Origin of the sequence: Pseudomonas caspiana, from assembly GCF_002158995.1 — a bacterium.
GTDB classification, from domain to species: domain Bacteria; phylum Pseudomonadota; class Gammaproteobacteria; order Pseudomonadales; family Pseudomonadaceae; genus Aquipseudomonas; species Aquipseudomonas caspiana.
On sequence record NZ_LOHF01000019.1, the window covers coordinates 29,546 to 86,070 of the forward strand.

Below are 56,525 nucleotides of genomic sequence, written 5' to 3' on the forward strand. Positions count from 1 at the left end.
GAGGCCGCGATCGCGGTGTATCAGACAGACCGCCATCGCGGCCTCGCGGTGCTCGTGCGCTCCTACAGGGCTGGCTTTGGTGAAGGTTAAACCTACAACGGCAACGCCATATAAAACTGGGTGCCCTGCCCCGGCCTGGAATAGACGCCCATTCGCCCGCCGTGCAGTTGCACGATCTCTTTGCACAGCGCCAGACCTAGCCCGGCGCCGCCTTTCTTACGGCCGACCTGGACGAAGGGTTCGAATATTCGCCCCTGCTGGCCGTAGGCGATGCCTTCACCGTTGTCTTCTATGCTGATGATCACCCGCTCGCCATGACGCCTTGCCTGCAGGCGAATCAGGCCGTTTTCAGGGGTGTGGCGCAGGGCGTTGTCCATCAGGTTATCCAGTACCCGTTCGAGCTGAGCCCGGTCAGCATGCAGACGGGGCAGTGGGTCTTGGGTCTCGATGGACAAGACAACGTTCTGTTCGTGAGCCTTATCATCGAAGCGCTGTCGCGCCTGCTCCAGCATTTCTTCGATGGACACGGGCGCCAGGGTCAGCTTCTGTAGCCCATTCTGGTAACGAGAAAAATTCAGCAGGTCGTTGATCAGTTGCATCAAACGCTGCATTTCTTCGTTGACCGTATCCAGCAGGTCCGCCTCGCGCGAGTCCGCAGGGTATTTGGCTCGCTCGCGGAACAGCCCAAACGCCATGTGCATGCCCGTGACTGGCGTGCGCAGCTCATGAGACGCGCGCAAGACAAACTCGCTGCGCACGCGCTCGAACGCTCGCTGTTCGGTCACATCGTGCAGAACCATCACCGCACCGAGAATGTGCCCCTTGGTATGGCTGACAGGAGTCAGGCTGTAGGTGAGCAAGCGTGACTCACCATCGACCTCTATTTCGAGGTCTTCCGGCGCGCGCTCAAGCGATCCGCCGCGCAGCGTCAAGTAAAGCTGTTCATCCAGCTCAGGGCGCTGCAGGGCGCTGCCAAGCCCTTGGCCAAGCTTGGGCTCTTCCCATCCCAACTGACGCTGGGCAACCGGATTGAGGTGTTCCAGACGACCTTGGCGGTCGATCATCAGTAGGCCGTCGTCGATACTGTCCAGCACAGCCTGCAAACGCTGCTGACCGGCCAGCAGTTCGTCGACATTGGTCACCTGATGCTGCCGCAACGCTTCCGCCATGATCCCGAAGCGTCGGGTCAGCAAGTTCATTTCGGCGCCCGAGGCAATTGGCAAGGTCACTTCAAAGTTGCCTTTGCCGATGTTGTCTGCGGCTTTGGCCAAGGCTTCGATAGGCGCACCGAAACGGCGAGCGATACCGTGGGCGGTAATGAAGCCGATACAAAGCACGGCGATGCCCACCAGCCCAAGCAAGCCGGCAACCCATAACGCCCTTTCGCGTGAGTGCACTTCCACCTGACTGATGTTTTCCAGTGATTGGCGGTGTGCAATCAGCAGGTTGTTGCGCAGGTTGTTGAATGCTTCAGTCAATTCAGAGTTATCGCGCATCGAGCGTGCCGACTGGCGGGACTCTTCGTAAGCATCGATAAATTTCTGGTAGTCCTCCCGGGCCTCGTGGAACCCGTTGTCGACGTTGTTAAGTTCGTCGTGCTCAACGCCTTGCTCCAGCAGGACCCGAAATTGGTCCTGAAGCTTGCCGAATCGCTCCGGGTCGGGCGTTTCATTGAGCATCATGACCAATTGGTCGCCGAGGTTTTGCCGAAGCTTCAACCCGGTATCCAGGGTCACGAAATTCTGGTGGATCAACGACTCCTGCGAGTTCGCCATCTGCATGACGCTGACCAGCCCAAGCACCAGCCCCAATAACGCCACGGTTATCAGGGCCGAAATGCTGAAGAACAACCTTGTGCGCAACTTCATGGCCAGTTTCATGCCGGGTTAGTCATAGGTTGTACTGCTTGCGTTTTCGATACAGTGTCGAAGCATCGATTCCGAGTGTTTTGGCGGCCTGGTCAAGGGTGTCGCTGGTCGCCAGGACTGCACCGATGTGAGCTTTTTCCAGCTCATCCAGGCTCAACGCGGCACCGACTCGCGGAGCATTGCTGGTGGGTTGTTCGGCCATGCCCAGGTGGGAGATTTCCACTCGCTCCTGTGGGCAGATGATACTGGCGCGTTCAATCACGTTACGCAGCTCGCGAATGTTGCCGGGCCAGCGGTAGTTCAGCAGCGCGGCTTTGGCCTCATCGCTGAAACCCCGTGCAGGGCGGGCGTAATCCTTGACGAAGCGCGCCAGGAAGCGATCCGCCAAGGTCAGAATGTCTTCAGTGCGCTCGCGCAGGGCAGGCAAATGCAGGGTTATGACGTTCAGGCGGTACAACAGGTCCTCACGGAAACGACCGTTGCGCACCATGTCTTCCAGATTCAGGTTTGTGGCCGCGAGAATGCGCACATCGGCGCGGCGAGTGACGGGGTCGCCGACCCGCTCGTATTCTTTGTCCTGAATAAAGCGAAGCAGTTTTGGCTGCAATGTGAGTGGAAAATCGCCGATCTCGTCAAGAAACAACGTGCCACCGTCAGCTTGGTTGACGCGACCCAAGGTGCTCTCGCTCGCGCCGGTAAACGCGCCACGGCTGTGGCCAAACAGCTCACTTTCCATCAGCTCAGCCGTCAGCGACGGGCAGTTGATGGTTACGCAGGACTTCTTGTTGCGTTTGCTCCAGCCATGGATGGCGCGGGCGAGTTCACCCTTACCGGTACCTGACTCGCCAAGGATAAGGATGTTGGCATCCGTGGTTGCTACCTGGCGGGCGGTTTCGAGGATAGCCATCATCGAAGGGCTATGGGAGTCCAGGCCATCCTTGGGTTTACGTATTTCGCCTTCCAGCGCTTCCAGTCGGGCTGACAACTGGCGTACTTCCAGTTGTTTGGCGGTGGCCAGACGCAATTGATCGGGGCTGCATGGCTTGACCAGATAGTCCGCCGCACCGGCCTGAATAGCATCAACTGCTGTGTCTACCGCTGAGTGAGCAGTAACAATCACCACCCGCATCCAGGGTGCTTGAACGCGCATCTGGGCCAATACATCGAGCCCGTTGTCTTCGCCTAGCCGCAGGTCCAGAAAGCACAGGTCGAAGACCTGGCGCTGCAGCAACGTTTCCGCTTGGGATGCGCTGTTGGCGGTGGCGACACTGTAGCCCTCATCTTCCAGGCAATAACGGAACGTGCGAAGGATCGCGGATTCGTCATCCACAAGCAGAATACGGCCCTGATTCTCAGTGGCTGCTTCCATTTTTCCTACGCTCCTTAATGAATAGTCTTGCGTTAGTGTCGGAATAATCGGGCAAGTTGCATGGTTGATTCTGATTGATTATGCGGGCTGGATGGTAGCTATCTGACTGAATTAGACGCAACTTATTGATATTAATAGGAAATTATTTCAATAAGCGCTTCGTTCATGGTCCGTGTATTGCGTGTAGGGAGTGAAGCTAGTTCCCACAGTTTTTCTTATGCCTACGGCGTGCTGAAGGCAGCCCCGAGAGGCATAGCGCAATCGTTGGAAACTTTTCCTCAGGAACAATGCCCTCCCGGACGAAGTCAGTTCCTGCAGAGTTGCTCGAAAATTTTCCACAGCTATAAAGACGGAGAAGTGCCATGCACCCGCTGAAAAAGCTCGCTCTGGCCACAGCCACAATCACTGTGCTGGGCCTGAACCCTTTGATGGCCAGTGCTGCTCAGGGCGATTTGCCTAGCCAGCTTGCCGAAGCGCGTCAGGAAGGTTCGATCTGGACCGCGTTTGCTCTGAACAAGCATTTGAGCCCGTTCAAGATCGACGTCAGCGTCGAGCAGGGAACGGCTGTCTTGAAAGGCAAGGTTGAAAACCAGGTTGATCGTGAACTGGCCGAACGCATCGCGTTGGATACCAAGGGCATCGACAAAGTCGACAATCAACTGCAGATCGACCCCAATGTCGCCGCCGAGCCAGGCACCAAGGCCAATATGGCGCAGCATTTTGAAGACGCCACGCTGACCGCGACCGTGAAGTCCAAGCTGCTGTGGAGCAGCGTCACTGAAGCTCTCAACATTGATGTAGATGCCAAAGAGGGTGTCGTCACGCTCAAAGGCCGAGCGCAGAGCCCGGAAGCCAAGGAGGTGGCGGGTAGCCTGGCGACCAATACTGATGGGGTGATTACCGTTAATAACCTGATCAGCATCAGTGCCGCAGACTCCATTGCTTCGCGGGTTGAGCCGCAGGCCACCAGCCCGGCTGAAGACATCAGTGATGTATGGATTACCAGCAAGGTCAAATCCAGTCTGATCTACAGCCGCAATCTGGATGGCCTGAACATCAAGGTCGACACCAAGAGCGGTCTGGTCAGCCTTAACGGCATTGTCGCGAACTATGCGGAAAAAGAACTCGCTGTCGAGATCGCGCGAAATATTCGCGGCGTGAAAGGCGTCAACGCAGATGCGTTGAAGGTGATGGCGCGGACAACAGGCTAATAACGTACATCGGTACGCTCGTGCATCCTGCACGACCCACCAGGGCTGATCGTGCAGGATGCTCGCAGAAGAATTTATGGAGTGTTTATAAGTTATTGATTTGTATAGTTATTTGTCTCGGCTGAAAGCTGGCACGCAGGCTGCAATATCTTGTTTATAGAAGCCGTGAAACATCGGCAACAAGATCAAGTTTGACAGCCCAACGTGGCGTCAGGAGCACTCAGATGAACCGCCAGCGTCTTACTCAATTGCGTATTTCGCCTTTGCACATTCAGCAAGGCTTGTTCGCCAGCCTGGCGCTGATGGTCACTCTGATTGCAATTCAGCAGTTTCAGCATTGGGATAATTCCCGCGAAGCCGCGCAGATCAAGCAGCCGTTCACTTACAGCCAGTCCTACACCAACGCCAGTGCGTCGATGGCTCGGGATACTGCGCTTAGCCTCACACCCGTTGATCGCAAAGCGCCTGTAAGTGAAGTGCAGCGCCAGCAAACCTGGGTTTTTTGACCCGCGTAGTAAACGCAGCATCCATTAAAAGCAGCTAAGGAGAGTCATCATGTTGAGTTGGGCAATCACGTTTCTGATTATTGCCATTGTCGCCGCAGTACTTGGCTTCGGTGGTATCGCAGGCACCGCAACCGGTATCGCGAAGATCCTCTTCGTCGTATTCCTGGTTATGTTCGTGGTCTCTTTCTTCTTTGGCCGTCGCGGCCGAGGCTGAATATGCGCACGTCTCTGCACTCAATCGCTGCCGCCCTGTTGATGGGCGGTTGTGCGACGGCGATGGCTGCCAATGACGGACAGTCTCGGGTCAATCAGCTACTGGGATCTGACCCCGAGTACCGATCCACTTGGACCTCAGTGATCAAGAAGGAAGAGCGTTTGCCCGATTGGGTAATCAATCTGTCCGGCGCCAGCGAGCAGCAGATGACCGCTGTGCCTGAAGATGGCGATAACTACCTTGTAGGTCCTCTGTGCGAAACGGCTGCGACCTGCAAGAGCCAGCGCCTTCTCGTGGCCTTTAGCCTCGACAAGGACAAAGCTTATGCGTTGCTGGTAGATGTGCCGGCTGGCCTGCCTTCGGACAAGTCGCCGACACGTCACGCAACTTATCGGTACCTGGGTGAACCCGACGAGGGTATGCAGGGCATGCTCCAGGAGCAGCTGCGCAAGGATCCCAACTGGTACTGATCACGGTATTCAAGAACAGAGAGCGTCCATGTTCGGGATGCTCTTTAGATGCGCGGTTTGAAAAGAACTGCGCATGACCAGGGGGCCGGGATGCTTTGATCGTTCGGATCGAAGTGACCTAGGAGTACAGGGAGTACTCCCGATGAGGGCCGGGTCAGGAAGAACCGCGACGCAAGTCCATGATTGTGATCTCGAATCTCGGGAAACGATCGGCTGTCTTGCGTTGCGTTTTATCGTTCCACCTCGCCTCATGCCGCCGCACATCCGACATTTCATGTAAGAGCTTTGCCCTTCTTTCTCTCGCCATATTCCTTCTGATACACCTACCTAATTTTCCTGAATGGCCTCTAGAGGGCGAATTAGCCACCTTTGAGCCGATTCGCGGTACTGGAAGGTCGTTTTCAGATATGTTTTTCGTCGCAAACATTATGCCGATTCGGTATGGGGTAGTCGTTTACGGCATTAGACGTTGCGCTAAAGCGTGGGAATAGTTGCGCCTTTTTTCGTCAGCTACAGAGCCGGATGCTCGCTTGCTGCATCTACTCGGGACTGCTCTAACCGGTAACCGATGCCTCGCCGCTGCTCTGGATCAGCAACGTCGTGCATGTGTGCTTAGAGAAGTGCGAGCCACTTGAAAAAAGGTAACGACATGAAGAAGGCAAAGCTGAGCCTCGCGTGGCAGATCCTTATCGGTCTGACACTCGGGATTGCGCTGGGCGCACTACTTAACCACTTCAGCGCAGAGAAGGCGTGGTGGATCAGTAATATCCTTCAGCCCGCGGGCGATATCTTTATCCGCCTGATCAAAATGATCGTCGTACCGATTGTGGTTGCCTCGCTGGTCGTGGGGATCGCAGGTGTTGGTGATGCCAAGAAACTGGGGCGTATTGGCCTCAAGACCATCCTCTACTTCGAAGTCGTCACGACCATCGCGATTGTGGTCGGGCTGTTGCTGGCCAATGTTTTCCATCCCGGCACCGGTATCGATATGAGCACGCTGGGTACTGACGACATCTCGAAATACATGGCGACTACTGCCGAAGTACAGCATGACCATGCTTTCATCGCCACGCTCCTTAACCTGATCCCTTCCAATATTTTCGCGGCCCTTGCCCGCGGCGATATGTTGCCGATCATCTTCTTTTCGGTGATCTTCGGCCTCGGTCTGGCGAGTCTCGATGCAGAAGTGCGCGAGCCGGTGCTGAAGGTATTCCAGGGCGTCTCGGAAACCATGTTCAAGGTCACTCACATGATCATGAACTACGCGCCTATCGGTGTATTTGCGCTGATCGCCGTGACCGTCGCTAAATTCGGTTTTGCCTCGCTGCTGCCATTGGCGAAGCTGGTGATTCTGGTTTACGTGGCCATCGCATTCTTTGCATTCGTGGTACTTGGTCTGATTGCTCGTTTGTTCGGCTTCTCGGTGATCAAGCTGATGCGCATCTTCAAGGATGAGCTGATCCTGGCCTACTCCACTGCCAGCTCCGAAACCGCCCTGCCGAACGTGATCAGAAAGATGGAAGCCTATGGCGCACCGAAGTCTATCTGCAGCTTCGTGGTACCGACCGGTTACTCCTTTAACCTCGACGGCTCGACCCTGTACCAAAGCATCGCCGCCATGTTCATTGCCCAGCTGTACGGCATTGATCTGTCCATCGGCCAACAGTTGATGCTGGTTCTGACACTGATGGTGACCTCCAAAGGTATCGCAGGCGTACCGGGTGTTTCCTTCGTCGTGTTGCTGGCGACGCTGGGTAGCGTGGGGATTCCACTCGAAGGTTTGGCGTTCATTGCAGGCGTCGACCGGATCATGGACATGGCGCGAACCGCGCTGAACGTGATTGGCAACGCCCTGGCCGTGTTGGTCATCTCACGTTGGGAAGGCATGTACGACGATGCCAAAGGCGAGCGCTACTGGAACTCCCTGCCGCACTGGCGCAGCAAGGAAGCTGTTCCGGGGGCTGAGCCGGTTTCGTCGAACAACGCATAAAGGCTCTGTGGGAGCCGGGCGTGCCCGCGATAAGAACAACGCGGTTAAACAGGCATACTGCGGGGCCTGAATCGCGGGCAAGCCCTGCTCCCACAGTTGGGCAGCAACCTCAAGCTCATGCACAGGTTTCGTATCGCCCTAACAAACCCCGGCATGCCGGGGTTTGTTGTTTCTGGCTCAAGCCTGTTCCATGGCGTCGTTGAGCGCCTTCTCCAGCTGTGCCTTGTAGCGCAGGTAAAGGATCGTCTGCCCGCGAGCATCGTCCAGCAGCCCTGAAAGGTCCAGGTCGGTGATGTAGCAGCGGTAGCGTTCGGGTTCGGTGCGTCGCTCAAGGATCTGTCTGGCTACGACGCTGAACAACTGGTCACCATGTTCCAGTTCGGAGAATTCGCTGTTATTGCAGTACAGCGTCACGCTGACCTGTCCAGGGGATGCTTCTTCGACAATCGCCTGGACGTCGTAAAACGTCTTGCTCGCAGCCGTTGGCGTACTGCGTGGCTCGATGCGTCGGGCTCGTCCTGCTCCAGATGGCAGGATCTGGTAATACAACGTTTCAAGGGAATCGGACGCGGTAGCGTTGTTCATAGGCAGCACCGCGTTGCGTCGATAAGCCAGCGCATTGAAGAAGCGCTGCAAGGGCTGCAACAGACTCAACTCGTCGTGATAAGGCAGACGCTGATGCCAGAGCGCGTTGTGCTCATCAAGGGCATAGAGTTCGGCCTCGTTTTCGTTGATCCTGTAAAACACTTGAATGCATTCGGGCTGTCCATGGGGCAGGATCAGCGCTAGATCGTGATCGCTCAGCGCGTGCGGGTCCAAATGCAGCGGGCTATACCGCGGTAGCTCTTCACCCAGATATTCGAATAAGCCTGAAAGGCTGTTGATCACGACATGGGTCACCGGCTGGGCCGGGACCATTTCCAGTACGTGATACTGCTGTTGAACCTGGATCAGATAGCGATGATTCAAACCTGCGGCATGCAGCAATTGCGCGGTCGAAACCAGTTCTTCAACCCGCTGAGCGATGGCGTGGGCGCGGTTGTGGCAGAAGCAGCGCACGCGAACCTTAGGCTGCGCTGCGCCTTCAGGCAGATTACTGAGTAACTCGCTCAGACAGTCGAGCAGTGCGTGGGCACCGTCATAACGACTGACAAGAATCTCGTTCCAGCTATTGAGCGTGATCTGATCCAGAGTCAGTACGAGATTCTCTCTGACACCGGCGTAGCTCAGCGAGTCAGTTCGCTCGGTGGTCATCAGGATGTTCAGATCTCGATGGTGCCCGAGCGGATCGACCCCCACGTTGACCAGTAACAGAATCTCGCTTGGCACTGCGGGGCTCAGCAGGCGTTCTTCGCTGACCATTTCCAGCGGCAACGGGATCTGCTGTTGCAGCGCGCCGACCAGATTGAACAACTCGAACTCGCTCAGATCGCTGCTGCCGGGGTGCAGTGCAAGCCGTGTGGAGCTGTCGATAACGTTGTTGCGGTGACACCAGGTCAGCAGTTCAAGCAACTCGCGGCTGCGTTTGATCGGCGAAAAATTTATCCAGTCATGCGCGCCCAGATTGCCGTTATACAGAGCCCACTGGACTTTACCCGGCTCGCGCTTGTTGGGCGACTGCACCAGGGTCAAGGTGTCTTCGGCCAGATCGGGCGCGATGCCAGGGTTGATGAACTCGACCTTGCCCGCCTTTCGTTCAAACGCTGCGTACAGCCTGCGGCCCAACACATTAAGGTCGCGTGCATCGGCCGAGCTTGCCACGTTTTGTTGGCGAGCGAGTTGAGTCAGAAAGCGATAGCTGTAGTTGAGTTCGTTGACCAGTACCCGGCGCTCATGAGCCACCTGGCGTACCTTCCACTGGCTGCGGCTGTCGAGCAGCAGCAATTGACGTTCGTCCCAACCCCACTCCCGCGTCAGGCGCTCCAGCAACTGGCGCTGCCAACTGGTATTTCGCAGCCGCGATGTGCCGGTCAGCTTCTTGTTAACTTTCAGGTACAGGCTGCGCCGTACCAGTTCCAGGCGCTCCAGCTCGCCACGCGCGATCAGATACTCTTCGATGCGCCGGTACACGACCATGTACGGATCCAGCTCATCCAGATCTACCCGATTGGCAAAAACCGCCTTCTTGAAGCGCAGGCTCAGGCAGCGAACTTTCGGATGCTCACTGGCATACACCTCGGTCAACAGCAACTTGAGTACTGACTTGTAGGGTGACTCGATGCCCTTGAACAGCTGCCACAAGCCCGCGCCCAGAAACTCTCCGGGCGGAATAAGCGCCATATGCCCCAGATCAAGCACTTCGTCCTGGCGAATAAAGCGTTTCGAAAGCAGGGTGTGGGTGTAGTCGGCGTAACGTTGTTCTTCATAGCTCGGTACAAGCCACCACATGGGCGTGCGGCCAGCAAGCCAGATGGCGGTGCGATAGAACTCATCCAGCAGCAGGTAGTGTTGAGTCGTGCCGCAATTGTCTGAGCTGAGCTGTGTATCGCGCTCGCCTGCCACGAAACGTTTCGGGTCGATCAGGAAAAAGTGCGCTTCAGCGCCCTGGCTGTCTGCCCAGGCTTCCAGTGCCAGGCATTTCTTGTGCAGCTCGGCGATTTCATCGGCGCTGAGTTCAGAGTCGTGGCAGACCCAGACGTCCATATCGCTTTCTTCGGCCTGCGCGAGAGTGCCCAGGCTGCCCATCAAAAACAGGCCGTGAACGGGATTGCGGGCATTGCCAAGCCGCGCCTTGTACGAAAACGATCGGGTCAAGCGTTGAGCCTCGGCCAAGGCCAGGCTGCTGGGTTCGTATTGAGATACACCCGCCGGCGTACTTCCGGAAACATAGCCGGGTAACAGCGGGTGGTTGACGTGAAAAAACAGCGGCAGCAGATTCAACACGGTTTGCTGGCGAGTCGACAGACCCTCCATGGCACGCGCAAGCCGCCCGCTGTTGAGGGTCAGGAAACGGTTACGAAGCTGGGAAAGCACCTTACGGTCGATGCCTTCATCCAGGTCAGGACGGATTTCGGAGTTACGCGTCATTACAACTCAAACCGGCGGCCGGGCTCGAAAGAGGCAGCGTTGAAATGCTGAGCTAGACGGCGGTCAGGAGGACGTGAGAGCGGGAGGCTTTCAGGCCATTTATTGTCTGGCGCCAATTTTTTATCGGCGCAGTTTTCCACAAATGAAGGGTCCGCTAAACCTTTTTTGGAATGCGGACCCTCACGGCGATCAAGCGGCTTGTTTGGCAACGTTCAGAATAGTCAGCAGCGACTGGGCATGTTCGGCGGCTTCCAGCCCCAGGCTGGTCAGGTATCCGCCATCGACCTGAGTTGTCAGGCCTTTTTCGAAGAGTCTTTGTGCGGCAGCAACAGCTGTCGGGGCGGCTACATGATGGACTTTGAGTCCTTCAAGGGTATTGCCCAGGTTGAAGAGTGCAAGGATTTCCAGTTCGGCAACCAGCTCAGGGGTATACGACATAGGTGCTCCAGACTTTTTCTAGTAATACGCCTTACTGGCTGGCGGAAGTTCTGGAACCAACGGGTGTGCTGCGCTTGTCGGTTCTGGATGACCGTTAAAGCCGGCTTGGCGTGGTAGCCCCGTCGTTCGAGTGGCAGCGAGGCAGTTGCAGTGTAGACCTGGTCTGGAGATTTTGCCGAGCATGATTTGCCGAGGTTTCGCCACCGGCCGTCAGTTGGCCGGTGAGCACGTCAGCTCATGCCTCTGGCGGCAACTCAGGCAAGGCACGCAAGGCTGTTTCGTACCATTCGGTGTTGAATGGACGATCTTCTTCCAGCAGTGCGTCAATCTCGATAGCCAGAACATGGGCCATCAACTGCAGGATTTCTTCACGCTCATAGCCAACCAGCGTCAGCTTGTTGAACGTCGCTTTGGCGGCAGGTGGGTTGTCGCTTTCAATCTGGTTTTCGATTGCCTGAACCAGGGTCGATTCAGCGAATTCTTCTTCATCGTTGTCGAGGGTGTCGGTCATGGGGTGTTTCCTTGAGAATTTTTAGTCGGAGCGCATAAGTGTGATGGTTAGCCGCGGGCCCTGTGGGAGCGAGGCTTGCCCGCGATGAACGATGACACGGTATTACTTCAAACCGCGGCGTTCCAATCGCGAGCAAGCTCAGCTCCCACAAAGGAGAGGTGATTAACGCGCAGCGATTAACGCTTGTCCGCGAGCTACTGCTGCCTTGACCTGTGCCGGTGCGGTTCCGCCGATGTGATCGCGGGCATTCACCGAGCCTTCAAGCGTCAGCACGGCAAAAACGTCCTGTTCGATCTGGTCGCTGAACTTGCGCAGTTCTTCCAGGCTCATCTCGGCCAGATCTTTACCGCTTTCAACGCCGTACTTCACGGCGTGGCCGACGATTTCGTGGCAGTCACGGAATGGCAGACCACGACGCACCAGGTAGTCTGCAAGGTCAGTCGCGGTGGAGAAACCACGCAGCGCGGCTTCACGCATGATGGCGTGCTTTGGCTTGATTGCCGGGATCATGTCGGCAAAGGCACGCAACGAATCGCGCAGAGTGTCGGCGGCGTCGAACAGCGGTTCCTTGTCTTCCTGATTGTCCTTGTTGTAGGCCAGTGGTTGGCCCTTCATCAAGGTCAGCAGGCCCATCAAGGCACCGAACACGCGGCCACTTTTGCCACGGACCAGTTCAGGAACGTCAGGGTTTTTCTTCTGCGGCATGATCGAGCTGCCGGTGCAGAAACGGTCTGGCAAATCGATGAACTGGAACTGGGCGCTGGTCCACAGCACCAGCTCTTCCGAGAAGCGCGACAAATGCATCATCGCGATGCTGGCGGCCGAGCAGAACTCGATGGCGAAGTCACGATCCGAAACGCTGTCCAGCGAGTTGCCGCCTACGACGTCGAAGCCCAGCAGTTTGCAGGTCAGTTCGCGGTCGATCGGGTAAGTCGTACCGGCCAGTGCCGCGCTGCCCAAGGGCATGCGATTCAGGCGCTTGCGGCAGTCGACCAGGCGCTCGTAGTCACGGCTGAGCATTTCGAACCACGCCAGCATGTGATGACCGAATGTTACCGGTTGCGCGGTCTGCAGGTGGGTGAAGCCCGGCATGATGGTTTCAGCTTCACGCTCTGCCTGACCCAGCAGGCCCTGTTGCAGGCGAGTGATTTCCGACAGGATCAGGTCGATCTCGTCACGCAGCCACAGGCGGATATCCGTTGCCACCTGGTCATTACGGCTACGACCCGTGTGCAGTTTTTTACCGGTGATGCCGATGCGGTCGGTCAGACGCGCTTCGATGTTCATGTGCACGTCTTCCAGGTCGACGCGCCACTCGAAGCTGCCTGCTTCGATCTCGGTCTGGATGGTCTTCAGGCCATCGATGATGGTATCGCGCTCGACGTCGGTGAGAACGCCGACCTTCGCCAGCATCGTTGCGTGGGCAATGGAGCCCATGATGTCGTGGCGATAAAGGCGTTGGTCGAAGGTGACGGAGGCCGTGAAGCGCGCGACGAAGGCGTCGACGGGTTCACTGAAGCGGCCGCCCCAGGACTGGTTGGTCTTGTCGGTGCTCATGGATTCGCTCGTGATCTGCTGAAGAATGACATGCCCGCGTCTGCTCGCCGGACAGTCGCGATAATAACAGGTTGGGATTTTTTTATTCGTGGGCAGCTTGCCGCCTGAGCCAGCACAGTCGAGACTGGACCCATGCGAAATAGCTTACCGAAACAACCCTCGCCCAAAGGGCCTGGCAAAGAATTCTTTCTCCCCGAACTGTGCCTGCCACAAGCGCTGCTGGTATTGGTGTTGCTCGCGGAGTTACTGGTGCTGGTTTTGGTGCTGGTCGAGCCTATGCGCCCGAGTTTTGATTGGGTTCGGTTGGCCCTGATGTCGCTGTTCGTGCAATGGATTGTGCTGCTGTCGGCCGCGTTGTTGTGCGGGCTTCGGCCGTGGTTGGCGCGTCTGCCAGCGGGTCGTGCGGGAGTGTTTGGTTGTTTGCTGGTCGTAGCAATCACGCTGCTCTGCACCGCAGTCACTGACGTGTGCCAGCTTACGGGCAAGGTGACTTTTGGTGTGATGGTGGAGCGTTACGTGCGCTATGGCGTGATCGCCCTGATCATGTCGGCACTGATGCTGCGGTACTTTTATTTGCAGAGTCAGTGGCGAAAGCAGCAGCAAGGCGAGTTGCGCGCTCGTATTGAATCGCTGCAAGCGCGTATCCGGCCGCACTTTCTGTTCAATACGCTCAACAGCATTGCGAGCCTTGTAGCCACCAATCCGGCCAAGGCCGAGCAGGCGGTGCTGGATCTGTCCGACCTTTTTCGGGCCAGTCTGGCCAAGCCTGGAAGTCTTGTTACGTGGCGCGATGAACTGGAATTGGCAAAACGATATTTATCGATTGAGCAATATCGTCTTGGCGAGCGTCTACAGTTGGACTGGGTGATCAGTGGAATTCCGGACGATCTTCCAATTCCCCAGCTAACCTTGCAGCCATTACTGGAAAACGCTTTGCTTTACGGGATTGCACCTCGCGTCGAAGGAGGTGTCGTAAAGGTTGAAGCAGATTATGAAAGGGGAGAGTTCATATTGTGTGTAAGCAATCCCTATGACGAAGTTGCCAGTCGGCAGACTTCCAACGGCACTCAACAGGCCCTGGTAAATATCGGTGCTCGTCTTACGGCACTTTTTGGCCCGCAGGCCAGTCTGAGCGTGGAGCGCCGTGACGGTCGTCACTTCACCTGTCTACGCTATCCTTGTGCGAGACTCACGCAGGAAGCCAGAGCTATATGAATGTCCTGATCGTTGATGACGAACCGCTGGCCCGCGAACGGCTAAGCCGGATGGTCAGTGAAATTGAGGGTTACCGGGTTTTGGAGCCCGGAGCGTCCAATGGCGAAGAAGCCTTGGCGCTTATTGAAAGCCATAAGCCGGATATCGTTTTGCTGGATATCCGCATGCCGGGCCTTGATGGTCTGCAGGTCGCTGCCAGATTGTGCGAGCGGGATACCCCGCCTGCTGTTGTCTTTTGTACTGCGCACGACGAGTTTGCCCTTGAAGCTTTCCAGGTCAGCGCGGTTGGCTATCTGGTCAAGCCCGTGCGGCCGGAGCATCTGGTTGATGCTTTGAGAAAAGCAGAGCGTCCCAACCGCGTGCAGTTGGCGGCCATGACGCGCCCCGCGGCGGAAAGCGGCAATGGACCACGCAGCCACATCAGTGCACGGACCCGCAAAGGTATCGAGCTGATCCCGCTGGATCATGTGATCTATTTCATTGCAGATCACAAGTACGTCACGTTGCGCCATGAGGGCGGTGAAGTCCTGCTGGACGAACCGTTGAAGGCGCTGGAAGACGAATTCGGCGATCGTTTTGTGCGCATCCACCGCAACGCGCTGGTTTCACGCGAGCGCATCGAGCGCTTGCAACGTACGCCTCTGGGGCATTTTCAGTTGTTCCTCAAAGGTCTGAATGGCGATGCACTGATCGTCAGCCGCCGCCACGTGGCCGGTGTGCGCAAGATGATGCAGCAGCTTTGATTTCGCGGTATGAATGAATCCTGACTGTAGGAGCGCACGAGCACCGCGAGGCCGCGATCGCAGCCTGCCTGATGCACCGCGATTGCGGCCTCGCGGTGCTCGTGCGCTCCTACAGGCTCGAGATCACTGATCTGAATCATGACTGCGACCACACAGCGCTGAGCCGTTTTGTCTGAACTGTTATTATCCGTCGCAACTATCATGTACGGATTGATCCATGTCATCTCGCGAAATCCGCATCGCCACCCGCAAAAGTGCGTTGGCCCTCTGGCAAGCCGAATACGTAAAAGCACGTCTGGAACAGGCTCATCCGGGGCTAATCGTGACATTGGTGCCCATGGTTAGCCGTGGCGACAAATTGCTCGACTCCCCGCTTTCGAAAATCGGTGGCAAAGGACTTTTCGTCAAAGAGCTGGAAACCGCTCTGCTGGAAGAGCGTGCGGACATTGCGGTCCATTCCATGAAAGACGTGCCGATGGACTTCCCGCAAGGTCTTGGCCTGTTCTGCATTTGCGAACGAGAAGACCCGCGCGACGCCTTCGTCTCAAATCACTTTGCCAGTCTTGAAGCGTTGCCCGCTGGCAGCGTAGTCGGCACCTCCAGCCTGCGCCGCCAAGCCCAATTGTTGGCACGTCGCCCTGACCTGAAAATTCAATTCCTGCGCGGCAACGTCAACACACGTCTGGCCAAGCTCGATGCGGGTGAATACGACGCGATCATTCTTGCCGCTGCAGGCCTGATTCGTCTGGGCTTCGAAGACCGGATCACCGCCAGCATCAGTGTTGACGACAGCCTGCCTGCCGGTGGCCAGGGTGCAGTCGGTATCGAGTGCCGCAGCGTTGATGCTGAAATCCATGCCCTGCTCGCGCCTTTGCATCACGATGCAACAGCCATCCGGGTGGTTGCCGAGCGTTCGCTGAACAAGCACCTCAACGGCGGCTGTCAGGTGCCTATCGCGTGTTATGCCGTGCTTGAAGGTGAGCAGATCTGGTTGCGCGGTCTGGTGGGCGATCCATCCGGTACGCTGTTATTGCGCGCTGAAGCGCGTGCGCCGCAAGCCGATGCTCAGGCGCTGGGTGTTCAGGTTGCCGACGCGCTGCTGGAGCAAGGCGCAGAAGCCATTCTCAAGGCTGTCTACGGCGAGGCAGAACGAGAATGAGCGATTGGCGACTGCTGCTGACCCGTCCTGCAGAAGAGTCCGCCGCGTTGGCGCAGACTCTGGCTGACGCCGGGATATTCAGCAGCAGCTTGCCGCTGCTCGACATCGAACCGCTGCCGACCAGTCCCGAACAGCACTCAATGGTTCAGGATCTTGACCTCTACAGTGCCGTCATTGTGGTCAGCAAACCCGCCGCGCGCCTGGGCTTGAAGCTGGTTGCGCAGCTGTGGCCGCAGACTCCAATTCTGCCCTGGTTCAGCGTTGGCGCAGGCACCGCGCAGATTCTTCAGGACTATGGCCTCGACGTCAGTTGGCCAGAGAATGGCGATGACAGCGAGGCCTTGCTTGATTTATCTCGACTGCAACAATCCATCGCCATACCCGGTTCGCGCGTGTTAATCATGCGTGGTGAAGACGGTCGGGAGTTGCTCGCCGAGCGCTTGCGCAGCCTGGGCGCCAGTGTTGATTATCTGCCGCTGTACAAGCGCAACTTGCCCTATTATCCATCTTCGACGCTGGCCCAGCGTATCCAGGCGGAACGCTTGAACGCGGTGGTGGTCAGCAGTGGGCAGGGTTTTGAACACCTGCGTCAGTTGGCAGGCGATGCCTGGCCTGAACTGGCGCGCTTAACTTTATTCGTGCCGAGCCCACGGGTTGCCGAAATGGCGCGTGAGGCCGGAGCCCGAACAGTGGTGAATTGCCGTGGCGCGAGCGCTGCGGCTTTGCTGGCAGCGTTGCGGGAACAACCCGGGCCTGCTCTTCAGGCGTATTGATCGACGTGATGTTTTTTACCGATTACGCCCAAATGCAAAGGATGGATACGTGAGCGAAACAGCCTTGCCTAAAGATGATTCTGAATCTGTGCTGACACCACCGACCCCCGATCCATTGCGGCCTGAGCGTCCAGCCGGGCGCAGTAACGGTCTGGTTGTGCTGGCCTTGTTGTTTGGCGTTGGAGGTATTGCTGTCGCCGGTTGGGGGGTATGGCAACTGCGCGCTGTTCAGGCCAGTCACCAACTGCAACGTACGCAAATGCAGGACATCGCCGCGCAAACCCTGACGTTGCAAACCAGCGAGAAACAGCTCTCTGAGCGGCTGGCGCAACTTCCCCCTGCCGATGAGCTGGAAGAACGCCGTCGTCTGGTTGCGCAGTTGCAAGGCGATCAGCAGCGCTTGAGTCAACGACTGGAAACCGTACTCGGTGCCAGCCGCAAGGACTGGCGCCTTGCCGAGGCCGAGCATTTGCTGCGTCTGGCGAGCTTGCGTCTGTCTGCATTGCAGGACATCAACAGCGCTCAGGCGCTGGTGCAGGGCGCTGATGAAATTCTTCGTGAGCAGGATGATCCCGGATCATTTGCTGCCCGGGACCAACTGGCGAAAAGCCTGGCATCACTGCGCAGCATCGACCAGCCGGACCGCACCGGGCTGTTTCTACAGCTCGCAGCGCTGCGTGATCAAGTTGCACAGCTCAATGAACTGGCCCCGGAATACAAAGACAAGGGTGAGTCGCTGCTGGGCCTGACCAACGCCAAAAGCGAAGACAGTCATTTGGTGCAGTGGTGGAACGAGATATCTCACTACATTCGCATCGACTTCAATGCCGACAAGAACATCCGCCCATTATTGGCCGGGCAAAGCCTCACCCAGGTTCGTCTGGCATTGAGCCTTGCGCTCGAGCAGGCACAGTGGGCCGCCCTGAATGGCCAGCCAGAAGTGTTTGAACAGGCTTTGGCCGAAGCGAAAGAGGTGCTGCGCACCAACTTCAATCAGGATGACTCCCAGAGCAAGATGCTCTCCGCGCGGCTGGACGAACTTTCCAAACAGCCGGTTTCGGTGATGACGCCTGACCTTGCGCAGAGCCTCAGCGCCGTTCAGGCCTACCTTGAGCGGCGTCATGCCTCGGCCGATGCGCCGGGTGCCGTGAACAGCCAACCCGCTGAAGCCCGTCAGGGGACGAGCCCATGAAACGTGCCTATGTGCTGTTGTTCATCGCCATTGCCGTAGCTGCGGCGATTGGTGTGGCGATTGCCGAGCATTCCGGCTACGTCCTGATCGCTTATAAAAACTTCCGCTATGAATCCAGCCTCTGGGCCACGCTAGGCCTGCTGTTTGCCATCTGGCTGGTGCTGGTCGTGGTGCGTCTGCTGGTCCGTCTGCTCACAGCGTCCGGCTCAGTTGCCAATCCATGGTCGCGGCGCAACCGCAGCCGCCGTGTGCAGGTTGCAATCGAGCAAGGACAGATGGATCTGGTCGAGGGTCGTTGGGCCAGCGCACAACGTCATCTGCATCGTGCCGCCGAGGCAGAACCGCAACCGTTGCTTTACTACCTTGGCGCCGCTCGCGCTGCCAACGAGCAAGGTCGTTACGATGAAAGCGACAGCTTGTTGGAGCGCGCACTCGAGCGTCAGCCCCAAGCAGAGCTGGCGATTGCACTAAGTCACGCCCAGTTGCAGCAAGACCGAGGCGACACCGATGGTGCGCTGGTTACCTTGCAGGCCATGAACGAGCGTCATCCACATAACGCGCAAATCCTGCGTCAGCTACAGCGCTTGTATCGTCAGCGCGGCGAATGGTCTGCGTTGATCAAGCTGATGCCTGAATTGCGCAAGGACAAGGTTCTGCCACCTCAAGAACTGGCAGAGCTGGAGCGCCGTGCCTGGGGTGAAAACCTCACGCTGGCGGCTTACCGCGAGCAGGAAGACGACGGCAGCTCGGCTGGCCTGCCCGGTCTGGATAACGCCTGGAAAGGTCTGACCTCGGCGCAACGTCAGGAGCCACAGCTGGTGTTGGCCTACGCTGAACAACTGCGTCGATTGGGTGCGGACGCGCAAGCTGAAGAAGCACTGCGTAGTGCGCTCAAGCGTGAATACAACAGCCATCTTGCTCGTCTGTATGGCCTGGTGCGCGGCAGTGATCCGGGGCGCCAGCTCCAGACGGCAGAGGGTTGGCTGAAAAATCATCCTGACGATCCGAGCTTGTTGCTGACGCTGGGACGGTTGTGTCTGCAAAGCAGTTTGTGGGGCAAGGCACGTGATTATCTGGAGGCCAGTCTGCGTTTGCAGCGCAATCCGGAAACCTGTGCCGAGCTGGCTCGTCTGCTGGGTCAACTGGGTGAGACCGAGCGTAGCAATCAGCTTTTTCAGGAAGGCTTGAGCTTGCTCGACGAGCGCCTTCTGGCACGACCGCTTCCTGCGCTGGCAGGCTGACAGGGTCAGCCAGAAGGGCTGTCTCTGCTATGGGGGCGCAGGCGGCAATGTAGGAAGAATCTTGGGTGTTCGCTCGTTGTAGGTAATTTCCTTCACGGGGCGGTGATGAAGCCGTCATCCATTGTCTACTAATGCCCACCTAAACAGGGACGTATCCTTACGGCAGCGCCTTGAAAGGGGGTGACGCTTTCTCTACCGTAACTGCCTTCGTCTCTTGTTACGGATTTGCCATGCAACTGGCTCACACGCGCTCCCTGTTTTTTCTGGTGTTCATTGCCTGCGCAATGATCATCGGCTCTGTTTTCTACTTGCAGTGTGTGGTCGGCCTCTCACCTTGCGTACTGTGCCTGTGGCAACGCGCAGCGCTTGCCGCCAGCGGCCTGGTGGCGTTGATCGCTACGCTTCATGCGCCAGACCGTAAAGGGTGTCGCGCTTACAGTGTGATCATTCTGCTGCTGACGTTAGCCGGTGCTGCAATTGCTGGTGGCCAGGTGTGGCTGCAGACAGCATCCGCCGATGAAACCATCGCGGTGATTGCCTGGGCTGAATGGCTGCTCGATACCGTTTCTCTGCACCATCTGGTCGACGGATTGCGGGGCGATGCCTCGATCTGCGCAGAAATTTCCTGGTCGTTGTTTGGCATCAGCTTGCCGGAGTGGAGTTTGCTGGCTTTCGTCGGGTTGGCGTTGCTCATGCTCAATGCGCTTTTCAGGGCTTCGGCCCGGGTTGTAACTGCCGAAAGTCGGGTCGAGGATTAAACACTTGTATGAACTTTCTCTCCTGCGTACCTTGATGGGCTAGTCATGCGGGCATAATCTGGCCCGCAAGCGTTATTGGAAATATGCATCATCTGTTGCCTATAAAGCCTGTGTCGTCCACCGACGAGCTCGAAACCAGGCCTGCACAGACTGCGTGCCCCTGAAGGGAAGAGATCATCATGTTGGAAAGCTGTCAGAACGCGCAGGAACGCTGGGGTGGGGTCAATAAGCTGATTGATCGCTGGCTGCAGGAACGCCTTGAACTGGTCCGCGTCTACGATGCTCTCGGTGATACGCCCGAAGCGCTGGCTGCCGATCGTGAAGGCTTGCAGAAATTCTGTGAAGTGTTGGTCGATTACGTTTCGGCCGGTCACTTTGAAATCTATGAACAGCTCAACAGCGAAGCCAAGGCATTCAATGATGAGCGTGGCCTTGAGCTGGCAGATACCATCTACCCGCGTCTGAAAGTCATTACCGAATCCGCGCTGGCCTTCAATGACCGTTGTGACAAAGGTGACTGCTCTGATTGCACCGTCGTTGCTGCGGAATTCAACAAGCTGGGTGGCTTGCTGCATGAGCGTTTCGAGTTGGAGGACTGCCTGATTGAGGTGCTTCACAACTCTCACAAGGAAGAAGCGGCTGCTCAAGCCTGATGACTTCTGCGTGAATAAAAAGGGGTGCCATTGGGCACCCCTTTTTCGTTTCTTCGGAACTGTCGCGCAGCAACCACAGGATCTTTGGGGGCTGCCGAAGGCTGCGATCGCGATGTGCCAGGAGAAATGCTTCGCAGCCTTCGGCAGCGCCTACAGAAAATCCATTTCAATCCAGTATTTTGGTGGCGTCTGGTGTTGGTTCCTACTGCGACACCCCAACCAGTTCGATTTCAAACACCAGCGGCGTGAACGGGTCGATCAAGTCACCCGCGCCTTCTGCGCCGTAGGCTTCTGCAGAGGGAATGACCAGACGCCATTTGGCACCGACGGGCATGTTTTGCAGCGCCGTAGTCCAGCCGCTAATCACGCTGTCGAGACGAAACCACTGCGGCTGGGCGCTCTGATCGAAGACCGTACCATCTGGCAGGCGCCCGACGTAGCGAACCTGAACCCGGCCATCAGCACTTGGCTTGGGGCCTTTGCCAGCGACCAGTTCGGTCATCAATATCCCGTCGGCCAACTCGGTGACACCGGGTTTGGCTTTTTCGCTGGCCATGAACTTCTGCTCACCTTCCATGGCGGCTTCGCTGAGCGGCTCGACGTTGCCTGACGCTTCGGCCTCGGCCACAGCGGCGTCATGTTCGCGAAGGATTTGCTCGATGCGCTCCTTTTTCAAAGCCAAAGGTTTGCCTTGATAGGACTGCTGCAAACCTTCGATCAAGGCAGGCAAATCAAGGTCCGGCACTTCCTGATGCAAGCGTTCGCCCAGGCTTGCGCCAAGGCTGTAAGCGAGATCGTGCGCCTCGCTGGAGGGGGCGGCCTGTACAGCCTGAACCACCGGCAACAAGACGAACAACGACGTTAACAGGTAGCGCGACATGAATGCTCTCCGGCCTGGGAAGGCAGCGATTATGCCAGTGCAATGGCCTTGTGGGACGGGTGTTTGAAGATGAATTTCGCGTGGGTTCGCAGTTGACTGCCACAAGCATTTATCCCCCTATGCAACAGCGGACGTTTCGTACTGTCAAGATGCCCTAGCGGCGCTGCGGGCAGAGGTCTAGTATGAGCCGCAAATCAGTCAGCCTGGAGGTAAGTCATGTCGGCCAAGAACAAGCCAGTAAATACTCCGTTGCATTTGCTACAACAGCTGTCGAGCAGCTTGCTCGAACACCTTGAAGACGCCTGCTCCCAAGCGCTGGCTGATGCGGAAAAACTGCTCGCCAAACTTGAAAAACAGCGTGGTAAAGCGCAGGAAAAACTGCACAAGTCGCGTACCAAATTGCAAGACGCAGCCACCGCTGGCAAAGCCAAGGCACAAGGCAAGGCCAAGTCCGCCGTTGCCGAACTCGAAGAGTTACTGGACGCGCTGAAAGAGCGCCAAAGCGAAACCCGCGGCTACATTCTGCAGCTCAAGCGTGATGCCCAGGAAAGCCTGAAACTGGCTCAAGGCATTGGCCGAGTCAAAGAAGCTGTCAGTAAGGCCCTGACCAGCCGTGCCGCTAAACCGGCTCCAGCCAAAGCAGTACCGGCCAAGGCTGTCGCTGCCAAAGCCAAAGCTCCTGTTGCCAAAACCGTTGCTGCAAAAGCACCCGCAAAAACGGCGACCAAAGCTCCAGCCAAAGCACCTGCCAAAGTAGCGGCCGCCAAGCCTGCCGCGAAGGCCCCCGCCAAAGCGCCAGCCAAGGCAACACCAGCCAAAGCAGCGGCAAAACCTGCCGCCAAAGCTCCGGCTGCTGCAGCAAAGCCAGTGAGCAAGCCAGCCGTTAAATCGGCAGCCAAAGCACCTGCCAAAACTGCCGCTGCAAAGCCAGCGTCAGCCGCTAAAGCGCCGGCTAAAACTACAGCAGCAAAACCTGTCGCCGCTAAAGCACCGGCCAAAACTGCAGCAGCTAAACCTGCAGCCGCTAAAGCGCCAGCCAAACCTGCCGCGGCCAAACCCGCTGCGAAGCCTGCCGTTAAAGCGCCTGCTGCCAGCGCAGCCAAGCCAGCGGCTAAAACCGTTGCCGCCAAGCCTACTGTGAAAGCACCGGCCAAGGCTCCAGTCAAAGCAGCTGCAAAGCCCGTCGCTAAACCAGCTGTTGCCAAGCCAGCAGCAGCGAAACCAGCAGTAAAGCCAGCCGCTAAACCTGCTGCTGCCAAACCAGCCGCTGCGAAGCCGGCAACACCTGCTGCTCCTGCTGCGACCCCAGCGCCTGCTGCGGCGCCCGCTGCACCAGCGACACCTGCGCCTTCGGCATCCAACAGCAGCACTCCAACCAGCGCTTCCTAAGGCTGGTTCATCGCGACGCGCAGCACCTGCAGCGCGTCGTGATTTTGCCCGGCGGCCTCGCCCGCCAGGCAAATCAACCAATCCCCTTGCTCTGCCAATTTCTGTGCGGACCACTCCAGTGTGTGCGCTTCCAGCCTTGTCAGCAGTTCCCGTTCCGCTTCCAGCTCAAGTGCTTTGACTTGCTCACGTAGCACGCTCAAGGGTGTGTCGTGCTGAGCGCTATTGCGCCACTGCGTGCGTAATTCCCGAAGCGGGCGCACCACGTTGTCATGCCAGGGCGTGGCCAACTGTCCGATTTCCCTGACGCGTTCGTGAGTGCAAACGATGCCGCGCCGGGTCAGCCATACGCCGCACAACAGCAGGCAAACATTGGCGCCGCTGGCCTGCAGGCTCAGACACGCCTGTTCGACGCCGGGCCGGGCGTACAAATCGAGGGTGAAACTCCAAAGGTCTGAAGGCATAGTGCGCTACCTGTTTGAGACGAAGCTGGTAGACTCCGCCGCCATTATGATTCGACTTCAAAGCCTTACCTTACAGCGTGGCCCGCAACGTCTGCTAGAAGACGCCGAGCTGACCCTGCACGCCGGTCAGAAAGCCGGCCTCATCGGTGCCAATGGCGCCGGTAAATCCAGCCTGTTCGCTTTGCTTCGGGGTGAATTGACCCCCGACGCCGGTGACTGTCTGCTACCTGCCGACTGGCGTATCGCGCATATGCGCCAAGAGGTCGACACCCTTGAGCGCATCGCCGTGGACTATGTCCTCGATGGCGACCTGCGTTTGCGCGAAGTGCAGCGCTTGCTGGTTGAAGCGGAGGCGGCTCAGGACGGCGCAGCCCAGGCGAGGATGCACTCGGAGCTCGACAGTGCCGATGGCTACACCGCCGATGCACGGGCACGCAAGCTGCTGGCCGGGCTGGGTTTTACCAACGAACAGATGGAAAAGCCGGTTGGAGATTTCTCCGGTGGCTGGCGGATGCGTCTGAACCTGGCGCAAGCCTTGATGTGCCCTTCGGATTTGTTGCTGCTCGACGAACCGACCAACCACTTGGATCTCGATGCGATCCTGTGGCTGGAAGACTGGCTGAAAAGCTATCCGGGCACTCTGCTGCTGATTTCCCACGACAGGGATTTTCTGGATGCCGTGGTCGACCATGTTGCCCACGTCGAGCAGCGCAAGATCACGCTTTATCGCGGCGGCTACAGTGCTTTCGAGCGCGCCCGTGCCGAGCGTCTGGCCCAGCAGCAACAGGCCTACGAGAAGCAGCAGGCGCAGCGCGCGCACATGGAAAAATTCATCACGCGCTTCAAGGCTCAGGCCACCAAAGCCAAGCAGGCCCAGAGCCGGATCAAGGCTCTGGAACGGATGGAAGAACTTTCCGCCGCGCATGTGGACTCGCCGTTCGACTTCACTTTCCGTGAGTCCAGCAAGATTTCCAGCCCGCTGCTGGATCTGTCTGATGCGCGTCTGGGTTATGGCGATCGGGCCGTGCTGGAGAAGGTCAAGTTGCAGTTGACCCCTGGCGCTCGCATTGGCTTGCTCGGGCCGAACGGCGCGGGTAAGTCGACACTGATCAAAAACCTGGCAGGTGAACTCGAACCCTTGAGCGGCCACATGGCTCGTGGCGAGAACACCGTGGTGGGTTACTTTGCCCAGCACCAGCTGGACTCGCTGGATGCCAAGGCCAGCCCAATGCTGCACCTGCAGCGTATCGGCCCGACAGAGCGTGAGCAGACGTTGCGTGATTTCCTCGGCGGTTTCGACTTCCGCGGCGGGCGCCTTGATGAGCCGGTACTGAATTTCTCGGGTGGTGAAAAAGCGCGTCTGGCTCTGGCCTTGATCGCGTGGGACCGGCCGAACCTGTTGCTGCTCGATGAACCTACCAACCACCTGGATCTGGAAATGCGCCTGGCGTTGACCATGGCTCTTCAGGAATTCAGTGGCGCGGTACTGGTGGTCTCTCACGATCGGCATCTGCTCAAAAGCACGACCGATGACTTCCTGCTGGTCGCTGACGGCCGCGTTCAGGAGTTCGATGGCGATCTTGAAGACTACGCACGCTGGCTGGCTGATTACCGGCTGCGCAATGCGCCAGTCAGCAACACGCCGGTCAACGTCGACAAGACTGATAAAAAGGCCCAGCGCCAACAAGCGGCGGCGCTGCGTCAGCAGTTAGCCCCGCACAAAAAGCTGGCCGACAAACTTGAGCGCGACCTCGGCACGTTGCACGAGCGGCTTGCCAAGGTTGAAGCGGAGTTGGCCGACAGCGCCAATTACGAGGCGGCCAATAAAGACAAGTTGCGTGATTTACTGGCTGAACAAGCGAAGCTCAAAGTGAGTGAAGCCGAGCTGGAAGAGTCCTGGATGGAAGCTCTGGAGTTGCTGGAGTCCATGCAGGCTGAACTGGAAGCACTTTCGTGAACAAGGCGAGGGATTGATGGACGCATTTGGATCACTGGTTCCGCCGCATTGGGTGGAGCCGATCTGGCTGGGGTTGCAGATCCTGTTGATCCTGGTCGCTGGTTACATGGCACAGCGGTTGGTTGGGCGCTTTCTCACCCGTCTCGGCGAGCGTTATCCGTTGCCGCCTGAGCTGCTGCTGCCACTGCGCGGCGGTTTGCGCTGGTTCATCATGGGCAGTGCGTTCGTGATCGTACTGGGTCAGCTGGGCGTTTCTGCCACCGTGTTGTGGACCGCGCTCTCAGGCTTCGTTGCGGTTGCCGCCGTGGCGTTCTTCGCTATGTGGAGTGTGCTGTCCAACCTGCTCTGCGCCGTTTTGATCTACACCATCGGCCCGTTTCGAATTGGCGATGTGGTCGAGCTGGTCGATACCCTCGACAAGCCGGGCGTCAAAGGCCGAGTACTGGAAATCAATCTGATGTTCACCACGCTGATCGAGCCTGCCGAGGCCGGCGGCGCGCTGGTGCAGGTCCCCAATAGCCAGTTTTTCCAGAAGTCGGTGCGCCGTTGGCGCGGTACGGACGGCTTCCCGACCATTGCGGTCGATAAAACGCCGGAAAATTAATTTTCGCGTCAGCCCCTGCTGAACCTAGTCAATTGCCCGAGAAGCTAATAGCTTATCGGGCATTGGTGTTTGTCCGAGGTGTGTGATGTCTTTCGATACATGGCTGGCTTTTTTTGCTGCTTGTTGGGTAATCAGTCTTTCGCCGGGTGCAGGCGCTATTGCGTCGATGTCCAGCGGCTTGCGTTATGGCTTCTGGCGCGGCTACTGGAACGCCCTGGGCCTGCAAATCGCACTGGCTGCACAGATCGCGATTGTCGCCGCAGGCCTCGGCGCTGTACTCGCTGCCTCGGACATGGCCTTCACACTGATCAAATGGTTTGGTGTGGCATATCTGGTGTATCTGGGCATCAAACAATGGCGGGCACTGCCTGCCGATCTGTCCGAAGACTCGACCATTCGCCCTATCGGTAAGCCGCTGGCGCTGATCACACGCGGCTTTCTGGTGAACATCAGTAACCCCAAGGCGCTGGTGTTCATGCTCGCAATCCTGCCGCAGTTCATCGACCCGAACGCACCACTGCTTGCTCAGTACCTGACTATCGGGGCAACCATGGTGACCGTGGACATGATTGTTATGGCTGGCTACACCGGGCTGGCCTCAAGGGTGCTGCGCGCGCTCAAGACCCCAAAACAGCAACGCCGCATGAACCGCACCTTTGCCGGTCTTTTCGTGGGCGCGGCAGGGTTTTTGGCGACGTTGCACAGGGCGTAGTAGCAACCCTTGTGGGAGCCGAGCTTGCTCGCGATGAACGATAACGCGGCCTGCCTTTAAACCGTGTCGTCCTTATCGCGAGCAAGCTCGGCTCCCACAGGGGAAGGTCCAGATTCGATCGGATCTGATGGTTACAAATACTCCCCCGCCGCCTCCGGCTGATACTCCACCGCCAGCAGGGTCAGCTTGAGGGTCTTGCCGCCCGGCGCGGGCCAGTCGATGTGCTGGCCGACCTGTAGGCCCAGCAATGCTGAGCCGACCGGGGCGAGGATGGACACTGTGCCTTCGTTGCCAGCATCTTTCGGGTAAACGAGTTTCAGGTGGTAATCCTTGCCGCTGACTTCTTCGCGGCAATGCACCTTTGAATTCATGGTCACGACACCAGCGGGCACTTCTTCGTGGCTGACCACTTGCTCTGCGCGGTCCAGTTCGGCTTGCAGGGCTTCGAGGCCGGGAGTGTTGTCCTCAAGGCTTTCGATCAACTGTTCAAGACGCTGCACGTCCAGCCGGGTCAGGATGATGGAAGGTTGTGTCGACATGTTGGCAGGCTCCTTTTCTGCGCTGCATAAAACAAAACCCCGCCTGGAGTGGCGGGGTTTTGAAGGGCTTCATCGATGAAGCATGTCTGGACACTAACACAGCGTGAGGGATACACAACCCACCAGCGTTCCTAAGCGTCGGGCGCAGGATTTGAATCAGCGGCTGCACGGCGCTCGTCCGCGTTGGCGCGAATCTGCCGGCGGCGATTATCGTCCGCCGAGCGCCACTCACGGATGTCTTCGACATGGCGGAAGCAGCCCCGGCAGACTTTCTGCTCATCCAGACGGCACAGGCTGATGCAAGGCGACGGCACAGCCGGGCTGACGTTACTGTACAGCGGCTTGGGCGGGCGTACGGCGGCAGTCGTCACAATCAGATCTCGTCGAAGTCGAGTTCTACGCCAGCCTGCTCCAGCGTGAAGCGCTTAAGCATTTCGCTCAACAGCTCATCGCTGGTATCGCAGCTCCAGCGGTTCTCTTCTTCGTCGTAGTCGAAGTGAAAACCGCCGGAACGCGCTGCCAGCCAGAGCTGACGCAGAGGTTCCTGGCGACTGAAAATGAGCTGAGTGCCATTTTCGAATTTGATGGTCAGCACGCCGGCCGAGTTTTCAATGTCCACGTCCAGGCCGCTTTCATCGAAAATATCTTCCAGATTTTGCTGGGTTGCATCGACCAGATCGTGAAAACGGGCTTCGGTCAAACTCATCAGGGGAACCTCAAAAAGTGTCGGCTGTTGGCGCAGCGACGCAAGATACGGTCGCTTAAAGGCAAATGCAAAGCTTACCCGCCCAACGAGCAACACAGACGCCAATAATTCGCCCTGCCTGTCTTAAAACGCTAGCGTAGCGTCAAAGCCCCGCCGGACGGGAACCCGGCTACGTAGGCAAGCCGCTGGGTGGCCGGTATACTCGGGCGCAATTAATGCTTTTACAAAGGATTTCGCCATGAAGCGCCTGATCTCTTCGCTTGCTGCGCTTGTCGCGGTCGCTTGTCTTGTTACCGCCTGTGGCCAAAAGGGCCCGTTGTACCTGCCGGATGACCAGAAGTCTTCCGACGATCAAGCCAAGTCGCAATCGCACAAGCATCTTTAAGGGAATTCCATGGACGCCTTCAACTACCGCGACGGTGAGCTGTTCGCGGAAGGTGTAGCGTTGTCTGCCATTGCCGAGCGTTTCGGCACGCCGACCTACGTCTACTCCCGCGCTCACATCGAAGCGCAATACAACGCCTACGCTGATGCCCTGAAAGGCATGCCGCACCTTGTCTGCTTCGCTGTCAAAGCCAACTCCAACCTGGGCGTGCTCAACGTTCTGGCGCGTCTGGGTTCGGGCTTCGACATCGTGTCCCGTGGCGAGCTGGAACGTGTACTCGCTGCTGGCGGCCGTCCCGACAAGATTGTTTTCTCCGGTGTCGGCAAGACCCGTGATGACATGCGTCGCGCACTGGAAGTGGGCGTGCACTGCTTCAACGTCGAGTCCACCGATGAGCTTGAGCGTCTGCAGATTGTCGCTGCCGAAATGGGCGTTCGCGCGCCGATCTCGCTGCGCGTCAATCCGGATGTGGACGCAGGCACGCATCCGTACATCTCCACTGGCCTCAAAGAAAACAAGTTCGGTATTGCCATTGCTGACGCCGAAGACGTTTACGTCCGCGCTGCACAGCTGCCTAACCTGGAAGTCGTCGGTGTCGATTGCCACATCGGCTCGCAACTGACCACGCTTGAGCCGTTCATTGACGCGCTGGATCGTCTGCTGGCCCTGGTGGATCGTCTGGGCGATTGCGGCATCCTGCTGAGCCACATCGATCTGGGTGGCGGTCTTGGCGTGCGTTATCGCGATGAGGAGCCACCGCTGGCTTCTGATTACATCAAGGCCGTTCGTGAGCGTCTGGAAGGTCGTGACCTGTCACTGGTTTTCGAACCCGGCCGCTTTATCGTCGCCAACGCAGGGGTACTGCTGACCCAGGTCGAATACCTCAAGCACACTGAGCACAAGGATTTCGCCATCGTCGATGCGGCGATGAACGACCTGATCCGTCCGGCGCTGTATCAAGCCTGGATGGACGTGACTGCCGTTCGCCCGCGTGACAGCGCGCCTCGCGCCTACGACATCGTCGGCCCGATCTGCGAAACCGGCGACTTCCTCGCCAAGGGCCGCGAACTGGCTCTGGCTGAAGGTGATCTGCTGGCCGTGCATTCGGCCGGTGCCTATGGTTTTGTCATGAGCTCGAACTACAACACCCGCGGCCGTACCGCCGAAGTGTTGGTCGACGGCTCGCAGGCTTACGAAGTACGCCGCCGCGAGACCGTGGCCGAGCTGTTTGCTGGCGAAAGCCTGCTGCCGGAGTAACCCATGCTGCTGCGTTTTACCAAGATGCACGGCCTGGGCAACGACTTCATGGTTTTGGACCTGGTCAGCCAGCACGCGCATATTTTGCCCAAACACGCCAAACAATGGGGTGATCGGCATACCGGTGTCGGTTTCGATCAGCTTTTGCTGGTTGAAACGCCGACTAACCCGGATGTCGATTTCCGCTATCGGATTTTCAACTCCGATGGCTCCGAGGTTGAGCAGTGTGGCAACGGTGCGCGCTGTTTTGCCCGTTTTGTACTGGACAAGCGCCTGACCGCCAAGCGCCTGATCAAGGTCGAAACCAAGAGCGGCATCATCGAGCTGGAAATCCGCAACGACGGCCAGATCAGCGTCGATATGGGGCCACCACGGCTGGTGCCGGCGGATATCCCGTTCCAGGCCACCGAGCAGGCGTTGAGCTACAGCTTTGATGTCGACGGGCAAACGGTGGAACTGGCGGCTGTTTCCATGGGTAACCCGCATGCGGTATTGCGCGTGGACGACATCAACGGTGCCCCGGTGCATGAGCTGGGTCCGAAAATTGAACACCATCCGCGCTTTCCGGCGCGGGTCAACGTTGGCTTTCTCTACGTTGTCGATCGTCAGCGTGCGCAATTGCGCGTCTGGGAGCGCGGAGCCGGGGAAACCCAGGCCTGTGGCACCGGCGCGTGCGCGGCAGCCGTTGCGGCTATCAGCCAGGGCTGGATGGATTCGCCACTGCTGATCGATCTGCCCGGTGGTCGTCTGTCGATCGAATGGGCAGGCCCCGGTCATCCGGTTTTGATGACCGGCCCCGCTGTCCGGGTATATGAAGGCCAAGTTCGTCTATGAGTGAGCAAACGCGATGACTGACAAGCCTCAGACTTCAACCGACAAGCCTAGCGAATCGCCGGTCGATAACGCAGCGCCAAATCTTGAAGCAGAGGCGATCATCGCTTACCTGCTTGAACGCCCGGATTTCTTTGCCGAGCACGACGAGTTACTGGTGTCGATGCGTATCCCGCATCAGCGCGGCGACACTGTTTCGCTGGTTGAACGCCAGCTCAAGCTGCTGCGCGAGCGCAACATCGAGATGCGCCATCGTCTGTCACAACTCATGGACGTTGCCCGCGATAACGACCGGCTGTTCGAGAAGACCCGCCGCCTTAATCTTGCATTGATGGACGCCAGCAGTCTCGAAGAGATTGTGATCGCTGTTGAAGACAGCCTCCGTCAGGACTTCCAGGTGCCCTTCGTCAGCTTGATCCTGTTCAGCGACAGCGCAATGCCGGTTGGCCGTTGGGTCAGCAGTGCCGACGCGCAAAAAGCGATTGGCGGGCTGATTGGCGACAAAACAGTGTGCGGCGCGTTGCGTGAGCATGAGCTGACCTTCCTGTTTGGCGCTGAGCAGGGCAAGGAAGTCGGTTCAACCGCTGTTGCGACTCTCAGCCATCTCGGCCTGCATGGCGTGTTGGCCATCGGCAGTCGCGATCCGCAACACTACAAAAGCTCGGTCGGCACCCTGTTCCTCAACTACATCGCCGATGTGCTCAGCCGTCTGTTGCCGCGCTTCACCCACTCCTTACGCTCGGTTCGCTAGTGATGGAACGACAGCTGGACGCTTACTGCACACATTTGCGCAGTGAGCGCCAAGTGTCGCCCCATACACTCGAAGCTTATCGCCGCGACCTCAACAAGGTTTTGGCGTATTGCGAGAAGCAGCAACTCAACAGTTGGGCTGCGCTGGACATTCAGCACCTGCGCAGCCTGATTGCCCGCCAGCATCAGCAGGGGCAATCCTCGCGCAGTCTGTCGCGTCTGCTGTCAGCGGTGCGTGGGCTCTATCACTACCTCAATCGCGAAGGCATCTGCGAGCATGACCCGGCCAACGGCCTGTCGCCGCCCAAAGGCGAACGACGCCTGCCGAAAACCCTGGATACGGATCGCGCTCTGCAATTGCTGGACGGGGGTGTTGAAGATGACTTCCTTGCCCATCGCGATCAGGCGATTCTGGAGTTGTTCTATTCGTCAGGGCTGCGTTTGTCCGAGCTGACCGGCTTGAACATGGAGCAACTGGACCTGAGCGAAGGTCTGGTGCAAGTCTTGGGTAAAGGCAGCAAGACCCGAGTCCTGCCAGTGGGCAGGAAGGCCCGTGAGGCGCTGCAGGCGTGGATTGCACTGCGTGCCCTGGCTAACCCTGAAGATGACGCTGTATTCATCAGCCAGCAAGGTCGACGTTTAGGGCCGCGTGCTATCCAGAAGCGGGTCAAGGCCGCCGGCGAGCGCGAGTTAGGGCAGAACCTGCACCCGCACATGTTGCGTCACTCTTTCGCTAGTCACTTGCTCGAATCTTCCCAGGATCTGCGCGCTGTGCAGGAATTGCTCGGCCATGCCGACATCAAAACCACGCAGATCTACACCCATCTGGATTTCCAGCATTTGGCGTCGGTCTACGACAGCGCCCATCCGCGGGCTAAACGTAAAGGTTCTGACCATGATTAAGCTGATCACCTTCGATCTGGATGACACCTTGTGGCATACCGCGCCGGCCATCGTCGGCGCAGAGGCCATCCTGCGCGAATGGCTCGCGGCAAATGCGCCAAAGCTTGGTCCGGTACCAGTCGAGCATTTGGGGGAAATTCGTGCGCGTCTGGTAGAAGCCGACCCCACTTTCAAGTACCGCATCAGCGCGCTGCGGCGGCGCGTGCTGTTCCATGCGCTAGAAGACGCCGGTTACCCCTCGGTTGAAGCTGGGGCGCTGGCTGATCAGGCGTTTGAAGTATTCCTGCACGGCCGCCATCAGGTCGAGATCTTCCCAGAGGTCCATCCGACGCTGGAGATTCTGGCCAGGACCTTCACCCTGGGAGTAATCACCAACGGCAATGCCGATGTGCGTCGCCTGGGGCTGGCCGATTATTTCGCCTTTGCGCTGTGTGCCGAAGACCTGGGCATCGGCAAGCCTGACCCTGCTCCGTTCGTGGAAGCACTCAAGCGCGCCGACGTCGATGCGGGCGCTGCGGTGCACATCGGCGATCACCCTGGCGACGACATCGCAGGCGCTCAGCAAGCCGGTATGCGAGCGATCTGGTACAACCCGGCTGGTAAGCCTTGGGAAGCCGACAAACTGCCTGACGCCGAGATCAGCAGCCTGACGCAATTGCCGGATGTATTGCGTAGCTGGATGTAGCTGGTGTTGCGGTTGGTGATGATTGTGAGAGATTCAATGTGGGTGACGACGTGGGACCGGCTTTAGCCGGGAAGGCGGCATTTCAGCCAATGAATATGTTGCGGTCGTTCCGGCCTCTTCCCGGCTAAAGCCGGTCCCACGTTGTCACATCCGCTTGCGTGCTATCAAAAAATTTCCCGCGTGTTCGGGCAAGCAGCCAGATTTTTGCCAAAAAAAAGCCCGCAGCGACAGCGGGCTTTTTCTTATCCGGCATCACACCCTTAGATAGGGCGGCTACCGTATTTGTTGTCCGGCTTCTTGGGCGGATCGGCGACCACGTTGGCCTCCACTTCCTGCACCTTGCCACCGCGGGCGAGGAACTCTTCCATGGCGCGAGCCAGAGCGTCACGCTCTTTGTTTTTGGCTTCAACGCTAGGCAGTTCATCAACCGAGACAGCGGCCTTGGCCTTGCCTTTGGTCGGCGTTACCGAAGCTTCCGCACCGTCATCGGCTTCAGCACCATCGTCTTCGGGAGCAGCTGCAAGCTCCTCACCGTCCTCTTCACCTTCCAGATCATCAACCAGATCGTCGTTGTCATCGTCGCTCATGTTCTACCTCATGACTTGCGAAAGCAGATTAGTTATAGCCCAGCTGTGCACGTTTTCGAATGCTGCCGGAAAAAATTCAACATCCGCTGCAAAACAGCGGTTATGCCTGTTCACCCTGAAGGGTGGCCAGGACGTTGCGAGCACCGCCAGCATCACGGTGCTCACCCAGATAAACACCTTGCCAGGTGCCTAAGGCCAATCGACCCGCCGAGACCGGCAAAACCAACTGGCAGCCTAGCAAACTGGCTTTGAAATGCGCCGGCAGGTCGTCAGGGCCTTCGTCCTCATGTTCAAAGCCGTGGGTGCCTTGTGGCACCAGACGGTTGAAAAAGCGCTCGAAGTCACGACGTACAGCCGGGTCAGCGTTCTCGTTGACGGTCAACGACGCCGAGGTGTGCTGCAGCCACAAATGCAACAACCCGACTCGGCACCCCCGCAGCTCCGGCAAGCCTGCAAGAATTTCGTCGGTTACCAGATGAAACCCGCGTGGCTTGGCCCGCAGGGTAATTCTGGTCTGTTGCCACATACAGTTCTCCGCACATTCGGCGCGCATTCTAACGCGCTGGTAGAAAAAGCAAAGCGCGCAATAATCCGTCTTTTCTGTAAGCCATCGACGCTTGCTCGCCAACGTGGCGAGGAACTCTGCAAACTGTCAGGAATGCCCCTTGCAAAGCGGCCTGAGTATCTGGCCAAACGCTTTGCCGGGCAATCTATCGACAAACTCCAGACAAAAAAATGCCCGGTAAACCGGGCATTTTTTTACAGTGGCTTACAAGTTGTAGCCACGCTCGTTGTGTTGCGCAAGGTCTAGGCCGACAGCTTCTTCCTCTTCGGTGACACGCAGGCCCATGACCGCGTCCAGCACCTTGAGAATGATGAAGGTTACGATCGCCGTGTAAACCACGGTGAACGCCACGCCTTTGAACTGAATCCAGACCTGAGCCGCGATGTCAGTCACAGTACCGAAGCCGCCCAGAGCAGGGGCTGCGAATACGCCGGTCAGGATTGCGCCGACGATGCCGCCGATGCCGTGCACGCCGAAAGCGTCCAGGGAGTCGTCGTAGCCCAGCTTGCGCTTGAGGCTGGTGGCGCAGAAGAAGCAGATAACGCCTGCCGCCAGACCGATGATCAAAGCGCCCATCGGGCCAACAGTACCGGCAGCCGGAGTGATAGCCACCAGACCCGCAACAACACCCGAAGCGATACCCAGCGCGCTTGGTTTGCCGTGAGTCAGCCACTCAGCGAACATCCAGCTCAGTGCAGCAGCGGCGGTCGCGATCTGAGTAACCAGCATGGCCATGCCTGCAGTGCCGTTGGCAGCAGCGGCGGAACCGGCGTTGAAGCCGAACCAGCCAATCCAGAGCATTGCTGCGCCGACCAGGGTGTAACCCAGGTTGTGCGGTGCCATTGGAGTGGTAGGGAAGCCTTTACGCTTGCCAAGTACCAGACACGCCACCAGGCCAGCCACACCAGCGTTGATGTGAACAACGGTGCCGCCTGCGAAATCCAGGACTCCCCAGTCCCACATCAAGCCACCGACGCCGCCCCAGACCATGTGCGCGATTGGCGCGTAGACCAGAGTGAACCAGATAGCCATGAAGATCAGCATTGCGGAGAACTTCATGCGTTCTGCGAAAGCACCGACGATCAGGGCTGGAGTGATGATCGCGAAGGTCATCTGGAAGGTGATGAACACCGCTTCAGGGAACAGAGCCGCAGCGCCAGTGATGCTCGCAGGTGTCACACCTGCCAGGAACGCTTTGCCCATGCCGCCGAAGAACGAGTTGAAGTTGACGACGCCTTCTTCCATACCAGTGGTGTCGAACGCAATGCTGTAGCCGTAAACGACCCACAGGATGCTGATCAAACCAGTGATAGCGAAGCACTGCATCATCACGGAAAGAATGTTTTTAGAGCGGACCATACCGCCGTAGAACAGCGCGAGGCCGGGGATGGTCATGAACAGCACCAAGGCTGTTGCAGTCAGCATCCAGGCGGTGTCGCCTGAGTTGAGGACTGGGGCTGCCACTTCGTCTGCCGCCATGGCCAAGCCAGGGGTTACGAGGGACAACAGGGCTCCTAGCCCTGCGAATTGACGCAGAGTCATATTGTTTTCTCCTGGGGCGTTGGGTTGGCGGCTTAGATTGCGTCGGTATCGGTTTCGCCGGTACGGATGCGAATGGCCTGTTCCAGATTCACAACAAAGATCTTGCCGTCACCAATCTTGCCGGTGTTGGCTGCTTTGGTTATCGCCTCGATAACGCGATCCAGATCCTTATCGTCAATAGCAACATCGATCTTCACCTTGGGAAGGAAGTCGACTACGTATTCCGCACCGCGATACAACTCGGTGTGGCCTTTCTGACGTCCGAAGCCTTTGACTTCAGTAACGGTGATGCCCTGCACGCCGATTTCGGACAGCGACTCGCGCACGTCGTCCAATTTGAACGGCTTGATGATGGCAGTGACTAGCTTCATGAAACTTTCTCCCGAATTGGTGGACTTGCCCCAGGAAAACAAACCCGACTCAAGTCTAAGCGCAGTGCCTGGCTTTGTAACGCATCGGTCGCCTGAAGGAGGTCCGACCAACCCCAGAAAACCGCTTTTGACGAAACATTCCCCGCTCCGCCTGCCGCACTGTATTCGTCAACACGACTGCATCAGTGCATGGGTCATCAGCGACTAAGCAGAAAGCTTGCCATCTCGTGAATTTTCATTGAATACAGGCCCTTGATCCCTGTTTCAGGCACCTGAACCTCTCTGTGAAGCGTATTGGCGCACAACTAAAGTGCGTTCGTGCACGCGCTGGTGCGCCATTATCGTGCGCCCGATGCCGCTGGAAATGACTATAGACGCTCCGTGCTACACTGCCGCCCATCTGAAACCGGAGGTAGACATGCTCGCGCCCAAAGCTTTCCTCGATGCCCTGAGCGGCCACGCCTCGCGCTTGTTCAATGGCGAAACGCCGATCCCGCGTAACGAATTTGAAACCCAGTTCAAAGCCCTGCTGCAAAGCGGCTTCAGCAAACTGGATCTGGTCAGCCGGGAAGAATTCGACAGCCAGATGGCCGTCCTCGCCCGCACCCGTGCCCGCCTTGAAGCGCTTGAGGCGAAAGTTGCAGAGATGGAAGCGAAGCTGAATCCACCTGCGGGTGAGTAGAGCTGACATGCGACGGTTTTGTGGGAGCCAAGCTTGGTCTGGGCGGCATTCCAACGATGAACGATGACGCGGGTTTCTGATAAACCGCGGCGCCTTCATCGCGGGCAATCCTCCCCACAGATATCGATCATCCCTGTGGGAGCCGAGCTTGCTCGCGATAAATGATAACGCGGTCTACCTGAGTACCTAGGCGTCTATATCGCGGGCAAGCCTCGCTCCCACGGGGATTTGCATTTTCTGCATGACAGGGTGGTGTCAGTATAAAAAGGACATTCCTGCGGACACAAAATGGTGCATCCCCTTCTGCATCTGCCTCACCTTGCAACCATCAACCGTTCCAGCTTTTTCGAATACGGCGAAAGATCACCGATGGTGCGCTCGACCCATTGCGGGTCGTAATAGGTATCCAGATAGCGCTCGCCGCTGTCGCACATCAACGTCACCACTGAGCCTTTCAAGCCCTGCTCCTGCATTTGTAGCGCTACCGTCAGCGCGCCCCACACGTTTGTCCCGGTGGAGCCACCGGGCTTCTTGCCGATCAGCTTTTCCAGCCAGCCAAGGGTCGCGATGCTTGCTGCATCAGGGATTTGCAACATGTCGTCAATCACGCCCGGCAGAAACGACGCTTCGACTCTGGGCCGTCCAATGCCTTCAATGCGGCTGCCCTTGAGGCTGGTCAGGCTGGTATCACCGCTGCGGTAGCTGTCGTAGAACACCGAATTCTCCGGGTCTACGACGATCAGTTTGGTGGCGTGGCCCTTGTAGCGAATAAACCGACCGATAGTCGATGACGTGCCGCCCGTTCCTGCGCTCATCACAATAGCCGTCGGAATGGGATGTTCTTCTCCACTCAACTGATCAAAGATGCTGTCGGCGATGTTGTTATTGCCGCGCCAGTCTGTAGCCCGTTCGGCGTAGGTGAACTGATCCATGTAATGGCCGTTGTCGACTTGGGCCAGACGTTCAGCTTCTGGATACATGTCGCAGGACTGCTCCACAAAGTGGCAGCGCCCGCCAAGCAGCTCGACCTGCTGGATTTTCTTGCTCGCGGTATGACGCGGCATGACTGCGGTAAAAGGCAGCCCCAGCAGTTTTGCGAAATACGCCTCCGATACTGCAGTGCTGCCGGAAGAGGCCTCCACTACATGCGTGCCTTGGCGAATCTTGCCGCTACAGATCGCATGAAGAAATAACGAGCGCGCCAGACGATGCTTCAAGCTACCGCTGGGGTGAGTACTTTCGTCTTTGATGTAGATATCGATACCGTTCAGTGCCGGAACATCAAGCTTGAGCATGTGGGTATCGGCCGAGCGCTGCTGATCGCAGTTGAGGGTTTTGATCGCGGTACGAATCCAGTCATTCATCTCTTCTGCGCCTCAGCAAAATCACATCTATTCTTGATGGCAAATGTTACTGAATGCTGGGAAAAAGGATTTCTTTTTGTTCTATTGTTTAGCCTCATTTTTAGAAAAATATTCTCCCAAAGGACTGAATTGAAAAATGGACAGTCTTGATCGCCATATCCTCAGTATTTTGCAGCGTGATGCCTCCATCGTGCTCAAAGACCTTGCTGAAGCCGTCAACCTCTCAACAACGCCCTGTTGGAAGCGAGTCAAAAAGCTCGAAGAGGCCGGGTACATCAAATCCAGAGTTGCGCTTCTTGATCCGGAAAAGCTGGGGCTGGGGTTGTCGGTTTTCGTCCAGCTCAAGACCCAGCGCCATGACACTCAGTGGCTTGAGCAATTCGCCCAAACCGTCATGCAGTACGAAGAGGTCATGGAGTTCTACCGAATGGCCGGCGAATGGGACTACATGCTGCGACTGGTCGTCAGCGACATGGCCGCCTACGACCGCTTTTACAAAAAGCTGATCAGCAGCACTGAAGGCCTTTCGACCATTACCTCCAGCTTCGCCATGGAGCAGTTGAAGTACACGACGGCGTTGCCGTTGCCTCGTAGTTAGGCCTGTTCCCTGGGTGGGAGCAGGCTAACGACCGGTTAGAAGGTGTAGCTGACCGTGGCGCTGACGTTGCGCTCCTCACCCAGATAGCAGTAGCTCAGGCTTGCACAGGACGCGACGTAAGATTCGTTGGTCAGGTTGTTCGCGTTAACCCGTACGTCGACGCCTTTGAGCCCGACTTTGCTCAGGTCATAACCGACTGAAGCGTCGAACAGCGTGTAGGACGGCACCTTCAGGGTGTTTTCAGCATCTGCCCAGCTGTAGCCGACGTAGCGCACTCCTGCGCCCAGACGCAGGCCATCCAGCGCACCGCTGTTGAAGGCGTAGTCGCCCCATACCGACGCCATGTGTTTAGGGGCCTGTGTCGGTGAGTTGCCTTTGTTCTCGATGACATTGGTGGGCGTGCTCAACGTGCTGATCATCGATTTGGAGTATTCGATGTCGGTCAGTGTGTAGCCGCCCAACACTTTGAAGTTGTCGGTTAACTGCACGTGCGCTTCCAGCTCCAGACCCTGGGAGCGTACCGCGCCAATAGGGCGATAGAAATTCTCTTGCGGCAGTTTGGAAGCCAGATTCTCCTGATCAATCCGGAATACCGAGGCGGTAAACAGATTGTCCGTTCCGGGTGGCTGGTACTTGATGCCTGCTTCCCATTGAGTGCCGTCTGTTGGCGCCAGAGGGTTGCCATCACTGTCGGCGTACGAGTTCGGGTTAAACGACTCTGAATAGCTCACGTACGGCGCAATACCGTTATCGAACAGATACAGCACACCTGCCCGGCCGGTGAGCTTGGTGCGTCGATCACTGATTTCGGTACCCTCTGGCCGCCCGGCCTCTGCCAGTCGGTTCTCGTCCGAGGTTTCCACCCAGTCCTGACGCAGGCCCAGCGAGAAGCGCCATTTATCCAGCTCGATCAAGTCCTGTGCATAAACGCCGGTCTGCTCCAGACGGCGTACGTAGCTGGTCGGGCTGAAGTAACTGATCGCCGAATTGCCATAAACCGGGTCGAAACCATTGAGCGATGCGACCGAACCACTGGTCCAGTCCACCACGGTCTTGCGTCGCTGGTAGTCAACACCGAGCAACGCCGTGTGCTTGGCCGAACCGGTGAAGAACTCAGCCTGCAACATGTTATCGACGATGAACGCGTGCAGCCGCTCGTCACCACCGGAGTAATAGCGCGTCAGCTCGTTGCTGGTGGGCGTTGTCCAGTCGTAGGCGTAGATCTGATCGTTCTTCACCTTCGAGTCCAGATAACGGAAGTTCTGTCTGGCCGTAAACACATCGTTGAAGCGGTGCTCGAACTGGTAGCCGAAGGATTGTTGATCGCGACTGAAGCCATCGACTCCAGGCTCGCCATCGAAGAAGTGCTCGGAGATACGTTGCCCATTACGCTTGCGCAGCGTGCCACTGGCCGGTACGCCGCCGTGATAGCCGCCTTCCGGGTCGTGTTGCAGATAGGCTTGCAGGGTCAGCGATGTGTCTTCGCTGAAGTCGATGCTCACGGTCGGCGCCAGCGCGTAGCGCTTCTCTTCGACGTGATCGAATTGCGTGTCTGACTTATCCACAAGCCCGGTCAGGCGATAAGCGATGCGCTTGTCTTCATCCACGGGCCCGCTGAAATCGAACCCCATGCCGCGTTGTCCTTGCGTGCCAACGGTGGCCTGAACCTGATGGTACGGCTCAAACAACGGTTTTTTACTGGTCAATGCCACCAGACCACCCGGCGAACTGCGGCCGTACAGAACTGAAGATGGACCTTTCAGGATGTCGACCCGCTCCAGAAAGTACGGATCAACCTGCATCGTGCTGTAGGTGCCGCTATCGCCCATGGACTTGAGGCCGTCCAGGTAAATGTTATCCACAGAGCCGTCGTTGAAGCCGCGCAAGGCTACATAGTCGTAGCGATGGGTCGCGCCGTAAGGGTTGGTCAACACGCCCGGCGTGTAACGCATGGCCTGCGATACGGTTTGTGAGCCTTGATCATCCATTTGCTGGCGAGTGACGACCGACACAGACTGCGACGTTTCCAGCACCGACGTGCTGGTCTTGGTGGCGATCTGGCTATGAGTCGCGTTGTAGCCTTCCATGCTGCCCAAGGCGTTGCCCAGTGCGAAGCCACGAATATCGGTGCTCGGTAATGCCAGTACTTCACCCGCCGTTTCGCGCAGCACGTAACTGCTGCCATCCTCTGTGACAGCTTGCAGGCTGTTACTCCCAAGCAAGATGCTTAGCGCCTGATCCGGGGCATAGCTGCCTTGCAGGCCCGGCGATTGCTTGCCGGCAGTTTGAGCCGGCGTGGCGGCCAAGGTGATACCCGCTTGCCGGGCGAACTGGTTCAAGGCTTCGCCCAATGGGCCAGCGCCGATGGAATAGCTGCGCACAGCACCGATCACCACCGCACCGTCTTGAGCGTGAACCGCTAAAGGCAACGCGGCAGCGCCCAAGGCCACGCATATCAATGTCGCGCGCACCGCTGTGGCGAGGTGTGTTGCGCGCGCGTCAACGGCGACGTTTTGCAGGCTTGATTGCGATTTATCTAGAGGCCGGGTCATGGGCGATTCCGTAGAGTCAGTGAAGAGAACAGAGGAGCTGATCTCTAAGCCGGACCTGTAGGCAAAACCCGCCAAAAAATTTCAGACTTCATGCTTGGCGCTGCAACGTGACCCACCAGCGCGTGCGATACCTGAGCTGGACAGGCAACGTCTGGGTAACAACCGTGAGCAGTTTGTCGGTGTTTTCCAGCCGAAATACGCCGGAAAGACGCAGGTCGGCAATATCGTCAGCGCAGCCCAGATGACCGTGGCGGTAAGCCCCGATCTCGGTGAGGAAGTCTCTGAGGCGCATGTTTCGCGTCACGATCAGACCTTCGCTCCAGGCACCAGCGTCCATGTCGAGCGTGGGCAACTGAACCGCTTCGCGAGACGACACCAGGTAATGCTGCCCCGCGCTTACAGTGATGGGAGACGCGGCGGGTGAGCGAATGATCGACTGCCCTTCAAGCACACTGATGCGCGTCTGGTCCGGATACTGCCTGACGACGAAGCGTCCGTTGATGCCCTCGAACAACCCGTGGCGACTTTGCACTAATAGCGGTCTGTGGGTCGGGCTTTGGACATCGGCACCGCACCCCACGAGAATCTCACCTCGATTCAGAGTAATCAGGCGACGTTCGGCGTTGAAGTTCTGATCCACCGCGCTGTCGGTGTTCAATTGCAGGCTTGAGCCGTCGCTGAGCTGAAAGCGCTCACGCTGCCCGACGCTGGTCGCGAAATCTGCGCTCCATTGTTGCCAAGGCACGGCCTCTCGCGACAGCCACGCACTTGAACCCACCACGACCAGTCCGGACAGCAGTTTCAGGGTTTGTCTGCGGCTCAGTCGTTGTGCGCTGTTTTCCAGTGCTTCGATGGCTGCGCCTGGGGCGGGCAGATGCTGAAAGCGACTGTTGAGTTCGCCGTTCAGGGCCTGGATACGCTGCCAGGCGCATTCGTGATCGGCATGTGCGAAACGCCACTGCTCACATTGCTCGCGCAATTGTGGGTTGTGCCCTCCGCTGTTGAGGCGCATCGACCACTGAATCGCCTGTTTCACGACCTGCGGCGAGGGTTCTCGCGAGCGCGCAGGGGCAGATACGCCGCTCACGCTGGATACCTCAACAGATAGCAGTGATACAACGCGTCGGCGACATAGCGTTCTACAGAGCGCACCGACACGCCCATTCGTTCGGCGATCTGCTTGTAGGGCATGCCGTCGCATTGAGCCAGCAGAAAAGCCTGGCGGACCTTCGGTTTCAAGCCATCCAGCATCTTCGCAATGCTTTCCAGCAACTCGAATACCAACTCCCGGGACTCGGGCGAAGGTGACTCGTTGCAGGGTAAATGAGCGATGGCTTCAAGATAGGCGCGCTCCAGCTCCTCGCGTCGCCAATGATCGATGACGATCCCTTTGGCAACGGTACGCAGAAACGCACGAGGTGCTTTCAGCTCAAGCAGTTCGTGGCGATTGAGCAGCCGGACAAAAGTATCCTGCGCCAGATCCGCCGCATCGGCTGCATTGCCCAGCTTGCTGCGCAGCCAGATGTTGAGCCAGCCGTGATGATCGATGTAAAGCGTGCGCAGAGTGGCGTGATGAGAAGGCATTGCGGCGCGCCATCCCAGCGCGGTGTAAATGATAATGAGTCGCATTGTGTTAAAGCGCTGCACAATTTGCAACTGCTTAAGGGATGAGACGCCTGCCGCGTGTGTTACGCCTTCAGGTATTGCAGGACGGTTTCGATGCTGGCCAGTGGAGGCGCGGACATTAATTGCCCGGCTGGGCACCACGGATAACTGACCTGTTGCAACCAATCCATCACCGGCTCAACTTCTGCTGTCGGGCAGACCAGCATCTGCTCGATGGTAATCCTCAAGTGTGTCGCCAATCCTGAATCGAACTGCCAGTCATATTGCCCGCAACCAAAGCGCAGATCCCCCGTGGTCTTATCCGACATCCCCACCAGCCACTTGCAGTGATACTCGGTCGCCTCCTCGGCTGGCGGCTCACCGATGCAGAACGTGTAAACGTTTTCATAGGTCTGCCCGAAACGCCGCACCAACACCTCCGCAATCCCGTCCCGGCCTTCAACGGTGGGCGGAAATGAAATGGCCCCGGTGTGGACGACCATTTCTAGCGTCGCGTTGCTGACGAATGACTGACGTAGCAGGTGTGGGCGATTGCCGTCTTTGGCGAGGATGTAGTGCTCGATGGATTGGGCTGGGGTTGGCATTGGGGGCTCTTTTTTTTGTAACTGCCTGATTTGGATAGTTTTCTGTAGGAGCTCACGAGCACCGCGAGGCAGCGATGGCGTCCTGTCTGAGACACCGCTATCGCGGGCTCGCGGTGCTCGTGCGCTCCTACAGGTCATTTATAAACCACGCGGCGGCGCAGTGTCAGGGACACAAGAGGTTTATCGCGGGCATCCATTAACACCCTGTATCCATTCATTCCTTCAAAGATCGGCCCGATGTCGCAGGATGCGAGGGTCGTTTTTTCAAGGAAGAATCATGTCTCTGGCCATTGTTCATAGTCGTGCCCAAGTGGGCGTTGAAGCGCCTGCGGTTACTGTCGAAGCGCACTTGGCTAACGGTCTGCCTGCGCTGACGCTGGTGGGTTTGCCGGAAGGTGCTGTGCGGGAAAGCAAGGATCGGGTGCGCAGTGCGATTCTTAATTCCGGGCTTAAATTTCCGGATCGGCGCATCACGCTCAACCTCGCCCCGGCGGATTTGCCCAAGGACGGCGGGCGATTTGATCTGGCGATTGCGTTGGGTTTGCTGGCTGCAAGTGGGCAAGTGCCATTGGTGGCGTTGCAGGATGTGGAATGCCTTGGCGAGCTGGCATTGTCGGGTGCAATCCGTCCGATTCAGGGCGTGTTGCCAGCTGCGTTGGCAGCGCGGGCGGCGCAACGCACGCTGATCATTCCGGCGGTTAATGCTGAAGAGGCGTGTCTGGCGTCAGGCCTGCGCGTGATCGCAGTCAATCATCTGCTGGAGTTGGTGGCGCATTTCAACGGGCAGACGCCGATCACGCCGTACCAGTCCAGCGGGCTGTTGCACCAGGCCAAGCCTTATCCGGATCTCAGCGAAGTGCAGGGCCAGACCGCTGCGAAAAGAGCACTGATCATTGCCGCTGCTGGCGCGCACAATCTACTTTTTAGCGGCCCACCCGGCACCGGTAAAACCCTGCTCGCCAGCCGCTTGCCGGGTTTGCTGCCACCGCTGGATGAGTACGAAGCGCTGGAAGTGGCGGCGATTCAGTCGGTGGCCAGCCAGATCCCGCTGACCAGTTGGCCGCAACGTCCGTTTCGTCAGCCTCATCACTCGGCGTCCGGCCCGGCATTGGTCGGCGGTGGCAGTCGACCGCAGCCCGGTGAAATCACCCTCGCCCATCACGGCGTGCTGTTTCTTGATGAGCTGCCGGAGTTTGATCGGCGCGTATTGGAGGTGCTTCGCGAGCCTCTGGAGTCAGGCCATATCGTGATCTCTAGAGCGCGGGATCGGGTGCGGTTTCCGGCCCGCTTTCAACTGGTCGCCGCCATGAACCCCTGCCCCTGTGGATACCTTGGCGAACCGACCGGGAGGTGCCGTTGTTCCACGGAGCAGATTCAGCGCTACCGCAACAAACTGTCCGGGCCGTTGCTGGATCGTATTGACCTGCACCTGACCGTCGCCCGAGAAACCACTGCCCTCAATCCCAGCGTACAAAACGGTGAAACCACGGCCAGCGCTGCGGCTGTGGTTGCCAAAGCACGGGATCGCCAGAACCGACGTCAGGGTTGCGCCAATGCCTTTCTGGATATGCCGGGGCTGCGCAAGCATTGTGGATTATCCAGAGAGGACGAGGCTTGGCTGGAAACGGCGTGTGAGCGACTGACCTTGTCGCTGCGTTCGGCACATCGGCTGCTCAAGGTGGCAAGGACGTTGGCTGATCTGGAGCAGGTGGATGCGATTAACCGCAGTCATGTGGCCGAGGCGTTGCAGTATCGGCCGGCGAGTGGATGATCAGCAGGTTGGCGCCATGAGTTTGATGGTCCCACTGAATTGTGAAGATCCTGTGGGGGCCGGGCTTGCCCGCGATAAGGGCATCACGGTTTGTCTGAGATACCTAGGCGGCCTTATCGCGGGCAAGCCCAGCTCCCACAGGCGATTTGCAATGCTCTTCAAGGTGTGGGTAAGCCTTGAGTTTTCCACAGGATCGGTCCTACAGCAGGAACGGAGTTATCCACAGGTCGCCAGTGTCCTGCGCTGACAGTCGTGTGCGCCTCAAGGAATTAACCTCTCTCCCGGCTGAATATTCAGCTACTGGATTTGGCGATCTGGAAAAGGGAGTGATACTGCTGTTCATACGAAGCGGGCACATTTGCCTGCGCCTTGTTATGGCTGCTGTATGCGGGAGATCTTCGGGTCTGCCGGTCGCTCCTTACCGGTTCGCCAACCCGCATGCAGTTGCCACCCTATCGTTTGGCGACGAGAAGCGGTGGCTCCCACCAAGGAGATGCACTTTTGAATACATGCAATAACCCGCACCACATCCCCATGCTCTTCATCCGCCAGAAAAAACACATGCACGCCATTTGCCTCGAAGGCCAGGTCTGGTTCTGCGCGCGTGATCTGGGTTATCTGATGGGGATATTTCTGGATGAGCATCGCGCTCGCAAACTGGCACCCGATCAGCGCAAAACCATTTTGCTGGAACGCTATGGCGCAGTGCAGGAAACGCTGATGATCAGCGAGTCCGGGGTTTATGCGCTATTGCTCTATCAGCACGGCGCTCACAACGGGCCGCTGCGCGAATGGCTTGAGCATCATGTTGTGCAAGCCGTGCGCGACCGTGATCAAGTGCCAACATCACAACGCCCGGTGCTGGGTTTGATGCATTGGCCCAACATGACCCTGAGCCTGCTGAACTGGCAGAACGAATCGTGGATTCGCGTGCGGGATATGCCAGAGATTTTGCTGGAGCGTTCGCGGCAGAGTGCCGGGAAGACCGCTTCGTGGTGGCGGCGATTGCTGGCGTAAGCCATACAGTTGGCGTCGCGGACTGTATCTTGCGACCCGCCTGCCTCCTGCTTAAAGTGGCGCGCACTTAAGCGAGGAAACATCAAATGGAATTCAACAACGGCTTCCTGCTCAGCCTGTCGCTGTGCCTGGAAATTGGCCTCGCCAATATGGCGATGATCAATATTGCCATGCAGCGCGGCTTTGCGCAGGGCGTCTGGCTGGGGTTGGGGACCTGCGTCGGCGATTTGATTTATGCAGTGCTGGCGATGATGGGCATGGCGGTGCTTTTGCAGTTCGAGGCGGTGCGTTGGGTGCTGTGGATCGGCGGCTCGCTGGTGCTCTGCTTCTTGAGTGTGAAAATGCTGCTCAGTGCTTTCAAGACTGACGGGACGATGCAGCAGAGCGGCGAACAATGGGGCAAGACCAATCTGGCGCTGTTCTCCAAGGGCATCATGCTGGCGATGTCTTCGCCCAGCGCGATCCTGTGGTTTGCTGCTGTGGGCGGGGCGATCATTGCGCGCCAAGGCCATGACGTGGCGAGCGCAGGTCTGTTCCTGTCAGGCTTTTTTGCTGCGGGTTTGCTGTGGTCGATTTCACTGTGCGCGGTGGCCTACCAGGGCGGCCGGCTCATCGGTGAGAAGCTGATGAAATACACGTACATCGCGTCGGCGCTGATCTTTGCCTACTTCGCGGTGTATGTGGTGGTGAGTGGGTATGCGGAGTTTGTCGGGGCTCCGGTTGGTCTGTAGGGACCCATTACATCCAGGTCGCTGAATTGGAAGGCATCCTGTAGCTCACGAGTACCGCGAGGCCGCGATGGCGGTCTGCCTGATAAACCGCCATCGCGGCCTCGCGGTGCTCGTGCGCTCCTACAGGTTTATTTTTATGCGTGGGACAGCGCGCTGCGTTGGGCAGCGAAGCTGCCAGAGTGAGTACATATTTCTGCCAAAAAAAACGCCCCGAAGGGCGTTTTTCTTTATCACTTAACCATCAACGAAACCGGTCAACCTCGGTGCGCAAATCTGCAGCCAGGGTGTTCAGTTCTTCTGCGGTAATGGCCAGGTGCGAGACAACCTCACGTTGCTCGCTGTTGGCCATGGCGATGCTTTGCAGGTTGCTGCTCAACAAGGTGGCGGTGCTGCTTTGCTCTTGGGTGGCGGTGGTGATCGCGGCGAATTGCTGACCGGCCGAGCGGCTTTGCTCGTCGATCTGCGCCAGCGCTGCGGCCACTTTGGCGTTACGTGCCAGGCCTTCCTGCATCTGGGCATTGCCCTGTTGCATGGTGGAGATGGCGTTGCCGGTCTCTTGCTGGATGCTGGTGATCATCCCGGAGATTTCATTGGTGGCATCGCGTGTACGGGTCGCCAGGCTACGAACTTCGTCAGCAACCACTGCGAAGCCACGGCCTTGTTCGCCCGCCCGTGCTGCTTCGATGGCTGCGTTGAGCGCCAGCAGGTTGGTCTGGTCGGCAATCGACGTAATCACGCCCACGATGCTGCCGATTTCCTGAGAGCGTTGCCCCAAGGTATTGATCACAGCAGCGGTGCTGTTGATAGACGCAGCGATCTGCTCAAGGGACGACGACGCTTCTTGCATCGACGCGCGGCCGATACGAGTCTGCTGCGCGTTTTCCTGAGCCAGGCGTTCGGTATTACCCATGTTATCGGCGATGTTCAACGACGTGGCGCTGAACTCTTCAACCGCCCCCGCCATGCTGACGATTTCACCCGATTGCTGCTCCATGCCGCGATAAGCGCCGCCCGACAAACCGGACAGTTCATTCGCGCGGCTGCTGACCTGTTGAGCTGCCGTGCGGATGTGCGAAACCATGGTCGACAGCGCTTCACCCATCTTGTTGAAGCTGGTTGCCAGTTGGCCGATTTCGTCATGGCTGGTGATGTTCAAGCGCACGCTCAAATCACCTGCACCCAGTGCTTCGGCCTGACGCACCAGCTCAGACAGCGGACGAAGTTTACTGCGCAGCAACCAGATCGCCGAACTCACTGCAATCAACATCGCCAGCAGGCTGCCGATGGCCAGTTGCGTACCGACGTTCCAGGTCACGGCGCTGATTTCATCCTTGGGCATGTTCGCCAGAACGGTCCAAGGCCCGCCGCTAAACGGTTGGGCAACGCTGTAGAAGTCTTCGCTGGTATCGCTCCAGTACTGTCCTTTACCTGGCTGTTTGGCGAAATCAGCAACAGCTTTGCCAGCCTGATCAAGTGCCTGCACGCCTGCCGGCGGCACCAGCCAGCGGTTCTGATCATCGAGCAGGGCCAGCGAGCCGGTCTTGCCGATGCGGAAGTTCTTCAGGTTTTCAAACTGGACGTTTTGCGCGTCGGTGTAATCGAAGCCGACGAACAACACCGCGATGACTTTGCCGGAGCTGTCTTTCACGGGGGTGTATTGCGTCATGTAGTAGCGCTCGAACAGCACTGCCTTACCGACGTAGCTCTGGCCCGACATCAAACGGTCGTACGCCGGGTTCTTGCGGTCGAGCATCGTGCCGATGGCGCGGCTGCCATCCTGTTTGGTCAGCGAGGTGCTGATGCGGATGAACTCGTCGCCGCTGCGCACAAATACCGTAGCCACGCCTTCAGTCAGTTGGCGGAACTCGTCAACTTCTCTGAAGTTGTTGTTCAGCACATGGTCCGCCAGAACCAGGCTTGGAGTTTGCACCCCGGCGACTGTAACTGGCTGGTCCGCCTGAACAGTAAGGCCGCTGGCAAAACGCTTCTCAAACAGCCCGCTCAAACGTTGGGTGCTAACCCGCAGTGTGCTGTGAAAAGTGTTGAGCTGGTCGGCCAGCAAGCGTGCCTCGCTCGCCATGTGCTCTTCACGAATGACGAGGTTGGCTGAGTCCAGTGAACGCAACGCGAAGACAGTACTGCCGGAGATGACAACTGCCAGAATAACGGCCAAAGCAATACCGAGTTGCGAAGCAATTCGGGCACGGGGCTTGGACATGACGGCTCCTGGCCGAACGCCGGGTCTTTAATGACCTCTATTAGCCGTTCAGCTGAATTTGATTAAGTTAGGTAGCCTTGGTTGTACAGAATTTGTACAAGGGGGCGTCAATTTTACACATCGGCCTTGCGGCGTAATACTTGAGTAAGGTTCCCGGATTTGTAGGATTCGGTTACAAAATATGTCGCATTGCCACTATTCCCTGAGGATTTGCACCTCAGGCAGCTCCATGGCGCTGACTTCGCTCTGCAAAAAATCTCCCAGCCGACGCAGCCGTTCGCTGCCGGGTCGGGTTCTAGGCCAGACAAGGTAATAGTCTTCGCCGCTGTAGACGGCGGTGCGCCAAGGCAGACTTAAACGCTTCTGGGCGACATCTTCGGCGACCATGAGTAGATCCCCCATGGAAACCCCGTACCCGCGAGCGGCGGCGATCATACCTAATTCCAGCGTGTCGAACACCTGTCCGCCCTTGAGTGAAACGTGCTCCGATAAGCCCGTGCGCTCAAGCCAGCTTCGCCAGTCTCTGCGGTCTGGCGTGGGGTGCAGTAATTCTGCGCTGGCCAGGCGCTCAATGTTCCAGGGCTGATCGTCCATCAGGTTTGGCGCACCCACCGGAATCAGCAGCTCCGGGAACAGATGTATCGCCTCCCAATCGGCCGGGAGATGGCCGCGACTGAGCAGCACGGCGCAGTCGAACGGCTCATGACTGAAATCCACTACGTCGATTTCCATCCACGCGCTGGTCAACTGCACTTCATTGCCCGCCTGCAGGTGACGAAAGCGACTGAGCCGCGCCAACAGCCAACGCATGGTCAAGGTCGGCGGCGCTTTCATGCGCAAAATCCCTTCGTCGACAGACAGCGTGTTGCAGGCGCGCTCCAGGGAAGAGAAGCCGTCGCGCACGCCCGGCAGCAGGGTCCGCGCGGCTTCGGTCAGCTGGATATTGCGCCCGATGCGCTGAAACAGTCGGCAGGCAAAATGCTCTTCAAGGGTTCGAATGTGCCGACTGACCGCACTTTGGGTGATCGACAACTCTTCCGCTGCTCGCGTAAACGAGCTATGCCGCGCAGCCGCTTCAAATGCGCGCAGTGCATAAAGAGGTGGAAGACTACGGGGCATTGAGGACGCTCCTGCTGCGGTTGACGCCGATTTTGGCTAAAAAGCTAACAGATGAGTTTTACTCATGATAACGATCTTATTTATCCCTTTGTGCTCGCGCACTTAAGTGCAGAGAATGAGCGGCTCATAACTGCCCCTGAAATCGAGCGTCGCGCCATGCAACAACCTGCCATCAAAGAACTCTGGATCATCCTGCGCCTCGCCGGGCCGCTGATCGCTTCACAGATGGCACATATGCTGATGGTCTTCACTGACACGGTAATGATGGGGCACATTGGCCCTGAAGCTTTGGCGGGCGGCGGTCTGGGCGCGGCGACCTACAACTTCATTTCGTTCTTCTGCGTCGGGGTCATGGCGGCAGTCGGTACGCTTGTGGCGATCCGGCATGGTGCGGGGGACAGTAAAGGCGCTGCGCAACTGGTCCAGGCCGGTGTCTGGCTGGCGTGGGGCATGGCATTGATTGCCATGTTGATCCTGTGGAACCTTGAGCCGGTCCTGCTGCATTTTGGCCAAACCGAATCCAACGTGCACATGGCAGGTCAATTTTTGATCACCTTGCCACTGGCGTTGCCCGGCTTGTTGACGTTCATGGCCCTGCGCGGTTTCACCAGCGCACTGGGGCGTGCAGGGCCAGTCATGGCAATCAGCGTGGGCGGCGCGATTGCCAACTTCGTCCTCAACTACGCCTTTATCCACGAAGTATTCGGGCTGCCGAATCTTGGCTTGATGGGGATTGGCCTGGTCACAGCGGTAGTCACCAACGGTATGGCGTTGATTCTCGCCCTGCATATCCGTCGTCATCCGGCCTACGCGGCCTACCCGATCCGTGAAGGCTTTTGGCAGCTGTCGAGCAGCCACCTCAAAGAGCTATGGAAGCTGGGCTTGCCGATTGGCGGGACGTACGCCGTCGAGGTTGGCCTGTTCACCTTTGCTGCGTTTTGTATGGGGGCGATGGGCAGCGTGCAGATGGCCGCGCACCAGATCGCCCTGCAATCGGTGTCGATGGCGTTCATGATTCCCGTGGGGATTTCTTACGCAGTGACCATGCGTATTGGTCTGCACTATGGCGCGGGTAATCTTCTGCTGGCGCGCACCGCCGGGCGTGCGGGCATTGTTTTTGGCTCATTGGTGATGCTGATGTTCGGCATGCTGTTCTGGCTGGCACCGCATTTGGTTATCGGTCTGTTCCTGGATATCAATGACCCCAAATTCGCCGAGATCGTCGAGTTGACGGTCAAGCTGCTGGCGATTGCAGCCTGGTTTGAAATTCTTGATGGCGCGCAAACCATTGCCATGGGCGCGATCCGCGGCTTCAAGGATGCGCGGACAACCTTCCTCATCGGGCTGGCCAGTTACTGGCTGGTGGCTGCCCCTGCGGCGTGGATATTTGGTTTTTACACCAACCACGGCGCCGAGGGCGTCTGGTGGGGGCTGGCGTTGGGATTGCTGTGTGCAGCGATTGCCCTGACCTGGGCCTTCGAAAGAAAGACCTCGCGGTTGTTGCGCCGGGAAGCGGCAGCAGTGCCGGTGATGGGGTGAGGAATGTTTGATGTTGTCTCCTGCCAAACACGAACCTGCAGGAACGCACGAGCAGCGCGAAGCCGCGATAGCGGTCTGCCTGATAAACCGCTATCGCGGCCTCGCGCTGCTCGTGCGCTCCTACAGGTCTGTCGTTTGACGCAAGACAGCGCGTTTCAAACCCCGCTCAACGCCTCCGGCGCTTGCTGATCGAAGGTCAGGTATTTGATCAACTGCGATAATGGTAGTGGCTTACTGATCAGATAGCCTTGAACCTGGTCGCAGCCAAAACTGCGTAATAACGCCAGTTGGGCAGGCGTTTCGACACCTTCAGCCACCACTTCAAGGCTCAGGTTGTGGGCCAGGTTAATCATGGCGTGAACCAGCTTGCAGTTCTCATCGCGCTGCTCCATTTCACCTACGAAGCTCTTGTCGATCTTCAACAGGGTGATGGGCAGGTTGTTGAGGTGCACAAATGATGAAAAGCCCGTGCCGAAATCGTCCAGTGAGAACCGAACCCCAAGCCGTCCGAGCGCATCCATGGTTTGTTTGACCAGATCGCTACGGCGCATGACAGCCGTTTCGGTCAGTTCGAACTCCAGCCATTGCGCGTCAATCCCGCGCTCGGCAATCAGTCGGCCCAACGTTGCCAGCAACTGGTTGTCCTGAAACTGGCGAAATGACAAGTTGATAGCCATATGCAGCTGCGGCAGACCGCTTTCGATCAAGGTCTGCATGTCACGCAGTGCCCGGGATATCACCCAGTAGCCCAATGGCACGATCAGGCCACTTTGTTCTGCCAGCGGCACGAATTCGCTGGGTGGCAACAAGCCTCGTTCCTCGTGACGCCAGCGCACCAGTGCCTCCAGACCGACAATACGTCCGCTGGTCAGGCAAAGCCTCGGCTGGTAATGCAGTTCCAGCTCGTCACGACGCAGTGCCCGGCGCAGCTCGCTTTCAAGGTCTGCAAGGCTGCGAGCATTGCGGTTGAGTCTGTCGTTGAAGACATGAAAGGTACAGCCCTGAATGCCTTTGGCCTGCTGCATGGCGATATGTGCATGCCACATCAGCGGATCGGCGCCTGCCTCGGCACGGGCATGAGCGATCCCCAGGCTGCAACCGATCAGCAGGCTTTCGCCGTCGACCCAGTAGGGCTCGGACAGGGCTTCGGTGATGCGCTCTGCCATCCAGTCAGCCCGGTCCGGGGCTCGTCGGGTGTCGATCAATAGCGCGAATTCGTCGCTGCCCAAGCGGGCGATCTGATCGCAGGGTTCCAGCTGCCCTTTGAGTCGCGCCACCACCTGTAAAATCAGCCGGTCGCCAGCTTGATGACCCAGTGCGTCGTTGGCGCGGCGGAAGTTGTCCAGATCGAGATGGCCCAGCGCCAGGCCACGGCCGTCATTTTCCAGCAAGCGTGCCGCCAGTAAGGTCTGGAAACCCTGGCGGTTGGCGATACCGGTCAGCGTGTCTTGCTCGGCCAGACGTTGCAGCGTGCTTTCCAGCAAGGCGCGTTCGCGTACATGGCGCAAGCAGCTGCGCAGGCTCACCGGGGTTAATTCGCTGCGGATCAGCCAGTCACTGGCGCCCAGTGGCGCAATCAACGGCTCCTCTTCAAGCAGCATGATCACTGGCAGGTTGCAGCGGCCGGGTGGAGGCTGCAGTTCTGGCGTGGTGAGCAGTACGGTGTGGTTGTCGTCGACTAGAGAGGCACTGATGTCGTTCCAGTGCGAGAAGGACAACGGATTTGCCTGATTCTGCTCAGGCGTCAGGCAACTGCGCAGCAATACCAGCCATTCCGGCTCGTGGGCCAGCACTAACAACCGCAAGGGTTGGACAGGCGTAGGCAAGCTAGCTCCCTAGACTCGAAAAGAGACAAACAGAAGGCCGGGACAAGGGCCAAACAGAGCGATCATTCAGCATTCGGATGCGCAAATGTAACAAAACCAAAAAAATTAGATAGCTGCGGGCGACATAAGACGTCACTCATTGGCGGACGGTCGCTGCACAATCGCCATAGCCTGCTAAAATGCCCGCCCATTTCGTTAGTGATCCTCTTCCTGATATGTCCCGACTCAATCCTCGGCAACAAGAAGCCGTGAACTACGTCGGCGGCCCTCTTTTGGTGCTCGCCGGTGCAGGCTCCGGCAAGACCAGCGTGATCACCCGCAAGATCGCCCACCTGATCCAGAATTGCGGCATCCGTGCTCAATACATCGTCGCCATGACCTTTACCAACAAGGCCGCCCGCGAGATGAAAGAGCGGGTCGGTACGTTGCTGCGCGCGGGTGAAGGTCGCGGCCTGACCGTGTCGACCTTCCACAACCTGGGGCTGAACGTGATCCGCAAGGAGCATGTGCGACTGGGCTACAAGCCGGGCTTCTCGATCTTCGACGAGACCGACGTCAAAGCCCTGATGACCGACATCATGCAGAAGGAATACTCGGGCGACGACGGCGTCGACGAGATCAAAAACATGATCGGCTCCTGGAAAAACGACCTGATCCTGCCCGCTGAAGCATTGGAAAACGCCCGCAACCCCAAGGAACAGACCGCGGCCATCGTTTACACCCACTATCAGCGCACGCTCAAGGCGTACAACGCGGTGGACTTCGACGATCTGATTCTGCTCCCGGTAAAGCTGTTCCAGGAACACGCTGACATTCTGGAAAAATGGCAGAACAAAGTCCGCTATCTGTTGGTGGACGAATATCAGGACACCAACGCCAGCCAATACCTGCTGGTAAAGCTGCTGATCGGCATGCGTAACCAGTTCACCGTAGTGGGTGACGACGACCAGTCGATCTACGCCTGGCGTGGCGCGCGTCCGGAAAACCTGATGCTGCTCAAGGAAGACTACCCGTCGCTGAAGGTGGTCATGCTCGAGCAGAACTACCGCTCGACCAGCCGGATTTTGCGCTGCGCCAACGTACTCATCTCCAACAACCCCCATGAGTTCGAAAAGCAGCTGTGGAGTGAGATGGGGCACGGCGATGAAATTCGCGTGATTCGTTGCCGCAATGAAGATGCCGAGGCCGAGCGCGTCGCTGTGGAGATTCTCAGCCTGCATTTGCGTACTGATCGGCCTTACAGCGATTTTGCGATCCTCTATCGCGGTAACTATCAGGCCAAGTTGATTGAGCTGAAGTTGCAGCATCACCAGGTGCCGTATCGCCTGTCCGGCGGTAATAGCTTCTTTGGCCGTCAGGAAGTGAAAGACCTGATGGCCTATTTCCGCTTGCTGGTTAACCCGGATGACGACAACGCTTTCCTGCGGGTGATCAACGTGCCGCGCCGGGAAATCGGCTCCACGACGCTGGAAAAACTCGGTAACTACGCCACCGAGCGGAAAATTTCGATGTACGCCGCCACCGATGAAATCGGCTTGGGCGAGCATCTGGACAGCCGTTACACCGACCGCTTGCAGCGCTTCAAGCGCTGGATGGACGGCGTGCGTCAGCAGTGCGCGCAGAACGATCCCATTGCTGCGTTGCGCAGCATGGTCATGGACATCGATTACGAGAACTGGCTGCGTCAGAACAGCTCCAGTGACAAGGCCGCCGATTACCGCATGGGCAACGTCTGGTTCTTGATCGAGGCGTTGAAAAACACCCTCGAAAAAGACGAAGAAGGTGAAATGACCATTGAGGAAGCCATCGGCAAGCTGGTCCTGCGCGACATGCTCGAGCGTCAGCAGGAAGAAGAGGATGGCGCGGAAGGCGTGCAGATGATGACGCTCCACGCCTCCAAAGGCCTGGAATTTCCCTACGTGTTCATCATGGGCATGGAAGAAGAAATTCTCCCTCACCGCTCCAGTATCGAAGCCGATACCATCGAGGAAGAGCGTCGTCTGGCTTACGTGGGCATCACCCGTGCGCGCCAGACCCTGGCATTCACCTTTGCTGCCAAGCGTAAGCAGTACGGTGAAATCATCGACTGCTCGCCAAGCCGTTTCCTTGATGAACTGCCGCCCGACGATCTGGCCTGGGAAGGCAACGACGACACTCCGACCGAAGTGAAGGCGGTGCGCGGCAATACCGCATTGGCGGACATCCGCGCGATGTTGAAAAAATAATTCCGACTATTGATTGCGCAGATTCGCGCACCCGAGGAAGCGACGTGGAAGCATTGCATCAGAAGATTCGCGCAGAAGGCATCGTACTTTCCGATCAGGTATTGAAGGTCGATGCGTTTCTCAATCACCAGATCGACCCCGTGCTGATGCAGCAGATTGGCGACGAATTCGCGGCGCTGTTCGCGGATTCCGGCGTCACCAAGATTGTTACTATCGAAGCTTCGGGTATTGCGCCTGCGGTGATGACCGGTTTGAAGCTGGGCGTGCCGGTGATTTTCGCCCGTAAGCATCAGTCGCTGACCCTGACCGAAAACCTGCTGCTGGCCACGGTGTATTCGTTCACCAAGCAGACGGAGAGCACCGTTGCCATCTCGCCCCGTCACCTGAACAGCAGCGACAAGGTACTGATCATTGATGACTTCTTGGCCAACGGAAAGGCGTCCCAAGCGCTGATTTCGATCATCAAGCAAGCAGGCGCCACCGTTGCCGGGCTGGGCATCGTGATCGAGAAGTCCTTCCAGGGCGGTCGTGCTGAACTGGACGCGCAGGGCTATCGCGTTGAGTCCCTGGCGCGGGTCAAATCCCTGGCGGATGGGGTTGTGACGTTTGTTGAGTGATCGGGTCGACCATCTGATTCAATGAATTGAAATGCAT

54 protein-coding genes are annotated in these 56,525 nt (G+C 57.9%); 31 read left to right on the forward strand and 23 right to left on the reverse strand.

Annotated elements, in window-relative coordinates; all coding sequences use genetic code 11:
- Nucleotides 1-92 precede the first annotated feature (92 nt).
- Entirely contained in the window at nt 93-1,880 is a 1,788-nt protein-coding gene (locus tag AUC60_RS19735) for a KinB sensor domain-containing domain (RefSeq protein WP_087271478.1), read from the reverse strand.
- Nucleotides 1,881-1,890: 10 nt separating this feature from the next.
- Nucleotides 1,891-3,237, reverse strand: coding sequence for a sigma-54-dependent response regulator transcription factor AlgB (gene algB, locus AUC60_RS19740; protein WP_087271481.1), 1,347 nt, complete (start codon nt 3,235-3,237; stop codon nt 1,891-1,893).
- A 362-nt stretch (nt 3,238-3,599) separates the two neighbouring features.
- Here algB and AUC60_RS19745 point away from each other — a divergent pair, with 362 nt between their 5' ends.
- The 5 genes from AUC60_RS19745 (at nt 3,600) to gltP (ending at nt 7,628) form a co-directional block, all read left to right on the forward strand.
- The gene (locus AUC60_RS19745) at nt 3,600-4,448 is read left to right on the forward strand and encodes a BON domain-containing protein (RefSeq protein ID WP_087271484.1); all 849 of its coding nucleotides are present in this window, start codon (nt 3,600-3,602) and stop codon (nt 4,446-4,448) included.
- A 224-nt stretch (nt 4,449-4,672) separates the two neighbouring features.
- A complete protein-coding gene (locus AUC60_RS19750) occupies nt 4,673-4,954 on the forward strand; it encodes a hypothetical protein (RefSeq protein ID WP_087271487.1) in 282 nt (93 codons plus the stop codon).
- Nucleotides 4,955-5,003: 49 nt separating this feature from the next.
- A complete protein-coding gene (locus tag AUC60_RS19755) occupies nt 5,004-5,168 on the forward strand; it encodes a DUF1328 domain-containing protein (protein ID WP_002555679.1) in 165 nt (54 codons plus the stop codon).
- Between the two features lie 2 nt (nt 5,169-5,170).
- On the forward strand, nt 5,171-5,638 hold the full coding sequence (locus tag AUC60_RS19760; protein ID WP_087271490.1) for an inhibitor of vertebrate lysozyme family protein: 468 nt from the start codon (nt 5,171-5,173) through the stop codon (nt 5,636-5,638).
- A 649-nt stretch (nt 5,639-6,287) separates the two neighbouring features.
- On the forward strand, nt 6,288-7,628 hold the full coding sequence (gltP, locus tag AUC60_RS19765) for a glutamate/aspartate:proton symporter GltP (protein ID WP_087271493.1): 1,341 nt from the start codon (nt 6,288-6,290) through the stop codon (nt 7,626-7,628).
- Nucleotides 7,629-7,805: 177 nt separating this feature from the next.
- Here gltP and AUC60_RS19770 read toward each other — a convergent pair whose 3' ends face one another.
- From AUC60_RS19770 to argH, 4 genes are all read right to left on the reverse strand, one after another.
- Nucleotides 7,806-10,655 carry a class I adenylate cyclase gene (locus AUC60_RS19770; protein ID WP_087271496.1) on the reverse strand — a complete coding sequence of 950 codons (2,850 nt, stop codon included), beginning with the start codon at nt 10,653-10,655 and terminating at the stop codon, nt 7,806-7,808.
- 189 nt (nt 10,656-10,844) lie between these two features.
- On the reverse strand, nt 10,845-11,093 hold the full coding sequence (locus AUC60_RS19775; RefSeq protein WP_087271499.1) for a TIGR02647 family protein: 249 nt from the start codon (nt 11,091-11,093) through the stop codon (nt 10,845-10,847).
- A gap of 235 nt (nt 11,094-11,328) precedes the next feature.
- Nucleotides 11,329-11,604 carry a hypothetical protein gene (locus AUC60_RS19780; RefSeq protein WP_027899428.1) on the reverse strand — a complete coding sequence of 92 codons (276 nt, stop codon included), beginning with the start codon at nt 11,602-11,604 and terminating at the stop codon, nt 11,329-11,331.
- A gap of 162 nt (nt 11,605-11,766) precedes the next feature.
- Complete coding sequence (gene argH, locus AUC60_RS19785; RefSeq protein ID WP_087271501.1) at nt 11,767-13,161, reverse strand: argininosuccinate lyase; 1,395 nt, start codon at nt 13,159-13,161, stop codon at nt 11,767-11,769.
- A 132-nt stretch (nt 13,162-13,293) separates the two neighbouring features.
- Here argH and AUC60_RS19790 point away from each other — a divergent pair, with 132 nt between their 5' ends.
- The 8 genes from AUC60_RS19790 (at nt 13,294) to rsd (ending at nt 20,895) form a co-directional block, all read left to right on the forward strand.
- The gene (locus AUC60_RS19790) at nt 13,294-14,376 is read left to right on the forward strand and encodes a sensor histidine kinase (RefSeq protein ID WP_087271504.1); all 1,083 of its coding nucleotides are present in this window, start codon (nt 13,294-13,296) and stop codon (nt 14,374-14,376) included.
- Entirely contained in the window at nt 14,373-15,119 is a 747-nt protein-coding gene (locus tag AUC60_RS19795; RefSeq protein WP_087271507.1) for a LytR/AlgR family response regulator transcription factor, read from the forward strand. The genes AUC60_RS19790 and AUC60_RS19795 overlap by 4 nt, the downstream gene beginning before the upstream one ends.
- Nucleotides 15,120-15,336: 217 nt before the next feature.
- Complete coding sequence (hemC, locus tag AUC60_RS19800; protein ID WP_087271509.1) at nt 15,337-16,278, forward strand: hydroxymethylbilane synthase; 942 nt, start codon at nt 15,337-15,339, stop codon at nt 16,276-16,278.
- Nucleotides 16,275-17,051: a uroporphyrinogen-III synthase gene (locus AUC60_RS19805; protein ID WP_087271511.1), complete on the forward strand. Its 777-nt coding sequence runs from the start codon at nt 16,275-16,277 to the stop codon at nt 17,049-17,051. Before hemC ends, AUC60_RS19805 begins: the two co-directional genes overlap by 4 nt.
- A 49-nt stretch (nt 17,052-17,100) precedes the next feature.
- On the forward strand, nt 17,101-18,243 hold the full coding sequence (locus AUC60_RS19810) for a uroporphyrinogen-III C-methyltransferase (protein WP_087271514.1): 1,143 nt from the start codon (nt 17,101-17,103) through the stop codon (nt 18,241-18,243).
- Nucleotides 18,240-19,484, forward strand: a complete 1,245-nt coding sequence (locus tag AUC60_RS19815) for a heme biosynthesis HemY N-terminal domain-containing protein (RefSeq protein ID WP_087271517.1) — start codon at nt 18,240-18,242, stop codon at nt 19,482-19,484. Before AUC60_RS19810 ends, AUC60_RS19815 begins: the two co-directional genes overlap by 4 nt.
- 230 nt (nt 19,485-19,714) lie before the next feature.
- Entirely contained in the window at nt 19,715-20,242 is a 528-nt protein-coding gene (locus tag AUC60_RS19820; protein ID WP_087271520.1) for a disulfide bond formation protein B, read from the forward strand.
- A 179-nt stretch (nt 20,243-20,421) separates the two neighbouring features.
- Entirely contained in the window at nt 20,422-20,895 is a 474-nt protein-coding gene (gene rsd, locus AUC60_RS19825; protein ID WP_087271523.1) for a sigma D regulator, read from the forward strand.
- A 202-nt stretch (nt 20,896-21,097) separates the two neighbouring features.
- Here the strand turns inward: rsd and AUC60_RS19830 are convergent, their stop codons facing one another.
- On the reverse strand, nt 21,098-21,775 hold the full coding sequence (locus AUC60_RS19830) for an FKBP-type peptidyl-prolyl cis-trans isomerase (RefSeq protein WP_087271526.1): 678 nt from the start codon (nt 21,773-21,775) through the stop codon (nt 21,098-21,100).
- Between the two features lie 216 nt (nt 21,776-21,991).
- Here AUC60_RS19830 and AUC60_RS19835 point away from each other — a divergent pair, with 216 nt between their 5' ends.
- Entirely contained in the window at nt 21,992-23,164 is a 1,173-nt protein-coding gene (locus AUC60_RS19835; protein WP_087271529.1) for an AlgP family protein, read from the forward strand.
- On the opposite strand, the gene AUC60_RS19840 is transcribed toward AUC60_RS19835, so the two are convergent.
- Entirely contained in the window at nt 23,161-23,625 is a 465-nt protein-coding gene (locus tag AUC60_RS19840; RefSeq protein WP_087271532.1) for a TIGR02444 family protein, read from the reverse strand. The two genes, AUC60_RS19835 and AUC60_RS19840, sit on opposite strands and share 4 nt — an antisense overlap.
- Before the next feature lie 46 nt (nt 23,626-23,671).
- Here AUC60_RS19840 and AUC60_RS19845 point away from each other — a divergent pair, with 46 nt between their 5' ends.
- The 3 genes from AUC60_RS19845 (at nt 23,672) to AUC60_RS19855 (ending at nt 26,898) form a co-directional block, all read left to right on the forward strand.
- On the forward strand, nt 23,672-25,582 hold the full coding sequence (locus AUC60_RS19845) for an ATP-binding cassette domain-containing protein (protein WP_087271741.1): 1,911 nt from the start codon (nt 23,672-23,674) through the stop codon (nt 25,580-25,582).
- A gap of 16 nt (nt 25,583-25,598) precedes the next feature.
- Nucleotides 25,599-26,186 carry a mechanosensitive ion channel family protein gene (locus AUC60_RS19850; RefSeq protein WP_087271535.1) on the forward strand — a complete coding sequence of 196 codons (588 nt, stop codon included), beginning with the start codon at nt 25,599-25,601 and terminating at the stop codon, nt 26,184-26,186.
- An 85-nt stretch (nt 26,187-26,271) separates the two neighbouring features.
- Nucleotides 26,272-26,898, forward strand: a complete 627-nt coding sequence (locus AUC60_RS19855) for a LysE family transporter (protein WP_087271538.1) — start codon at nt 26,272-26,274, stop codon at nt 26,896-26,898.
- 131 nt (nt 26,899-27,029) lie between these two features.
- On the opposite strand, the gene rnk is transcribed toward AUC60_RS19855, so the two are convergent.
- The 3 genes from rnk to cyaY all read right to left on the reverse strand — a co-directional run bounded on the left by rnk (nt 27,030) and on the right by cyaY (nt 28,143).
- A complete protein-coding gene (gene rnk / locus AUC60_RS19860) occupies nt 27,030-27,437 on the reverse strand; it encodes a nucleoside diphosphate kinase regulator (RefSeq protein ID WP_087271541.1) in 408 nt (135 codons plus the stop codon).
- Nucleotides 27,438-27,568: 131 nt separating this feature from the next.
- Nucleotides 27,569-27,808, reverse strand: coding sequence for a DUF1289 domain-containing protein (locus AUC60_RS19865; RefSeq protein WP_087271544.1), 240 nt, complete (start codon nt 27,806-27,808; stop codon nt 27,569-27,571).
- Nucleotides 27,809-27,810: 2 nt separating this feature from the next.
- Entirely contained in the window at nt 27,811-28,143 is a 333-nt protein-coding gene (cyaY, locus tag AUC60_RS19870; protein ID WP_087271744.1) for an iron donor protein CyaY, read from the reverse strand.
- A gap of 238 nt (nt 28,144-28,381) precedes the next feature.
- On the opposite strand from cyaY, the gene lptM reads away from it, so the two are divergent.
- Genes lptM through AUC60_RS19905 form a run of 6 tightly spaced genes read left to right on the forward strand, consistent with a single transcriptional unit; the run spans nt 28,382 to nt 32,954 of the window.
- Nucleotides 28,382-28,528, forward strand: a complete 147-nt coding sequence (gene lptM, locus AUC60_RS19880; RefSeq protein WP_049827215.1) for an LPS translocon maturation chaperone LptM — start codon at nt 28,382-28,384, stop codon at nt 28,526-28,528.
- Between the two features lie 9 nt (nt 28,529-28,537).
- A complete protein-coding gene (gene lysA, locus AUC60_RS19885) occupies nt 28,538-29,785 on the forward strand; it encodes a diaminopimelate decarboxylase (protein ID WP_087271547.1) in 1,248 nt (415 codons plus the stop codon).
- A 3-nt stretch (nt 29,786-29,788) separates the two neighbouring features.
- Entirely contained in the window at nt 29,789-30,619 is an 831-nt protein-coding gene (gene dapF, locus AUC60_RS19890) for a diaminopimelate epimerase (RefSeq protein WP_087271550.1), read from the forward strand.
- Between the two features lie 13 nt (nt 30,620-30,632).
- Entirely contained in the window at nt 30,633-31,367 is a 735-nt protein-coding gene (locus tag AUC60_RS19895; protein WP_087271553.1) for a DUF484 family protein, read from the forward strand.
- 2 nt (nt 31,368-31,369) lie between these two features.
- Nucleotides 31,370-32,269, forward strand: a complete 900-nt coding sequence (gene xerC, locus AUC60_RS19900) for a tyrosine recombinase XerC (protein WP_087271556.1) — start codon at nt 31,370-31,372, stop codon at nt 32,267-32,269.
- On the forward strand, nt 32,262-32,954 hold the full coding sequence (locus tag AUC60_RS19905; protein ID WP_087271558.1) for an HAD family hydrolase: 693 nt from the start codon (nt 32,262-32,264) through the stop codon (nt 32,952-32,954). Before xerC ends, AUC60_RS19905 begins: the two co-directional genes overlap by 8 nt.
- Nucleotides 32,955-33,214: 260 nt before the next feature.
- On the opposite strand, the gene sutA is transcribed toward AUC60_RS19905, so the two are convergent.
- From sutA to glnK, 4 genes are all read right to left on the reverse strand, one after another.
- Nucleotides 33,215-33,541 (reverse strand): transcriptional regulator SutA, encoded by a 327-nt coding sequence (gene sutA, locus AUC60_RS19910; RefSeq protein WP_087271561.1) that lies wholly within the window; start codon nt 33,539-33,541, stop codon nt 33,215-33,217.
- A 100-nt stretch (nt 33,542-33,641) separates the two neighbouring features.
- Nucleotides 33,642-34,067, reverse strand: coding sequence for a secondary thiamine-phosphate synthase enzyme YjbQ (locus AUC60_RS19915; RefSeq protein WP_087271563.1), 426 nt, complete (start codon nt 34,065-34,067; stop codon nt 33,642-33,644).
- 243 nt (nt 34,068-34,310) lie between these two features.
- Entirely contained in the window at nt 34,311-35,648 is a 1,338-nt protein-coding gene (locus AUC60_RS19925) for an ammonium transporter (protein ID WP_087271566.1), read from the reverse strand.
- 32 nt (nt 35,649-35,680) lie between these two features.
- Complete coding sequence (gene glnK / locus AUC60_RS19930; RefSeq protein WP_002555808.1) at nt 35,681-36,019, reverse strand: P-II family nitrogen regulator; 339 nt, start codon at nt 36,017-36,019, stop codon at nt 35,681-35,683.
- A 418-nt stretch (nt 36,020-36,437) separates the two neighbouring features.
- Between glnK and AUC60_RS19935 the strand changes: the two genes are divergently transcribed.
- Entirely contained in the window at nt 36,438-36,701 is a 264-nt protein-coding gene (locus tag AUC60_RS19935; RefSeq protein WP_087271569.1) for an accessory factor UbiK family protein, read from the forward strand.
- Between the two features lie 314 nt (nt 36,702-37,015).
- On the opposite strand, the gene AUC60_RS19940 is transcribed toward AUC60_RS19935, so the two are convergent.
- On the reverse strand, nt 37,016-38,065 hold the full coding sequence (locus AUC60_RS19940; RefSeq protein ID WP_087271572.1) for a PLP-dependent cysteine synthase family protein: 1,050 nt from the start codon (nt 38,063-38,065) through the stop codon (nt 37,016-37,018).
- A 136-nt stretch (nt 38,066-38,201) separates the two neighbouring features.
- Between AUC60_RS19940 and AUC60_RS19945 the strand changes: the two genes are divergently transcribed.
- Nucleotides 38,202-38,663 (forward strand): Lrp/AsnC family transcriptional regulator, encoded by a 462-nt coding sequence (locus AUC60_RS19945; protein WP_087271576.1) that lies wholly within the window; start codon nt 38,202-38,204, stop codon nt 38,661-38,663.
- Between the two features lie 35 nt (nt 38,664-38,698).
- Here the strand turns inward: AUC60_RS19945 and AUC60_RS19950 are convergent, their stop codons facing one another.
- From AUC60_RS19950 to AUC60_RS19965, 4 genes are all read right to left on the reverse strand, one after another.
- Nucleotides 38,699-41,215, reverse strand: a complete 2,517-nt coding sequence (locus AUC60_RS19950) for a TonB-dependent siderophore receptor (RefSeq protein ID WP_087271578.1) — start codon at nt 41,213-41,215, stop codon at nt 38,699-38,701.
- 88 nt (nt 41,216-41,303) lie between these two features.
- Complete coding sequence (locus AUC60_RS19955; protein ID WP_274521399.1) at nt 41,304-42,302, reverse strand: FecR domain-containing protein; 999 nt, start codon at nt 42,300-42,302, stop codon at nt 41,304-41,306.
- Complete coding sequence (locus tag AUC60_RS19960; RefSeq protein ID WP_087271750.1) at nt 42,299-42,799, reverse strand: sigma-70 family RNA polymerase sigma factor; 501 nt, start codon at nt 42,797-42,799, stop codon at nt 42,299-42,301. Before AUC60_RS19960 ends, AUC60_RS19955 begins: the two co-directional genes overlap by 4 nt.
- A gap of 104 nt (nt 42,800-42,903) precedes the next feature.
- Complete coding sequence (locus tag AUC60_RS19965; protein ID WP_087271581.1) at nt 42,904-43,425, reverse strand: hypothetical protein; 522 nt, start codon at nt 43,423-43,425, stop codon at nt 42,904-42,906.
- 277 nt (nt 43,426-43,702) lie between these two features.
- Between AUC60_RS19965 and AUC60_RS19970 the strand changes: the two genes are divergently transcribed.
- The 3 genes from AUC60_RS19970 to AUC60_RS19985 all read left to right on the forward strand — a co-directional run bounded on the left by AUC60_RS19970 (nt 43,703) and on the right by AUC60_RS19985 (nt 46,944).
- The gene (locus tag AUC60_RS19970; protein ID WP_087271583.1) at nt 43,703-45,196 is read left to right on the forward strand and encodes a YifB family Mg chelatase-like AAA ATPase; all 1,494 of its coding nucleotides are present in this window, start codon (nt 43,703-43,705) and stop codon (nt 45,194-45,196) included.
- A 501-nt stretch (nt 45,197-45,697) separates the two neighbouring features.
- Nucleotides 45,698-46,213 carry a BRO-N domain-containing protein gene (locus AUC60_RS19980; protein WP_087271589.1) on the forward strand — a complete coding sequence of 172 codons (516 nt, stop codon included), beginning with the start codon at nt 45,698-45,700 and terminating at the stop codon, nt 46,211-46,213.
- 86 nt (nt 46,214-46,299) lie between these two features.
- Nucleotides 46,300-46,944, forward strand: coding sequence for a LysE family translocator (locus tag AUC60_RS19985; protein ID WP_087271592.1), 645 nt, complete (start codon nt 46,300-46,302; stop codon nt 46,942-46,944).
- Nucleotides 46,945-47,185: 241 nt separating this feature from the next.
- Here AUC60_RS19985 and AUC60_RS19990 read toward each other — a convergent pair whose 3' ends face one another.
- Both AUC60_RS19990 and AUC60_RS19995 read right to left on the reverse strand, forming a co-directional pair.
- Nucleotides 47,186-49,162 (reverse strand): methyl-accepting chemotaxis protein, encoded by a 1,977-nt coding sequence (locus AUC60_RS19990; RefSeq protein ID WP_087271595.1) that lies wholly within the window; start codon nt 49,160-49,162, stop codon nt 47,186-47,188.
- Nucleotides 49,163-49,357: 195 nt separating this feature from the next.
- Complete coding sequence (locus AUC60_RS19995; protein ID WP_087271598.1) at nt 49,358-50,281, reverse strand: LysR substrate-binding domain-containing protein; 924 nt, start codon at nt 50,279-50,281, stop codon at nt 49,358-49,360.
- Nucleotides 50,282-50,437: 156 nt separating this feature from the next.
- Here AUC60_RS19995 and AUC60_RS20000 point away from each other — a divergent pair, with 156 nt between their 5' ends.
- Nucleotides 50,438-51,820, forward strand: coding sequence for a NorM family multidrug efflux MATE transporter (locus AUC60_RS20000; protein ID WP_087271601.1), 1,383 nt, complete (start codon nt 50,438-50,440; stop codon nt 51,818-51,820).
- A gap of 155 nt (nt 51,821-51,975) precedes the next feature.
- Here AUC60_RS20000 and AUC60_RS20005 read toward each other — a convergent pair whose 3' ends face one another.
- Entirely contained in the window at nt 51,976-53,646 is a 1,671-nt protein-coding gene (locus tag AUC60_RS20005; RefSeq protein ID WP_087271604.1) for a putative bifunctional diguanylate cyclase/phosphodiesterase, read from the reverse strand.
- Between the two features lie 215 nt (nt 53,647-53,861).
- On the opposite strand from AUC60_RS20005, the gene rep reads away from it, so the two are divergent.
- Together rep and AUC60_RS20015 are read left to right on the forward strand one after the other, a co-directional pair.
- On the forward strand, nt 53,862-55,871 hold the full coding sequence (rep, locus tag AUC60_RS20010) for a DNA helicase Rep (RefSeq protein ID WP_087271606.1): 2,010 nt from the start codon (nt 53,862-53,864) through the stop codon (nt 55,869-55,871).
- Nucleotides 55,872-55,915: 44 nt separating this feature from the next.
- The gene (locus AUC60_RS20015) at nt 55,916-56,488 is read left to right on the forward strand and encodes a xanthine phosphoribosyltransferase (protein ID WP_087271609.1); all 573 of its coding nucleotides are present in this window, start codon (nt 55,916-55,918) and stop codon (nt 56,486-56,488) included.
- Nucleotides 56,489-56,525 lie beyond the last annotated feature (37 nt).

Excerpts from the sequence above, each read along its gene's own strand:
- AUC60_RS19735 (WP_087271478.1), bottom strand. The coding sequence starts at position 1,880 with ATGAAACTGGCCATGAAGTTGCGCACAAGGTTGTTCTTCAGCATTTCG.
- algB (WP_087271481.1), bottom strand. The coding sequence starts at position 3,237 with ATGGAAGCAGCCACTGAGAATCAGGGCCGTATTCTGCTTGTGGATGAC.
- AUC60_RS19745 (WP_087271484.1), top strand. The coding sequence starts at position 3,600 with ATGCACCCGCTGAAAAAGCTCGCTCTGGCCACAGCCACAATCACTGTG.
- AUC60_RS19750 (WP_087271487.1), top strand. The coding sequence starts at position 4,673 with ATGAACCGCCAGCGTCTTACTCAATTGCGTATTTCGCCTTTGCACATT.
- AUC60_RS19755 (WP_002555679.1), top strand. The coding sequence starts at position 5,004 with ATGTTGAGTTGGGCAATCACGTTTCTGATTATTGCCATTGTCGCCGCA.
- AUC60_RS19760 (WP_087271490.1), top strand. The coding sequence starts at position 5,171 with ATGCGCACGTCTCTGCACTCAATCGCTGCCGCCCTGTTGATGGGCGGT.
- gltP (WP_087271493.1), top strand. The coding sequence starts at position 6,288 with ATGAAGAAGGCAAAGCTGAGCCTCGCGTGGCAGATCCTTATCGGTCTG.
- AUC60_RS19770 (WP_087271496.1), bottom strand. The coding sequence starts at position 10,655 with ATGACGCGTAACTCCGAAATCCGTCCTGACCTGGATGAAGGCATCGAC.
- AUC60_RS19775 (WP_087271499.1), bottom strand. The coding sequence starts at position 11,093 with ATGTCGTATACCCCTGAGCTGGTTGCCGAACTGGAAATCCTTGCACTC.
- AUC60_RS19780 (WP_027899428.1), bottom strand. The coding sequence starts at position 11,604 with ATGACCGACACCCTCGACAACGATGAAGAAGAATTCGCTGAATCGACC.
- argH (WP_087271501.1), bottom strand. The coding sequence starts at position 13,161 with ATGAGCACCGACAAGACCAACCAGTCCTGGGGCGGCCGCTTCAGTGAA.
- AUC60_RS19790 (WP_087271504.1), top strand. The coding sequence starts at position 13,294 with ATGCGAAATAGCTTACCGAAACAACCCTCGCCCAAAGGGCCTGGCAAA.
- AUC60_RS19795 (WP_087271507.1), top strand. The coding sequence starts at position 14,373 with ATGAATGTCCTGATCGTTGATGACGAACCGCTGGCCCGCGAACGGCTA.
- hemC (WP_087271509.1), top strand. The coding sequence starts at position 15,337 with ATGTCATCTCGCGAAATCCGCATCGCCACCCGCAAAAGTGCGTTGGCC.
- AUC60_RS19805 (WP_087271511.1), top strand. The coding sequence starts at position 16,275 with ATGAGCGATTGGCGACTGCTGCTGACCCGTCCTGCAGAAGAGTCCGCC.
- AUC60_RS19815 (WP_087271517.1), top strand. The coding sequence starts at position 18,240 with ATGAAACGTGCCTATGTGCTGTTGTTCATCGCCATTGCCGTAGCTGCG.
- AUC60_RS19820 (WP_087271520.1), top strand. The coding sequence starts at position 19,715 with ATGCAACTGGCTCACACGCGCTCCCTGTTTTTTCTGGTGTTCATTGCC.
- rsd (WP_087271523.1), top strand. The coding sequence starts at position 20,422 with ATGTTGGAAAGCTGTCAGAACGCGCAGGAACGCTGGGGTGGGGTCAAT.
- AUC60_RS19830 (WP_087271526.1), bottom strand. The coding sequence starts at position 21,775 with ATGTCGCGCTACCTGTTAACGTCGTTGTTCGTCTTGTTGCCGGTGGTT.
- AUC60_RS19835 (WP_087271529.1), top strand. The coding sequence starts at position 21,992 with ATGTCGGCCAAGAACAAGCCAGTAAATACTCCGTTGCATTTGCTACAA.
- AUC60_RS19840 (WP_087271532.1), bottom strand. The coding sequence starts at position 23,625 with ATGCCTTCAGACCTTTGGAGTTTCACCCTCGATTTGTACGCCCGGCCC.
- AUC60_RS19845 (WP_087271741.1), top strand. The coding sequence starts at position 23,672 with ATGATTCGACTTCAAAGCCTTACCTTACAGCGTGGCCCGCAACGTCTG.
- AUC60_RS19850 (WP_087271535.1), top strand. The coding sequence starts at position 25,599 with ATGGACGCATTTGGATCACTGGTTCCGCCGCATTGGGTGGAGCCGATC.
- AUC60_RS19855 (WP_087271538.1), top strand. The coding sequence starts at position 26,272 with ATGTCTTTCGATACATGGCTGGCTTTTTTTGCTGCTTGTTGGGTAATC.
- rnk (WP_087271541.1), bottom strand. The coding sequence starts at position 27,437 with ATGTCGACACAACCTTCCATCATCCTGACCCGGCTGGACGTGCAGCGT.
- cyaY (WP_087271744.1), bottom strand. The coding sequence starts at position 28,143 with ATGAGTTTGACCGAAGCCCGTTTTCACGATCTGGTCGATGCAACCCAG.
- lptM (WP_049827215.1), top strand. The coding sequence starts at position 28,382 with ATGAAGCGCCTGATCTCTTCGCTTGCTGCGCTTGTCGCGGTCGCTTGT.
- lysA (WP_087271547.1), top strand. The coding sequence starts at position 28,538 with ATGGACGCCTTCAACTACCGCGACGGTGAGCTGTTCGCGGAAGGTGTA.
- dapF (WP_087271550.1), top strand. The coding sequence starts at position 29,789 with ATGCTGCTGCGTTTTACCAAGATGCACGGCCTGGGCAACGACTTCATG.
- AUC60_RS19895 (WP_087271553.1), top strand. The coding sequence starts at position 30,633 with ATGACTGACAAGCCTCAGACTTCAACCGACAAGCCTAGCGAATCGCCG.
- xerC (WP_087271556.1), top strand. The coding sequence starts at position 31,370 with ATGGAACGACAGCTGGACGCTTACTGCACACATTTGCGCAGTGAGCGC.
- AUC60_RS19905 (WP_087271558.1), top strand. The coding sequence starts at position 32,262 with ATGATTAAGCTGATCACCTTCGATCTGGATGACACCTTGTGGCATACC.
- sutA (WP_087271561.1), bottom strand. The coding sequence starts at position 33,541 with ATGAGCGACGATGACAACGACGATCTGGTTGATGATCTGGAAGGTGAA.
- AUC60_RS19915 (WP_087271563.1), bottom strand. The coding sequence starts at position 34,067 with ATGTGGCAACAGACCAGAATTACCCTGCGGGCCAAGCCACGCGGGTTT.
- AUC60_RS19925 (WP_087271566.1), bottom strand. The coding sequence starts at position 35,648 with ATGACTCTGCGTCAATTCGCAGGGCTAGGAGCCCTGTTGTCCCTCGTA.
- glnK (WP_002555808.1), bottom strand. The coding sequence starts at position 36,019 with ATGAAGCTAGTCACTGCCATCATCAAGCCGTTCAAATTGGACGACGTG.
- AUC60_RS19935 (WP_087271569.1), top strand. The coding sequence starts at position 36,438 with ATGCTCGCGCCCAAAGCTTTCCTCGATGCCCTGAGCGGCCACGCCTCG.
- AUC60_RS19940 (WP_087271572.1), bottom strand. The coding sequence starts at position 38,065 with ATGAATGACTGGATTCGTACCGCGATCAAAACCCTCAACTGCGATCAG.
- AUC60_RS19945 (WP_087271576.1), top strand. The coding sequence starts at position 38,202 with ATGGACAGTCTTGATCGCCATATCCTCAGTATTTTGCAGCGTGATGCC.
- AUC60_RS19950 (WP_087271578.1), bottom strand. The coding sequence starts at position 41,215 with ATGACCCGGCCTCTAGATAAATCGCAATCAAGCCTGCAAAACGTCGCC.
- AUC60_RS19960 (WP_087271750.1), bottom strand. The coding sequence starts at position 42,799 with ATGCCTTCTCATCACGCCACTCTGCGCACGCTTTACATCGATCATCAC.
- AUC60_RS19965 (WP_087271581.1), bottom strand. The coding sequence starts at position 43,425 with ATGCCAACCCCAGCCCAATCCATCGAGCACTACATCCTCGCCAAAGAC.
- AUC60_RS19970 (WP_087271583.1), top strand. The coding sequence starts at position 43,703 with ATGTCTCTGGCCATTGTTCATAGTCGTGCCCAAGTGGGCGTTGAAGCG.
- AUC60_RS19985 (WP_087271592.1), top strand. The coding sequence starts at position 46,300 with ATGGAATTCAACAACGGCTTCCTGCTCAGCCTGTCGCTGTGCCTGGAA.
- AUC60_RS19990 (WP_087271595.1), bottom strand. The coding sequence starts at position 49,162 with ATGTCCAAGCCCCGTGCCCGAATTGCTTCGCAACTCGGTATTGCTTTG.
- AUC60_RS19995 (WP_087271598.1), bottom strand. The coding sequence starts at position 50,281 with ATGCCCCGTAGTCTTCCACCTCTTTATGCACTGCGCGCATTTGAAGCG.
- AUC60_RS20000 (WP_087271601.1), top strand. The coding sequence starts at position 50,438 with ATGCAACAACCTGCCATCAAAGAACTCTGGATCATCCTGCGCCTCGCC.
- rep (WP_087271606.1), top strand. The coding sequence starts at position 53,862 with ATGTCCCGACTCAATCCTCGGCAACAAGAAGCCGTGAACTACGTCGGC.